The sequence below is a fragment of the Peribacillus sp. NPDC096447 genome, assembly GCF_044762725.1.
Taxonomy (GTDB): Bacteria; Bacillota; Bacilli; order Bacillales; family DSM-1321; genus Peribacillus.
In genome coordinates this window covers 288,357-345,416 of the sequence record NZ_JBIWEV010000001.1, presented here as the reverse complement: position 1 = coordinate 345,416, position 57,060 = coordinate 288,357, and the positions used below count along the sequence as shown (strand labels likewise).

General features: G+C 42.2%; 62 protein-coding genes and 1 pseudogene (2 of these 63 running past the window's edge). 50 read left to right on the top strand and 13 right to left on the bottom strand.

Annotated elements, in window-relative coordinates:
• The 9 genes from ACIQZD_RS01730 to ACIQZD_RS01690 all read left to right on the top strand — a co-directional run.
• On the top strand, positions 1-973 hold the 3' portion of the coding sequence (locus ACIQZD_RS01730; protein WP_402897559.1) for a methylmalonyl-CoA mutase family protein. 938 nt of this gene lie to the left of the window's left edge; the window shows 973 of its 1,911 coding nt (coding positions 939-1,911); the start codon falls outside the window, past its left edge; its stop codon occupies positions 971-973.
• A gap of 1 nt (position 974) precedes the next feature.
• Positions 975-3,167: a methylmalonyl-CoA mutase gene (gene scpA, locus ACIQZD_RS01725; protein WP_402897557.1), complete on the top strand. Its 2,193-nt coding sequence runs from the start codon at positions 975-977 to the stop codon at positions 3,165-3,167.
• Positions 3,167-4,294 (top strand): methylmalonyl Co-A mutase-associated GTPase MeaB, encoded by a 1,128-nt coding sequence (meaB, locus tag ACIQZD_RS01720; RefSeq protein ID WP_402897555.1) that lies wholly within the window; start codon positions 3,167-3,169, stop codon positions 4,292-4,294. The genes scpA and meaB overlap by 1 nt, the downstream gene beginning before the upstream one ends.
• A 210-nt stretch (positions 4,295-4,504) precedes the next feature.
• Entirely contained in the window at positions 4,505-4,942 is a 438-nt protein-coding gene (locus ACIQZD_RS01715; RefSeq protein WP_034308239.1) for a BrxA/BrxB family bacilliredoxin, read from the top strand.
• 310 nt (positions 4,943-5,252) lie between these two features.
• The gene (locus ACIQZD_RS01710; RefSeq protein WP_483878399.1) at positions 5,253-6,056 is read left to right on the top strand and encodes a transporter substrate-binding domain-containing protein; all 804 of its coding nucleotides are present in this window, start codon (positions 5,253-5,255) and stop codon (positions 6,054-6,056) included.
• A gap of 118 nt (positions 6,057-6,174) precedes the next feature.
• Positions 6,175-6,834, top strand: a complete 660-nt coding sequence (locus ACIQZD_RS01705) for an amino acid ABC transporter permease (protein WP_034311315.1) — start codon at positions 6,175-6,177, stop codon at positions 6,832-6,834.
• The gene (locus ACIQZD_RS01700; protein ID WP_402834979.1) at positions 6,827-7,549 is read left to right on the top strand and encodes an amino acid ABC transporter ATP-binding protein; all 723 of its coding nucleotides are present in this window, start codon (positions 6,827-6,829) and stop codon (positions 7,547-7,549) included. The genes ACIQZD_RS01705 and ACIQZD_RS01700 overlap by 8 nt, the downstream gene beginning before the upstream one ends.
• A gap of 191 nt (positions 7,550-7,740) precedes the next feature.
• The gene (locus ACIQZD_RS01695) at positions 7,741-8,730 is read left to right on the top strand and encodes an aromatic acid exporter family protein (protein ID WP_230176992.1); all 990 of its coding nucleotides are present in this window, start codon (positions 7,741-7,743) and stop codon (positions 8,728-8,730) included.
• 31 nt (positions 8,731-8,761) lie between these two features.
• A complete protein-coding gene (locus ACIQZD_RS01690; protein WP_402897550.1) occupies positions 8,762-9,277 on the top strand; it encodes a L,D-transpeptidase in 516 nt (171 codons plus the stop codon).
• A 40-nt stretch (positions 9,278-9,317) separates the two neighbouring features.
• Here the strand turns inward: ACIQZD_RS01690 and prli42 are convergent, their stop codons facing one another.
• Complete coding sequence (gene prli42 / locus ACIQZD_RS01685; RefSeq protein WP_155726463.1) at positions 9,318-9,413, bottom strand: stressosome-associated protein Prli42; 96 nt, start codon at positions 9,411-9,413, stop codon at positions 9,318-9,320.
• Positions 9,414-9,580: 167 nt separating this feature from the next.
• Between prli42 and mce the strand changes: the two genes are divergently transcribed.
• From mce to gndA, 5 genes are all read left to right on the top strand, one after another.
• The gene (gene mce, locus ACIQZD_RS01680; protein WP_202190570.1) at positions 9,581-10,006 is read left to right on the top strand and encodes a methylmalonyl-CoA epimerase; all 426 of its coding nucleotides are present in this window, start codon (positions 9,581-9,583) and stop codon (positions 10,004-10,006) included.
• On the top strand, positions 10,003-11,553 hold the full coding sequence (locus ACIQZD_RS01675) for an acyl-CoA carboxylase subunit beta (RefSeq protein ID WP_241592376.1): 1,551 nt from the start codon (positions 10,003-10,005) through the stop codon (positions 11,551-11,553). Before mce ends, ACIQZD_RS01675 begins: the two co-directional genes overlap by 4 nt.
• A 231-nt stretch (positions 11,554-11,784) precedes the next feature.
• Positions 11,785-12,906 (top strand): tripeptidase T, encoded by a 1,122-nt coding sequence (locus ACIQZD_RS01670; RefSeq protein ID WP_402897546.1) that lies wholly within the window; start codon positions 11,785-11,787, stop codon positions 12,904-12,906.
• Positions 12,907-13,272: 366 nt separating this feature from the next.
• Positions 13,273-14,547 (top strand): DNA polymerase IV, encoded by a 1,275-nt coding sequence (locus tag ACIQZD_RS01665; protein WP_402897544.1) that lies wholly within the window; start codon positions 13,273-13,275, stop codon positions 14,545-14,547.
• A 42-nt stretch (positions 14,548-14,589) separates the two neighbouring features.
• Positions 14,590-16,002 carry an NADP-dependent phosphogluconate dehydrogenase gene (gene gndA, locus ACIQZD_RS01660; protein WP_352920090.1) on the top strand — a complete coding sequence of 471 codons (1,413 nt, stop codon included), beginning with the start codon at positions 14,590-14,592 and terminating at the stop codon, positions 16,000-16,002.
• A gap of 52 nt (positions 16,003-16,054) precedes the next feature.
• Here gndA and ACIQZD_RS01655 read toward each other — a convergent pair whose 3' ends face one another.
• Positions 16,055-16,228: a hypothetical protein gene (locus ACIQZD_RS01655; protein ID WP_034308217.1), complete on the bottom strand. Its 174-nt coding sequence runs from the start codon at positions 16,226-16,228 to the stop codon at positions 16,055-16,057.
• A gap of 305 nt (positions 16,229-16,533) precedes the next feature.
• Between ACIQZD_RS01655 and ACIQZD_RS01650 the strand changes: the two genes are divergently transcribed.
• Positions 16,534-16,695, top strand: coding sequence for a hypothetical protein (locus tag ACIQZD_RS01650; RefSeq protein ID WP_402897541.1), 162 nt, complete (start codon positions 16,534-16,536; stop codon positions 16,693-16,695).
• 44 nt (positions 16,696-16,739) lie between these two features.
• Here ACIQZD_RS01650 and zwf read toward each other — a convergent pair whose 3' ends face one another.
• Entirely contained in the window at positions 16,740-18,239 is a 1,500-nt protein-coding gene (gene zwf, locus ACIQZD_RS01645; protein WP_230176988.1) for a glucose-6-phosphate dehydrogenase, read from the bottom strand.
• Positions 18,240-18,471: 232 nt separating this feature from the next.
• Here zwf and rnz point away from each other — a divergent pair, with 232 nt between their 5' ends.
• The 5 genes from rnz (at position 18,472) to ACIQZD_RS01620 (ending at position 23,328) form a co-directional block, all read left to right on the top strand.
• Positions 18,472-19,413 (top strand): ribonuclease Z, encoded by a 942-nt coding sequence (rnz, locus tag ACIQZD_RS01640; RefSeq protein ID WP_402897539.1) that lies wholly within the window; start codon positions 18,472-18,474, stop codon positions 19,411-19,413.
• 63 nt (positions 19,414-19,476) lie between these two features.
• Entirely contained in the window at positions 19,477-20,292 is an 816-nt protein-coding gene (locus tag ACIQZD_RS01635) for a squalene/phytoene synthase family protein (RefSeq protein ID WP_230176986.1), read from the top strand.
• Positions 20,293-20,499: 207 nt separating this feature from the next.
• Complete coding sequence (locus tag ACIQZD_RS01630; RefSeq protein WP_101222497.1) at positions 20,500-21,495, top strand: ABC transporter substrate-binding protein; 996 nt, start codon at positions 20,500-20,502, stop codon at positions 21,493-21,495.
• A gap of 32 nt (positions 21,496-21,527) precedes the next feature.
• Entirely contained in the window at positions 21,528-22,559 is a 1,032-nt protein-coding gene (locus ACIQZD_RS01625) for an ABC transporter permease (protein WP_402897534.1), read from the top strand.
• Entirely contained in the window at positions 22,534-23,328 is a 795-nt protein-coding gene (locus ACIQZD_RS01620) for an ABC transporter ATP-binding protein (protein WP_137016145.1), read from the top strand. The genes ACIQZD_RS01625 and ACIQZD_RS01620 overlap by 26 nt, the downstream gene beginning before the upstream one ends.
• 151 nt (positions 23,329-23,479) lie before the next feature.
• Here ACIQZD_RS01620 and ACIQZD_RS01615 read toward each other — a convergent pair whose 3' ends face one another.
• Positions 23,480-24,031 (bottom strand): MerR family transcriptional regulator, encoded by a 552-nt coding sequence (locus tag ACIQZD_RS01615; RefSeq protein WP_402897532.1) that lies wholly within the window; start codon positions 24,029-24,031, stop codon positions 23,480-23,482.
• Positions 24,032-24,314: 283 nt separating this feature from the next.
• Here ACIQZD_RS01615 and ACIQZD_RS01610 point away from each other — a divergent pair, with 283 nt between their 5' ends.
• Positions 24,315-24,746 (top strand): VOC family protein, encoded by a 432-nt coding sequence (locus ACIQZD_RS01610; RefSeq protein ID WP_402897530.1) that lies wholly within the window; start codon positions 24,315-24,317, stop codon positions 24,744-24,746.
• A gap of 73 nt (positions 24,747-24,819) precedes the next feature.
• Here ACIQZD_RS01610 and proC read toward each other — a convergent pair whose 3' ends face one another.
• Positions 24,820-25,665 (bottom strand): pyrroline-5-carboxylate reductase, encoded by an 846-nt coding sequence (proC, locus tag ACIQZD_RS01605; RefSeq protein ID WP_133347699.1) that lies wholly within the window; start codon positions 25,663-25,665, stop codon positions 24,820-24,822.
• Positions 25,666-26,178: 513 nt separating this feature from the next.
• Here proC and ACIQZD_RS01600 point away from each other — a divergent pair.
• Together ACIQZD_RS01600 and ACIQZD_RS01595 are read left to right on the top strand one after the other, a co-directional pair.
• Positions 26,179-27,147 carry an MBL fold metallo-hydrolase gene (locus ACIQZD_RS01600; RefSeq protein WP_402897527.1) on the top strand — a complete coding sequence of 323 codons (969 nt, stop codon included), beginning with the start codon at positions 26,179-26,181 and terminating at the stop codon, positions 27,145-27,147.
• A gap of 23 nt (positions 27,148-27,170) precedes the next feature.
• Complete coding sequence (locus ACIQZD_RS01595) at positions 27,171-27,962, top strand: SDR family NAD(P)-dependent oxidoreductase (RefSeq protein ID WP_241663219.1); 792 nt, start codon at positions 27,171-27,173, stop codon at positions 27,960-27,962.
• Between the two features lie 157 nt (positions 27,963-28,119).
• Here ACIQZD_RS01595 and ACIQZD_RS01590 read toward each other — a convergent pair.
• Positions 28,120-28,336: pseudogene (locus ACIQZD_RS01590) on the bottom strand (IS5/IS1182 family transposase); the annotation flags it as partial.
• Positions 28,337-28,686: 350 nt separating this feature from the next.
• Here ACIQZD_RS01590 and ACIQZD_RS01585 point away from each other — a divergent pair.
• The gene (locus tag ACIQZD_RS01585) at positions 28,687-29,214 is read left to right on the top strand and encodes a DUF3221 domain-containing protein (RefSeq protein ID WP_402897525.1); all 528 of its coding nucleotides are present in this window, start codon (positions 28,687-28,689) and stop codon (positions 29,212-29,214) included.
• 50 nt (positions 29,215-29,264) lie between these two features.
• Here the strand turns inward: ACIQZD_RS01585 and ACIQZD_RS01580 are convergent, their stop codons facing one another.
• Positions 29,265-29,918: a C40 family peptidase gene (locus ACIQZD_RS01580; protein ID WP_402897523.1), complete on the bottom strand. Its 654-nt coding sequence runs from the start codon at positions 29,916-29,918 to the stop codon at positions 29,265-29,267.
• A gap of 414 nt (positions 29,919-30,332) precedes the next feature.
• Between ACIQZD_RS01580 and ACIQZD_RS01575 the strand changes: the two genes are divergently transcribed.
• From ACIQZD_RS01575 to ACIQZD_RS01565, 3 genes are all read left to right on the top strand, one after another.
• Complete coding sequence (locus tag ACIQZD_RS01575; RefSeq protein WP_402897521.1) at positions 30,333-31,592, top strand: Y-family DNA polymerase; 1,260 nt, start codon at positions 30,333-30,335, stop codon at positions 31,590-31,592.
• A gap of 26 nt (positions 31,593-31,618) precedes the next feature.
• Positions 31,619-31,951 carry a YolD-like family protein gene (locus ACIQZD_RS01570; protein WP_101222486.1) on the top strand — a complete coding sequence of 111 codons (333 nt, stop codon included), beginning with the start codon at positions 31,619-31,621 and terminating at the stop codon, positions 31,949-31,951.
• Between the two features lie 193 nt (positions 31,952-32,144).
• The gene (locus tag ACIQZD_RS01565; RefSeq protein ID WP_402897519.1) at positions 32,145-32,471 is read left to right on the top strand and encodes an iron-sulfur cluster biosynthesis family protein; all 327 of its coding nucleotides are present in this window, start codon (positions 32,145-32,147) and stop codon (positions 32,469-32,471) included.
• Between the two features lie 38 nt (positions 32,472-32,509).
• On the opposite strand, the gene ACIQZD_RS01560 is transcribed toward ACIQZD_RS01565, so the two are convergent.
• The gene (locus tag ACIQZD_RS01560; protein WP_402897518.1) at positions 32,510-33,409 is read right to left on the bottom strand and encodes an alpha/beta hydrolase; all 900 of its coding nucleotides are present in this window, start codon (positions 33,407-33,409) and stop codon (positions 32,510-32,512) included.
• A gap of 130 nt (positions 33,410-33,539) precedes the next feature.
• Between ACIQZD_RS01560 and ACIQZD_RS01555 the strand changes: the two genes are divergently transcribed.
• Together ACIQZD_RS01555 and ACIQZD_RS01550 are read left to right on the top strand one after the other, a co-directional pair.
• On the top strand, positions 33,540-33,800 hold the full coding sequence (locus ACIQZD_RS01555) for a YqkE family protein (protein ID WP_095389715.1): 261 nt from the start codon (positions 33,540-33,542) through the stop codon (positions 33,798-33,800).
• Positions 33,801-33,966: 166 nt separating this feature from the next.
• Positions 33,967-34,404, top strand: a complete 438-nt coding sequence (locus ACIQZD_RS01550; RefSeq protein WP_402897516.1) for a MarR family winged helix-turn-helix transcriptional regulator — start codon at positions 33,967-33,969, stop codon at positions 34,402-34,404.
• 45 nt (positions 34,405-34,449) lie between these two features.
• Here ACIQZD_RS01550 and ACIQZD_RS01545 read toward each other — a convergent pair whose 3' ends face one another.
• Positions 34,450-34,875, bottom strand: coding sequence for an Ohr family peroxiredoxin (locus ACIQZD_RS01545; RefSeq protein ID WP_053535641.1), 426 nt, complete (start codon positions 34,873-34,875; stop codon positions 34,450-34,452).
• 73 nt (positions 34,876-34,948) lie between these two features.
• Here ACIQZD_RS01545 and ACIQZD_RS01540 point away from each other — a divergent pair, with 73 nt between their 5' ends.
• The gene (locus ACIQZD_RS01540) at positions 34,949-35,104 is read left to right on the top strand and encodes a hypothetical protein (protein WP_402897514.1); all 156 of its coding nucleotides are present in this window, start codon (positions 34,949-34,951) and stop codon (positions 35,102-35,104) included.
• 34 nt (positions 35,105-35,138) lie between these two features.
• Here ACIQZD_RS01540 and ACIQZD_RS01535 read toward each other — a convergent pair whose 3' ends face one another.
• Together ACIQZD_RS01535 and mciZ are read right to left on the bottom strand one after the other, a co-directional pair.
• Positions 35,139-36,047, bottom strand: coding sequence for an aldo/keto reductase (locus tag ACIQZD_RS01535; protein WP_402897512.1), 909 nt, complete (start codon positions 36,045-36,047; stop codon positions 35,139-35,141).
• Between the two features lie 56 nt (positions 36,048-36,103).
• A complete protein-coding gene (gene mciZ, locus ACIQZD_RS01530; RefSeq protein WP_076365517.1) occupies positions 36,104-36,265 on the bottom strand; it encodes a Z-ring formation inhibitor MciZ in 162 nt (53 codons plus the stop codon).
• Positions 36,266-36,340: 75 nt separating this feature from the next.
• Between mciZ and ACIQZD_RS01525 the strand changes: the two genes are divergently transcribed.
• Both ACIQZD_RS01525 and ACIQZD_RS01520 read left to right on the top strand, forming a co-directional pair.
• Positions 36,341-36,892, top strand: coding sequence for an NUDIX hydrolase (locus tag ACIQZD_RS01525; protein WP_402897509.1), 552 nt, complete (start codon positions 36,341-36,343; stop codon positions 36,890-36,892).
• A complete protein-coding gene (locus tag ACIQZD_RS01520) occupies positions 36,893-38,074 on the top strand; it encodes an endonuclease Q family protein (protein WP_402897507.1) in 1,182 nt (393 codons plus the stop codon).
• A gap of 38 nt (positions 38,075-38,112) precedes the next feature.
• On the opposite strand, the gene ACIQZD_RS01515 is transcribed toward ACIQZD_RS01520, so the two are convergent.
• Complete coding sequence (locus ACIQZD_RS01515) at positions 38,113-38,676, bottom strand: GNAT family N-acetyltransferase (protein ID WP_402897505.1); 564 nt, start codon at positions 38,674-38,676, stop codon at positions 38,113-38,115.
• A 139-nt stretch (positions 38,677-38,815) separates the two neighbouring features.
• Here ACIQZD_RS01515 and spoIIM point away from each other — a divergent pair, with 139 nt between their 5' ends.
• From spoIIM to lysA, 17 genes are all read left to right on the top strand, one after another.
• Entirely contained in the window at positions 38,816-39,463 is a 648-nt protein-coding gene (spoIIM, locus tag ACIQZD_RS01510) for a stage II sporulation protein M (protein ID WP_241592299.1), read from the top strand.
• Between the two features lie 119 nt (positions 39,464-39,582).
• Positions 39,583-40,041: a ferric iron uptake transcriptional regulator gene (fur, locus tag ACIQZD_RS01505; protein WP_101223459.1), complete on the top strand. Its 459-nt coding sequence runs from the start codon at positions 39,583-39,585 to the stop codon at positions 40,039-40,041.
• Positions 40,042-40,201: 160 nt separating this feature from the next.
• Positions 40,202-40,429, top strand: a complete 228-nt coding sequence (locus ACIQZD_RS01500) for a YqzK family protein (protein ID WP_402897503.1) — start codon at positions 40,202-40,204, stop codon at positions 40,427-40,429.
• 5 nt (positions 40,430-40,434) lie between these two features.
• Positions 40,435-41,328, top strand: coding sequence for a site-specific tyrosine recombinase XerD (xerD, locus tag ACIQZD_RS01495; RefSeq protein WP_101222475.1), 894 nt, complete (start codon positions 40,435-40,437; stop codon positions 41,326-41,328).
• A gap of 302 nt (positions 41,329-41,630) precedes the next feature.
• Positions 41,631-42,833, top strand: coding sequence for a phosphopentomutase (gene deoB, locus ACIQZD_RS01490; protein WP_101222474.1), 1,203 nt, complete (start codon positions 41,631-41,633; stop codon positions 42,831-42,833).
• A complete protein-coding gene (locus ACIQZD_RS01485) occupies positions 42,834-43,646 on the top strand; it encodes a purine-nucleoside phosphorylase (protein WP_402897500.1) in 813 nt (270 codons plus the stop codon). It abuts the gene before it with no gap.
• Between the two features lie 64 nt (positions 43,647-43,710).
• Positions 43,711-45,015, top strand: a complete 1,305-nt coding sequence (locus ACIQZD_RS01480; protein ID WP_402897498.1) for a pyrimidine-nucleoside phosphorylase — start codon at positions 43,711-43,713, stop codon at positions 45,013-45,015.
• Positions 45,016-45,221: 206 nt separating this feature from the next.
• Entirely contained in the window at positions 45,222-46,388 is a 1,167-nt protein-coding gene (locus tag ACIQZD_RS01475) for a D-alanyl-D-alanine carboxypeptidase family protein (protein ID WP_402897496.1), read from the top strand.
• A 131-nt stretch (positions 46,389-46,519) separates the two neighbouring features.
• On the top strand, positions 46,520-46,870 hold the full coding sequence (gene spoIIAA, locus ACIQZD_RS01470) for an anti-sigma F factor antagonist (RefSeq protein ID WP_034308142.1): 351 nt from the start codon (positions 46,520-46,522) through the stop codon (positions 46,868-46,870).
• A 1-nt stretch (position 46,871) separates the two neighbouring features.
• Positions 46,872-47,312: an anti-sigma F factor gene (gene spoIIAB / locus ACIQZD_RS01465; protein ID WP_053346844.1), complete on the top strand. Its 441-nt coding sequence runs from the start codon at positions 46,872-46,874 to the stop codon at positions 47,310-47,312.
• Positions 47,313-47,325: 13 nt separating this feature from the next.
• A complete protein-coding gene (gene sigF, locus ACIQZD_RS01460; protein WP_137016104.1) occupies positions 47,326-48,093 on the top strand; it encodes an RNA polymerase sporulation sigma factor SigF in 768 nt (255 codons plus the stop codon).
• A gap of 291 nt (positions 48,094-48,384) precedes the next feature.
• Entirely contained in the window at positions 48,385-49,674 is a 1,290-nt protein-coding gene (locus ACIQZD_RS01455; RefSeq protein WP_048680228.1) for an NCS2 family permease, read from the top strand.
• A 748-nt stretch (positions 49,675-50,422) separates the two neighbouring features.
• A complete protein-coding gene (locus tag ACIQZD_RS01450) occupies positions 50,423-51,019 on the top strand; it encodes a stage V sporulation protein AA (protein WP_402899838.1) in 597 nt (198 codons plus the stop codon).
• Positions 51,009-51,431 carry a stage V sporulation protein AB gene (locus ACIQZD_RS01445; protein ID WP_034308131.1) on the top strand — a complete coding sequence of 141 codons (423 nt, stop codon included), beginning with the start codon at positions 51,009-51,011 and terminating at the stop codon, positions 51,429-51,431. The genes ACIQZD_RS01450 and ACIQZD_RS01445 overlap by 11 nt, the downstream gene beginning before the upstream one ends.
• Positions 51,432-51,474: 43 nt before the next feature.
• Entirely contained in the window at positions 51,475-52,080 is a 606-nt protein-coding gene (spoVAEA, locus tag ACIQZD_RS01440) for a stage V sporulation protein SpoVABEA (protein ID WP_402897494.1), read from the top strand.
• Positions 52,061-53,527 (top strand): spore germination protein, encoded by a 1,467-nt coding sequence (locus tag ACIQZD_RS01435; RefSeq protein WP_402899835.1) that lies wholly within the window; start codon positions 52,061-52,063, stop codon positions 53,525-53,527. The genes spoVAEA and ACIQZD_RS01435 overlap by 20 nt, the downstream gene beginning before the upstream one ends.
• Positions 53,528-53,798: 271 nt before the next feature.
• Positions 53,799-55,127 carry a diaminopimelate decarboxylase gene (gene lysA, locus ACIQZD_RS01430; protein WP_402897492.1) on the top strand — a complete coding sequence of 443 codons (1,329 nt, stop codon included), beginning with the start codon at positions 53,799-53,801 and terminating at the stop codon, positions 55,125-55,127.
• A gap of 339 nt (positions 55,128-55,466) precedes the next feature.
• Here the strand turns inward: lysA and ACIQZD_RS01425 are convergent, their stop codons facing one another.
• Entirely contained in the window at positions 55,467-56,336 is an 870-nt protein-coding gene (locus ACIQZD_RS01425) for a DUF1002 domain-containing protein (protein WP_230176973.1), read from the bottom strand.
• Positions 56,337-56,918: 582 nt separating this feature from the next.
• Between ACIQZD_RS01425 and ACIQZD_RS01420 the strand changes: the two genes are divergently transcribed.
• Positions 56,919-57,060 carry the beginning of a GNAT family N-acetyltransferase gene (locus ACIQZD_RS01420; RefSeq protein ID WP_101222466.1) on the top strand. The gene runs 203 nt beyond the window's last position, so 142 of the gene's 345 nt are visible here — the first part of the coding sequence; the start codon lies at positions 56,919-56,921; its stop codon lies off the right edge, out of view.

Sequence of the window (57,060 nt, the reverse complement as noted above, 5' to 3'; positions counted from 1 at the left end):
TTCCGAGTTGACAGAAACTCTATACGATCAGCACGTCAATATTCTTCGGACAACAAACCAAGCTTTCGCTGCCGCTATTGGAGGCATTCAATATCTTCAAATTCATCCATTCACACACGCAACTGGTGAAACCGATGATTTCTCAGAAAGAATTGCCCGTAATACTCACTTGATTTTAAAAGAAGAAACAAATATCACAACAGTGGTCGATCCTGCTGGCGGTTCATGGTATGTTGAGCAACTAACGGATGAATTGGCTGAAAAGGCCTGGGCGAAATTCCTTGAAATCGATGCAGCTGGAGGGATTCTTGAGCTAATTAAACAAGGCACCCTTCAGAAGGAAATAGCTGAAGTTTACCATGAAAAAGTTCAAAATGCGGCTTTCAGAAAAGAAAGTATCATCGGAACGAATGTATATCCGAATCCCGCTGATAAGATTAAAACCACGACACAGGATAACCATGTGTCATATATGAAAGTTGAGAAGCCGGTTGGCATTACCCCACTTGACTTGGATCGGGTATCCATTCAGTTCGAACAGTTAAGACTACGCAGTGAAAAGTATAAAGAAATAAGTGGAACGGCTCCAACTATTGGTTTAATTAATTTGAAAAATCTTAAATCCTATAAACCTCGTGCAGATTTCGTTACAAGTCTTGCTGCAGCAGGTGGTATTGAAACAATCGGCAGTAAGGGGTGTCAGACCGTTGAGGAAGCAGTCGATTATGTAGCTGCGACCAAGCTCCCTATCTATTGTATTTGCGGCAGTGATGGTGACTATTCGGAATTAGCGCCAATCACCATTAAAGAAATTAAAAAGCAATTCCCTGAAATCACTATTTATAGTGCCGGCAAGCAGCAAGAAGAATTTGAGATTACACTTAGTGAAGCCGGGGTCAAAGATTTTATCCATGTCAAAACGAATGCAATAGCCATATTATCGGAATTATTGCAGAAGCTGGGGGTGAACTGAAATGAAAAAACCGAATTTTTCTACTATAAATCCTGCTAAGTCTGAGGTTAAAGGTACGGTGGAAGCATGGAAAAGGGAAGCCGAAAAAGCCGTTGGGAAAAACATTGAGGGTCTTTTGTTTGAAACCAATGAACAAATAAAAATCAAACCGCTTTATATTGAGGAAGATAATCGTAACTTGGAGCATATGGAAAGTGTGCCAGGCATCGCTCCTTTTACAAGAGGACCCTATCCTTCGATGTATGTCAATCGTCCTTGGACGGTACGTCAGTATGCAGGTTTTTCGACTGCTGAGGAATCCAATGCGTTTTACAGACGTAACCTGGCGATGGGGCAAAAAGGGCTCTCAGTTGCCTTTGATTTAGCTACACACCGCGGTTATGACTCAGATCATCCACGCGTTGTCGGTGATGTGGGGAAGGCGGGAGTTGCCATTGATTCAATTCTTGACATGAAAATCCTGTTTGACGGCATTCCGCTTGATCAAATGTCCGTGTCAATGACAATGAACGGCGCAGTATTACCCATCCTTGCATTTTATATCGTGACAGCTGAAGAACAAGGCGTAACACAGGATAAGCTTTCAGGCACGATTCAAAATGACATCTTAAAGGAATACATGGTTCGGAATACGTATATCTACCCACCTGAAATGTCCATGAAAATCATAGCTGATATATTTGAGTATACATCCAAATATATGCCAAAATTCAATTCCATTTCCATCTCCGGTTATCATCTTCAAGAAGCGGGGGCGCCGGCTGATATCGAACTTGCCTATACGTTGGCGGATGGGCTTGAGTATGCACGTACCGGAATGAAAGCAGGTATTGATATCGATAAATTCGCACCACGCCTGTCATTCTTCTGGGCTGTAGGAATGAACTATTTCATGGAAGTGTCGAAAATGCGGGCGGCTCGTTTCATTTGGTCAAAACTGATGAAACAATTCGAGCCGAAAAATAATAAAGCGATGGCATTGAGAACCCATTCCCAAACCTCCGGCTGGAGCCTCTCCGAGCAGGATCCGTTTAATAATGTCGCAAGGACCCTTATTGAAGCGCATGCCGCTGCACTTGGGCATACACAGTCCCTGCATACGAACGCATTGGATGAGGCCATTGCCCTGCCAACGGATTTCTCGGCACGCATTGCACGTAACACACAGCTATATCTGCAGGAGGAAACGGGAATCACAAAAGTAATCGATCCATGGGCGGGTTCATACTATGTAGAATCACTCACAAATGAATTGATCGAACGGGCATGGGCTCACATAGAAGAAATCGAAGGCCTTGGCGGAATGGCGAAGGCTATTGAAACCGGCCTTCCAAAAATGAGGATCGAGGAAGCCGCTGCAAAGCGTCAGGCTAAAATCGATTCTCAAGATGAAACGATCGTAGGCGTAAATAAGTATCGTTTGAAAAAAGAAGATCCGATTGAAATACTGGAGATAGATAATACAGCAGTTCGCGAAAGTCAGCTTAAGCGTTTGAGCGAATTAAAAGCGAAACGTGATCAGGAAAAGGTGGATGAAGCCCTTCAAGCGCTATCCATGGCTGCCAGAACTGGCGAAGGTAACCTTCTTGAACTGGCTGTGAAAGCTGCAAGAGTACGTGCTTCATTAGGTGAAATCTCCGATGCGATCGAAGAGGTTGCTGGACGTCACAAAGCAACGATCCGTTCTATCAGCGGCGTATACAGCTCGGCATACTCAAAGGAATCAGAAATTGAGGAAGTCATCCGCATGACTGAAGAGTTTCTTGAAAATGAAGGAAGAAGACCGCGTTTGTTAATGGCTAAAATGGGTCAGGACGGTCATGATCGTGGAGCTAAAGTAGTCGGAACGGGGTTTGCGGATTTGGGCTATGATGTCGATATCGGTCCATTATTCCAAACACCGAAAGAAACCGCCATCCAGGCCGTGGAAAATGATGTGCATGTAGTCGGAATGAGTTCGCTTGCTGCCGGCCATAAAACATTGTTGCCGCAGCTTATGACGGAACTGAAGAACTTGGGACGTGAGGACATTATAGTGATCGTAGGCGGCGTCATCCCTGCACAGGATTATGATTACCTAATGGAAAATGGCGCTACAGCCATTTTTGGACCTGGTACGGTCATTCCACAGGCAGCAAAGAAAGTGCTTCAGGAAATATACAATCGCCTCGGATATGAGGAAGTGGCTCAATAATGAGTGAAGACAAGAAGCCCGAATGGGTCGATCCTAACAATCAGGAAGGTTTTGCTTCTTCATTAAAGCCAGGTGTAGAATTAGCAGCAAGCCATAACAAACCTTCTAAAAGCAAATTCGTCAAAAAACATAATGTAAACATACCGATCCATGAACTTAAAGAGGGAATCATAAAAGGTGATAGGGCCAAGCTAGCTAAAGGGATTACATTGGTTGAAAGCAATGCATCCCACCACTTGGATCATGCACAGGAATTATTGCATGCCATCCTTCCTCATACAGGAAATTCGATTCGCATCGGGATTTCCGGGGTGCCCGGTGCCGGAAAAAGTACCTTCATAGAGGCGTTCGGAACCTACTTATGTGACAGGGGCCATAAGGTTGCCGTTCTAGCCGTCGATCCAAGCTCTTCGATCAATGGCGGAAGTATACTAGGCGATAAGACAAGGATGGAGGAGCTGGCAAGAAACCCCCATGCCTTCATAAGACCCTCTCCATCCGAAGGCACCTTAGGAGGAGTTCACCGCAAAACGAGGGAAACGATGTTGCTTTGTGAAGCGGCAGGATTTGACGTGATACTGATTGAAACTGTCGGTGTCGGTCAGAGTGAAGCTATAGTTCGAAGTATGGTTGACTTCTTCATGCTCCTTGTCCTTACTGGTGCCGGAGATGAATTACAAGGGATGAAAAAAGGGATTCTGGAACTTGTGGACGGAATTGTGGTCAATAAAGCTGACGGAGAGAACATTCCGCTGGCGATTAGGACGAAGTCCGAATATAGCAGAATCTTGCACTTCCTTCAGCCAGCAACAAAGGGATGGGCAGGAAAGGCATATACTTGTTCAGCCATAACCGGTAAAGGAATTCCTGAGCTTTGGGATGTAATGAATGAATTTTCCGATTTGACCAAGGAATCGGGTGTTTTTCAAGAACGGAGAAGAATGCAATCTAGGGAATGGCTTTATTCATTGATGGATCACCAGCTTAAAACGATGTTTTATAAAAATGAAACCGTCAAGAGTCTTCTCCCAATTCTCGAGAATCAAGTGATGTCAGGGAATAAAACGGTCACTGCTGCTGTTAAGCAGGCCTTTCAATCTTTTACCGATACATTTAAGTCAAATTAAAAAGAAATGGGATGGGGCAGGCGTGGATTGTCTCCCATGCCTGCCCCATCCTTTTGTAAGTCTTGTTGTTACACACATGATTCCCGCTTACCTTTCGTTTTAAACGTGTTCAGAAATGGTTTATGCAGTTTTGACAGGTAAATTTATTGAATCACGAAGTGGCAATTGTTATGATAGGATTGAAGAGAAAACTTGGAAGGGGAACATGCCATGAATATGGATTTTAATTTTTTAATGAACGACGTAGTCAAACAGGCTCGCGATGAGATAAAGACTGCTGGATATACAGAATTGACTACTCCCGAGGAAGTAGAGGAAGTATTTGCACAAAAAGGAACGACACTTGTTATGGTCAACTCCGTTTGTGGCTGCGCCGGGGGAATAGCTAGACCTGCAGCGGCACATGCAATCCATAATGATAAACGCCCAGATCAGCTTGTAACCGTTTTTGCTGGGCAAGATAAAGAGGCGACGGAGAAAGCCCGTGATTATTTCGAAGGATATCCGCCGTCATCTCCATCATTTGCATTGCTTAAGGATGGAAAAATCATCACGATGATAGAGCGCCATGAAATTGAAGGACACCACCCGATGTCTGTAGTAGAAAAATTACAAGACTACTTCGATCAATATTGCGAAGAAGTGTAAACCATAGCGATAACCTAAAAACCCGCCCAATCGGCGGGTTTTTTTATTCATGAATCTGCATAAATAAGGAACGTTTAGGAAAGAAGATAGATAAGGAAGCCGAAATATTCCCTTTAAGGAAAAGCGCGAATCCAGAAATGGAATTATAGTAATATTCTGAAAAATGAATCTATTATTTACGTTATTGAATAATTATTAGAGTGTGTTAAAATACACATTAGTGTATGAATATTAGTTATTCGAATTTTAACTAAACCAAATTTAATAACAAGAGAATTGAAAATATCATTTTGGAGGAATAATAATGAAGTTGAAAAAGCAGTTAGCATTGTTGCTTACTTCTGTTTTATTAGTAGGTATTTTAGCGGCATGCGGAACATCAGAGAAAGAAGATAAGAACACAGCTGACAAAGAAGACAAAAAGGTTCTGGTAATGGGAACATCTGCGGATTATCCGCCATTTGAATTTGTTGAAACGTCTAAAAGTGATGAAATTCAAGGATTTGACATTGATATCGCTAAAGCAATCGGAAAAAAATTAGGTTATGAGGTCCAAGTGAAGGACATTGACTTTAATAGTCTTGTGCCTGCTTTGGAAAATAAATCGGTCGATTTCGTTATCTCTGGAATGACTCCAACTGAAAAACGTGAGCAATCAGTCGATTTCAGTGACATTTACTATACAGCTAAAAACATGATCATCACGACAGAGGACAGTAAGATCAAAACTGTTGAAGATTTAAAAGGGAAAACGGTAGGCGTACAGCTTGCATCCATCCAGGAGACATTGGCAAATGATTTGAATAAATCCCAAAATATCGGGATGAAAGTTGAAAAACGGAATCGTATTCCTGAAGTTGTTCAAGAAATGTCAACAGGACGTTTTGACGCCGTGATCATGGAAGATACTGTTGCTAAAGGCTACTTGAAAGATAATAAAGAGTTGGTGGGCCATTTGATCGAGTCTGGTGATCAAGATGCCGGTTCGGCAATCGCTTTCCAAAAAGGAAGCAAGTTAACTGAAGAATTCAATGCCGAGTTGAAAAAAATGATGGAAAATGGCGAAATGGAAAAATTAATATTAAAATGGTTCGGTGGCAGTGAAACTGAATAAAACGGAGAGATGAAAAGCGTTCAGAATGCCTTCTGAACGTTTTTCCGCGCTTTATTGTTAAAAAAAATAAAGCAGGAGAAAGGACCGATAATGGTCTTCATAAGAGAGGATGAATGGAGTGAATCTGGAATTTGAAAGGATTATGCCTTCCCTTCCATATATCCTGGAGGGGATACCCACTACATTAAAGGTTGTAGCGGTAGCGGCAGTAATCGGATTTGTTTTGGGAATATTATTATCTATACTTAAAATCAGCAGAATCAAGCCATTGAATTGGATTGCTGACTTTTATACATCCATTTTTCGCGGTACTCCTTTGGTGCTGCAATTAATGCTGATTTATTTTGGTTCGCCACAAATATTAGGGATTCAAATCGAAGCGTTCCAAGCAGCATTTTTAGCATTCGGGCTAAATTCAGCGGCATATATTTCTGAAATTATCAGGGGCGGCATTTTAGCGGTCGATAAAGGCCAACGAGAGGCTGCACTTGCACTTGGGGTTCCCTATTCAGGGATGATGCTTAATATTATCCTTCCGCAGGCCATCAAGAATATCCTGCCATCCCTTGTTAACGAATTGATTTCCTTAACGAAGGAATCAGCCGTTGTCACAATTATTGGATTAGGGGATATCATGCGCCGTGCTTATATTGTCGGCGGTGAGACATATAAATTCTTCGAGCCGATTTTATTTGCCGGTCTCATTTATTATGTGATGGTCATGATTCTCACCATCTTGGGCAAAGTGATTGAAAGGAGAATGAGACGCAGTGATTAAAATTGATGGACTTAAAAAAAATTATGGTAAGCTCGAGGTTTTAAAAGGAATCAGCACCGAGATAGGACAGGGTGAAGTGGTAGCGATCATCGGTCCATCCGGTTCGGGAAAATCAACTTTCTTGCGCTGCATCAATATGCTTGAAACTCCAACTGATGGTCAAATCAGGTTTAAAGATCAAATCATCACTGAAAAAAAGACCAATATCATGAAGGTGCGTGAAAATGTCGGAATGGTATTTCAGCATTTTCATTTATTTCCACATAAAACCGTACTGGAGAATCTGATATATGCACCTATGAAGGTGAAAAAACTATCAAAGGCCGAGGCTGTAAAACAAGCTCGTGAGCTCTTGACTAAAGTCGGTTTGGCCGATAAAGAATCTACTTATCCGAATCGTCTGTCAGGCGGACAAAAACAAAGGGTCGCGATTGCACGGGCATTGGCAATGAACCCGGAAGTAATGCTTTTCGATGAGCCGACTTCAGCGCTTGATCCCGAAATGGTAAAAGAAGTGCTCGAGGTTATGAAGTCACTGGCACATACGGGGATGACCATGCTGATCGTAACGCATGAAATGGGATTTGCCAAAGAAGTGGCCGATCGAGTACTATTCCTGGACGGGGGTCTGCTCGTTGAGGAAAGTGCTCCTGAAGAATTCTTTTCCAATCCGAAAAGCCAGCGTGCAAAAGACTTCTTGGAAAAAGTTTTATAAGTTAAAGTAAATAGTATATAATTGTGAAAAAAGGTAACGTTTAGGTTACCTTTTTTATTTTTTTCCTATAATGTATTTTTGCGTGAATGTATTTAGAAAAATTGGAAATTTAACTCGCAAAGGACTGTGAAAATATCTCATTTCCTGATAGTATTATAATAGATTGAGAAAGAGCCAGGTGATACATAACAATGTTTAAAATCGGATACAGGACGATTAAAACTGCTTTGGGGGCCACCCTGGCAATTATTATTGCACAAATGCTTAATCTCGAATATTTCTCTGCTGCGGGAATCATTGCGATCTTATGCATTCAAGTTACGAAAAAAAAGTCGGTGTATGCCTCCTGGCACCGGTTATTAGCTTGTTTGATTGCAATGGCCTATGCATCCCTATTGTTTCAGTTCATCGCATTCCACCCGCTGGTAATAGGTTTGATCCTCTTGATTTTCATTCCAACGACAGTTGCCTTGAAGATTAATGAGGGGATTGTGACGAGCAGCGTCATCATCATGCACCTATATGGGTCGGGTGATATCACTTTTTCCCTGCTGATCAATGAAACGATATTAATTGCAGTAGGAGTTGGAGTGGCGCTTGTCATGAATCTGTACATGCCCAGTGTCGATGACAAACTGCTGGCCTATCAGGAAAGTATCGAAACTAATTTTAGTGCGATCTTGATGGGGATTGTCCGCTACTTAAGGGATAATGATCACACATGGGATGGTAAGGAAATCACCGAAACGGCCAATCTTCTTAATCAGGCCAAAAGCCTCGCCTTCAGGGATGTGGAAAATCATTTTTTAAGGGAAGAAGACCTGTATTACCATTATTTCAAAATGCGTGAAAAGCAGTTTGAAATAATTGAACGAATTCTTCCCCTAGTCACGAATATCCCGTTGGTCGTCAAGCAAAGCGGGATAGTGGCTGATTTTATAGAAGATTTGGCAGAAAACGTCCACCCGCAAAATACGGCCATTCTTTATCTGAAAAAGCTTGAAGAAATGGAGATTCATTTTAGGGGGATGGCACTGCCGCAGACACGGGAAGAGTTCGAATCCAGGGCCGCATTGCTGCAGCTCATGAAGGAAATGGAGCGCTATTTATTGTTGAAGCATTCTTTCAAGGGGTTGCCCAAGCTGACCAGCAACCGAATGAAAAAGAGGCACTTGGCTTAAACTAAGCAAAAAAGTAAAGGAATTGATACAAATGAAATGGATCCTTACTTTGTTGCTTATGCTATCTTTGTGGCCGCTTCAGGTACAAGCCCAACCTCAGTCGGTCAAGCCTGGCGATCCGTTTATCATCATCAATAAAGCCAACAATAAATTGGCGTTCATTGATGATAACGAGGTCAAGGAGATTCTGCCGGTCGGTACGGGAAAGAGTCAGGAACTGACGCCTGAAGGTATTTTCACGGTAAAAGTAAAAGCGGTCAATCCATATTACCGGAAAAAGAATATTCCTGGAGGCGATCCAAGAAACCCTCTGGGGTCGCGGTGGATTGGATTCGATGCACGAAATACCGATGGGAGGATTTACGGCATTCATGGTACGAATCAGCCATCATCAATTGGTAAATACATATCAAATGGCTGTGTACGGATGCATAAATCCGATGTAGAGCGATTGTACGAAAAAGTCCCCATCGGCACTAAGGTGTTGATCACCATATCGGCCGAGGATTTCAAAACGTTGGCAAAGAAAAATGGAGCGATAAAATAAAGAGAGGGAAGCTTTGCTCCCCTCCCCATCACGGTGTCTATTACAAAAGAAATGCGATACCTGATAATAAGCTTGTTAATAACATTGAGATAAGCATTAAATAAACGACGATTTTTCTGATTTTCTTGTTTCCCATATGCCCTCTCCCTTAAAACAGTTTAATTGATTTTATTTTAACTTGAACATTTAGTAGAAACAAGTAAAAGTATAATGTTCATATTATTCCGAATCTTAAAAGGTTTTAATGCAAGATTAGTAGTATTTTAATGGAGTCATCCAATAATACATAGCATGGAGGTTTTTATGATGATTAAAAATATCGATCATATCGGTATTGCCGTCAAGTCACTGGATGAAGCATTGCCGCTTTACACGGAAACGTTGAAATTGCAACTTGAAGGAATCGAGACAGTGGAGAGCCAAGGAGTGAAAGTGGCCTTCATCCTGGCAGGCAATACGCGTTTGGAGTTGTTGGAAGCGTTGTCACCGGCAAGCCCAATCGCCAAATTCATCGAAAAACGCGGTGAAGGGATTCATCATGTGGCCCTTGGCGTCGATGACATCGAAGATAGAATAAAAGAAATCAAAGAATCTGGATTGCGCATGATTGATGATTCATCAAGAAAGGGAGCGCACAATGCGGATGTAGCTTTCGTTCATCCCAAGTCAACCGCGGGTGTATTATATGAGCTTTGTGAACAAGCATTATCAAAGGAGGAGCAGGAATGACAGACATATATGATACGATCAATGACCTATATGACAGACGCCGCAAAGTGGAAATGGGCGGCGGTGAAGAAAGAATCGATAAGCAGCATGAAAAGGGCAAACTTACTGCAAGGGAAAGAATTGAACTTTTAGTTGATCCGGGTACTTTCATAGAGCTTAATCCTTTTATCAAACACCGTAATACCAATTTTGGCATGGAAAAGGAAGAGGGACCTGGAGAAGGGGTTGTCACCGGTTACGGAAAGGTCAACGGCCGCGACATTTATCTGTTTTCACAGGATTTTACTGTTTTTGGCGGAGCACTCGGTGAAATGCATGCTCTGAAAATTGCCAATGTTATGGATTTAGCAGCGGAAAATGGAGCACCATTCATTGGTTTGAACGATTCTGGCGGGGCTCGTATTCAAGAAGGTGTAGTTTCGCTTGACGGATATGGCCAAATATTTTACCGGAATTCGATTTATTCAGGGGTCATTCCACAGATTTCGGTTATTATGGGACCTTGTGCAGGCGGAGCCGTATATTCCCCAGCCATAACCGACTTTGTCTTCATGGTTGAAAAAACGAGCCAAATGTTCATAACAGGGCCTAAAGTCATTGAAACGGTTACAGGTGAGAAGATTTCATCTGAAGGATTGGGTGGAGCGACTGTACATAATACCATAAGCGGTAATGCCCATTTCAAGGGGGCGTCTGAGGAGCAAGTATTGGCGGACGTTAGACGTCTCCTGAGCTATCTTCCACAAAATAATGAAGAGAAGCCGCCGGTTTTGGATGCGGACGATGGAGATGACTACCGTCCGGACTTAACGGATGTAGTACCTTATGAAGGGATCCGTCCATATGATGTTCGGAAAGTATTGGAGCAGGTTGTCGATGAGGATTCCTTTATGGAAGTTCAAGAGGGTTTTGCGAAAAACATAGTGGTCGGCTTGGCGCGCATCAAAGGGAAATCAGTGGGGCTTGTCTGTAACCAGCCAAAGGTGTTGGCAGGGGGGCTTGATATTGATTCATCAGATAAGGCTGCCCGTTTTATTCGTTTCTGTGACTCGTTTAACATTCCGCTAATTACGTTTGAAGACGTTTCGGGCTTCTTCCCGGGCGTTAAACAGGAACATGGCGGGATCATTCGTCATGGTGCAAAGCTCCTATATGCTTATTCGGAAGCGACAGTACCAAAATTGACGATCATCCTGCGTAAAGCATACGGAGGAGCTTACGTGGCACTTAATAGTAAATCCATCGGTGCGGATCTTACGTTTGCATGGCCGAATGCTGAAATCGCGGTAATGGGTTCTGCTGGAGCGGCAAATATCATTTTTGCCCGTGAAATACAAAATAGCGAAGATCCGGAGGCGACACGTGCAGCTAAAATTGAAGAATACCGTGAGAAGTTCGCCAATCCATATGTTGCCGCAAGTCTTGGAATGGTGGATGATGTTATTGATCCCCGTGAAACCAGGATTAAGATCATTCAATCTTTAGAAATGCTACGTAACAAAAAAGAAACTCGACCATGGAAAAAACACGGAAATATCCCGTTGTGATCAACATTGCAAGGAGCCCAAACTATCTGTTTTGGGCTCTTTTCCATACTGGGAAGATCTCATTTTAAAGAAAACCATAATAAGTCATCATTCACCTTTTTAACAAGGCCTTCTGGCAGGGAAATGACCAGCATGCTTTATCAGGCTGGGTTCTTCCTTTCACATTATTTGCCGGGGCGCGGCTTTTAGAAGTATAATTAAAGAGGAAAACTTTTTTGGAGGTTTTATTTTATGATTAATGAAGAACGTTTAGTTAATGAATTTATGGAATTGGTGCAGATTGATTCCGAAACGAAAAATGAAGCAGCCATCGCCAAAGTGCTGAAAGAAAAATTCGGGGCACTGGGTGTAGAAGTTTTTGAAGATGATACAACAGCAGTTACCGGTCATGGTGCAGGGAATTTAGTATGTACTTTAAAAGGAATGAAAGAAGGCGTGGATACCATTTATTTCACCTCCCATATGGATACGGTTGTTCCTGGGAACGGAATCAAGCCTTCCATCAAAGATGGATACATAGTGTCAGACGGAACGACCATTTTAGGGGCGGATGACAAAGCTGGATTAGCGGTCATGTTAGAAACGCTTAAAGTGTTGAAAGAACAGAATATCGAACATGGAACAATCGAATTCATCATAACAGTCGGTGAAGAATCTGGCTTGGTTGGTGCAAAGGCATTGGATCGCTCCCTTGTAATGGCTAAATTCGGTTTTGCACTTGATAGTGATGGAAAAGTGGGCAATGTGGTTGTTGCAGCACCTACTCAGGCGAAAGTGTCCGCAACCATTTTAGGCAAGACTGCTCACGCTGGTGTCGCTCCTGAGAAAGGCGTTTCGGCCATTACGATCGCTGCCAAAGCAATCTCTAGAATGCCATTAGGCAGAATCGACGAGGAAACGACAGCCAATATCGGACGTTTCCAGGGTGGACAGCAAACCAATATTGTTTGTGACCATGTGGAAATCCTTGCAGAAGCAAGATCCCTGATTCCTGAAAAAATGGAAATACAGGTAGCGAAAATGAAAGAGGCATTCGAGACTGCAGCCATTGAAATGGGCGGACGTGCTGAAGTTGAAGTTAACGTCATGTATCCTGGTTTTAAATATGGTGCTGGTGATCATGTAGTCGAAATCGCAAGGAAGGCAGCAGAGAAAATCGGCCGTCCATGCGAGCTGGTTAAAAGCGGCGGAGGAAGCGATGCGAATGTCATTGCAGGCTTTGGCATCCCTACTGTCAATCTCGCAGTGGGCTATGAAGATATCCATACTACGAATGAAAGAATTCCGGTTGAGGAATTAACGAAGCTAGCTGAAATGGTCGTCACTATCATCAAAGAAGTATCAGGGGAATAATCACCTGCAATATGACAGGGTAATGTAGGAGTTTTCAATCGAAGCATTTCTTGCGAAGGATGAGGAATATGCCTTGTCGATTGAACCCGTGAAATTCTTGATTTATACCCTTTGAACGGTGCCTTATTAAGTAATCGGTGTTGCCGTTTGATTACGACATTGATCAGCAAGAACTCGTATATATTTGGAAAGCGTTCAAAGTATTGAAGGAATACAGTCATCAATGACATGATGGCTGTTTTTCTTGGAGTGGAGCATCTATCACCGAGGTTACCAAAGATAAATAGGGGTACCTTAATAGAAATGGTTTTTTATTGTCCCTATTATCCGGTGTTTTTTATTTTTACAAGGATGTGACGGTCAAACATGAAGGACATGTATCCCAAAAATGGCAGGGTCATTCTCCATGTAGACATGAATAGTTTCTATGCTTCAGTGGAAATGTCATATGATGTTTCATTGAAAGGCAAACCGCTTGCCATTGCGGGCAATGTTGAAGAGAGAAGGGGGATAATCGTCACCTGCAGCTATGAGGCGAGGAAGTTCGGGGTTAAAACGACCATGCCGATTTGGCAGGCAAAAAAACTATGTCCTCAATTAGTCATTCAGAAACCGAATTTCGAGCGCTATCGAAAGGCATCACTGGCTATTTTCGATGTATTGAGGCAATATACAGAGATGGTTGAACCGGTTTCGATAGATGAGGGGTATCTGGATATTAGTGAATGCGCTGAATTGGGTTCGCCTTTAGATATAGCCAATAGCATTCAGGAAAGAATTTTTAATACGATGGATCTCCCTTGCAGCATCGGGATTGCCCCTAATAAATTTTTGGCCAAAACTGCTTCTGATATGAAGAAGCCAATGGGAATCACCGTGTTAAGGAAACGGGACATCCCGGAAAAGCTCTGGCCTTTACAAGTTGGCGAAATGCACGGCATCGGGGATAAGACCTCGGAAAAGCTTCAAACTATCGGGATAAAGACGATCAGGGACCTTGCACACGCCAATGATAGTCAACTTAAGCAGCTACTTGGTATCAATGGCATCCGTTTGAAGGATAGGGCTAATGGAATCGACCCCAGGGTAGTGGATCCCGAAGCGATTTTTGAGCATAAGAGCATTGGGAACTCGACAACTCTTCCGCATGACTCTGCCAACCAAAAAGAACTGATTGGTGTATTGGAAAAGCTTTCCGGTAAGGTAGCCGTCCGTTTGAGAAATAAACGCCTGCTTGGTCAAAAAATAGGTGTGACGATCCGTTACAAAGACCGCCGCACTATAACGAGAAGCAGAACGGTTCCTAATCCAGTTTTTGAAAAAAAGGATATTTTGGATGGAGCTATCGATCTATTCATGAAAAATTGGAATGGGGAAGGAATCAGGCTTCTTGGTGTCACTGCCTATGATGTCATCGAAAAAGAGTCGGCCTTCAAGCAACTGGATATTTTCTCCTTTCAAGAGGATGCAGAAAAAGAACCTCTGTATGAAGCGATGGAACACTTGCAAAATAAGTACGGAGAAAATATTATTAAAAAGGGATTACCCTTGAAAAATCGTTCAATTGGAACAGACACTAGCTTCAGTAAAGATTTCTTTGAGCAATCCAGGAGGAATGATCCTTCTTTTGACAAAGATTAGCGTACAAGCTGTGTAAAGATATAGAGAAGGGAAAGATGAATCATGACAAAACAGCAGATTGGCGTTATCGGACTAGCCGTAATGGGCAAGAACCTTGCATTTAATATTGAAAGCAGGGGATATTCAATTTCCGTGTATAATCGCTCAGGATCAAAAACGGACGAAATGATGAAGGAAGCGGAAGGCAAAAACGTAACAGCCGCTTATACGCTTGAAGAATTCGTCAATTCTTTGGAAACACCCCGCAAAATTTTATTGATGGTTAAAGCCGGAGCTGCAACGGATGCAACAATCGAGCAATTAAAACCGTTACTTGAAAAAGGTGATATCGTTATTGATGGAGGGAATACCTTCTTCAAGGACACTCAGCGCCGTAATGAGGAGTTAAGCAAGCTTGGCATCCATTTCATCGGTACAGGCGTGTCAGGAGGGGAAGAAGGAGCTCTGACAGGTCCATCCATCATGCCTGGAGGCCAAAAAGAAGCATATGAACTGGTTGCACCGATCTTGAAGGACATTTCAGCTAAGGTCGATGGGGATGCTTGCTGCACGTATATCGGACCGGATGGGGCAGGTCATTATGTTAAAATGGTACATAATGGTATTGAATACGGAGACATGCAATTGATTTCCGAATCTTATTTCCTTCTGAAAAATCTTCTTGGATTATCTGCTGAAGAATTGCATGAAGTCTTCTCTGAATGGAATGAAGGGGAACTTGATAGCTATTTAATTGAAATTACTGCTGATATTTTCAAAAAATATGATGAAGAAACCGGCAAGCCGATGGTCGATGTCATTTTAGATAAAGCTGGCCAAAAAGGTACTGGGAAATGGACAAGTCAAAGCGCGCTTGATCTTGGTGTTCCGCTTCCAATCATTACGGAATCCGTATTCGCCCGGTTTATTTCAGCAATCAAGGACGAGCGTGTTGAAGCTAGTAAAATCCTTCGTGGGCCAAAAGCCGAATCATTTACAGGCGACAAAAAGGCTTTGATCGAAAGTATCCGTAAAGCACTTTATATGAGCAAAATCTGTTCATATGCACAAGGATTTGCACAAATGAAAGCAGCATCAGAAGAAAATGACTGGAACTTGCAATATGGGGAAATCGCGATGATTTTCCGTGGCGGCTGTATCATCCGTGCACAATTCCTCCAAAAAATCAAGGAAGCGTACGATCGTGAAGCGAACTTGAACAACCTTCTTCTAGATCCTTACTTCCAAGGAATCGTCGAAAGCTATCAAGGAGCTTTGCGTGAGGTGGTATCAACGGCAGTGATGAATGGAATCCCGGTTCCTTGCTTGTCATCAGCACTTGCCTATTTCGACAGCTATCGTACAGAAACGCTGCCAGCTAACCTTATTCAAGCTCAGCGTGACTATTTTGGAGCTCATACTTATCAACGCATTGATAAAGAAGGAACGTTCCATACCGAATGGATGGAAAAATAAAAAGTTCAAGCCGGCTTAAAAGGGGATTCCCTTTTAAGCCGGCTTTTTTTTACTATCTCCGATGCTCTACAAGGTCAATGACCCCTAGTACAACATGTGCCAAACCGAAACCAAAAACTGTATTAGCTACCATTTTGTTTGAGCCCCGGGTCTGCTTCATTGCATAACCCGCAGCTGTCACGGCTGTGCCCAAGGCTGTTGGAATTAATCCTTCACGAATGTCCATCGTTTAATCCCTCCGCATCGAAGTTAGTGGTGCCGTCACTGGCGCCTTTTCTAGTGTAACCTTAGCAAGGACTTACCATTCTATTTCTATAAAGAGGTTGGAAGGGTAAAAATGGTAAAGACGAACTAGTTGTAAATAGTTCCAATTAATTTACCTTTTTTAGGGAAAACATAGTATGATGTATGTCATTCATCCTTGGCTTTTTAGGTTTAAACACCTGCGGAAAAAGGAATATAAACATTGAAAGAGATGGACGGACCGTAGGATACAGTAGGCAGATAGAAGAGAGAAGGAGCGGGTGACTTATGTTCATCATCTGGTGGGCTGTAGCCATATTTTTATTTTTCATCGCCTTAGAATTCGGTGTTTCATTTTGGCTCAATTCGGAAGTAAAGGAAGAAATGTCCAAGCCAAAGGAAATGTATAATATTATCCGTGATAAATTGCTGAGGAAAAGTGTTTCATGAATGAAAAAAGGGATGCAGATTCAAATCTGCGTCCCTTCTTCATTTCAATCATTATTATTTTCGTTTTTCTTGACTTGCCACCAAATATGTCCATCTTCTGCCAGGAGTTCATCGGATGCAAGTGGACCTGTGGATCCAGCTTCATAGTTAGGGAAAGACTCGTCTTTAGTGTTTTCCCATGCATTGGAAATGGTATCGACGAACTTCCATGAGAGGGCAACCTCGTCCCAGTGCGTAAAGTTTGTAGCATCCCCGCGCATGCTGTCAAACAATAGCTTTTCATATGCCTCGGGAGAATTGATGTGTTCGATCCCTTTGTTCGAGACGGTCAGCTTCATTGGCTTTGTATTGGATGTCGTCCCGGATTTCTTCACATTTAGGTACAATGTGATACCTTCGTCAGGCTGGATATTAATAACGAGAAGGTTCGGGTTCAGTGTTTCTTCCGTTTTATAATACAGGTTCATTGGGATATCTTTGAATTGAACAACGATATTCGTTGATTTGACATCCATTCTCTTACCGGTGCGGATATAAAAAGGAACACCGGCCCATCGGAAGTTATCAATCATCAATTTACCCGCAACATATGTCTCTGTGTTGGATTCCGGATTTACGTTATGTTCATTGCGGTAGGCCGGAAGTGTTTGACCGTCTATCGTTCCTTCACCATACTGGCCACGGACGAAGTATTGATTGACTTCGTCCACTTTCATTGGTCGAAGTGAACGCAATGCCCGCACTTTTTCGCTTCGAATCTCTTCTGTAGTCAAAGCGATCGGGGGTTCCATGGCTAGCAAGGCCACCATTTGCAGCAGATGGTTTTGGACCATATCCCTTAGGGCGCCGCTGGTTTCATAATAACGCCCGCGTTCTTCAACGCCAAGTGTTTCGCTTGAAGTAACCTGGATGTTGGATATATATCTGTTATTCCAAAGCGGCTCGAATAGGGCATTGGAAAAACGGATGACCTCAATATTTTGTACCATTTCCTTACCTAAATAATGATCGATACGGTAAATTTCATCTTCAGCGAATGCAGTTCGGATCTGCTCATTCAATTTTTGTGCTGTTTCGAAACTGTGTCCAAATGGCTTTTCTATGACCAGGCGCTTATATCCATCCGTGTCACTCAGGCCTTGTGCTTTAATCTGTTCGGCAATCGTTCCGAAAAACTCAGGCGCCATCGCCAAATAGAAGATCCTGTTTCCTTCTAATTGATATTGTCCGTCTAATTGTTCGGCAATGTCTTTTAACTGCAGGTATGATTCCGAGCTGGAAACGTCGTGGGAGTGATAATGGAAATGGGAAATGAATTCGTCGACCTTTTCTTCCGCATGTCCGAACGTAAGTATCGAGTCCTTGACACTTGTTTGAAACTCCTCGTTCGTCAATGGCCTCCTTGCCACTCCAACGACGGCGAACTTATTGATTTTCTCTTTTTGAAATAGTCGATATATGGAAGGAAACAATTTCCTTTTCGCTAAATCTCCGGTAGCACCAAAAATCATGATCAATGCTGTGGGTTTATTGTTTTCTGTCATGTTTAAAACCTCAACTTTCCGTTAAATCTGTCTATAAAGTTGGAATTCCCGTATGTGTACCAATTTCTAATTTTACGTTTAGCTTTCCCTCAAAGCAATCAATTTGCGCATTTTTTTCTCTATATTTCATTAAAAGTTTAATTTGGTTTCGGTTTTAATGGGTCATAAATGAAAGAGCACCTTGGTTATGCTATAGTTAAGTCATAAAGTATTTGCAACGGAGGTAGTATGAGTGGATTTCGTTTTATTGGGTACAGGCGCTGGCGTTCCGGCTAAAGCGCGTAATGTGACATCAATCGCCCTTCAATTATTGGAAGAACGTGGGACGGTTTGGTTATTCGATTGTGGGGAAGCAACACAGCATCAAATATTAAAAACGGCGGTCAAACCGCGAAAGGTTGAAAAGATCTTCATCACCCATTTACATGGTGACCACATCTTCGGACTACCTGGATTTTTAAGCAGCAGATCTTTTCAGGGCGGAGTGGATAAATTGACCGTATATGGTCCACAAGGCATAGATGCATTTATTATGACGAGCTTACAGGTGAGTGGAACTCATTTAAAATATCCCTTGGAAATCATCGAAATAGAAGAAGGCGAAGTGTTTGAGGACGAACAATTCACAGTGACGGCCATGTCGCTTGATCATGGCATTTATAGCATCGGTTACCGGATTGTGGAAAAAGATCGTCCTGGAAGCTTACTGGTCGACCGGCTGCGGTCTGAAGGTGTGAAGCCGGGTCCTCTTTTTAAAGCATTGAAAAATGGACAAACGGTCTGTCTCGATGATGGCCGTGTCTTAAATGGGAAGGACTATATCAGTGCTCCGCAAAAAGGCCGGATCATCACGATTCTTGGTGATACAAGAATGTGCAGCAATGCGCTCATTCTTGCTGAATCGGCGGATTACCTTGTTCATGAAGCTACATTTTCAGCGGAAGAAGCGGAAATGGCATCAGCCTATTATCATTCGACCACCGTTCAGGCTGCAGAAACGGCTTTGAAAGCGGGAGCTAAGCATCTAATCCTTACGCATATCAGCTCACGGTATACTCCGGAGGATGCTGAGAGGCTAAAAGAGGAAAGCGAAGCGATTTTTCCAAACACGATTATGGGTGAAGATCTAATGGCCATTAAAATTCCTTTGTATTCAGAGGAATCGGGCAGCTGAAATCAAAGCCAATGTTTGATATAATTAATCAATTGTTCATTGGATATTTAAAGGAGTGTAAATATGACTGACAAAAGTGCCCTACATACTAAAGCAATGGATTTTCTCCTAAAAACAAGCCGGACTTTTTTCATTCCGATCAGCTATCTTCCAAAGGGATTACAAGAGGCCATTGGAGCTGCATACCTTTGCATGCGCGCCATCGATGAGATCGAGGACCACCCAGGTCTTCCAGCAGATATTAAGGTTTCCCTGTTACAGGCTCTTAGTGAGCTTGATGCGGATTTCAGGGAAGAAGATCTTCAATCGTTATTTGAACCATATAAGGATGATCTGCCCGAGGTGACCCTGTTTCTTTCGGACTGGATTGAATTTTGTCCTCCCGGTGCAAAATCCAAAGTCTTGGAGTCGACTAAGGAAATGGCCGAAGGCATGGCAAAATGGGTTACTAAGGACTGGCAAATCCATAATGAAGAGGAACTCGATGATTACACATATTATGTAGCAGGTTTAGTGGGGGTCATGCTGTCCGATATGTGGAACTGGTACGATGGAACCGAAACGGACCGTGAACTTGCCATCGCATTTGGCCGTGGACTCCAAACGGTCAATATCCTGCGTAACCGTGAGGAAGATGCAGAACGTGGTGTGAACTTTTATCCGGATGGCTGGGGTTTCGACGAGATGCTTGCCCATACGGAACATAATCTTGCATTAGCCGATGCGTACATTGGAGAGATTGAAACGAAAGAGATCATCCAATTCTGTAAAATACCCTTGGAATTGGCAAAAGCCACATTGAAAGCCCTAAAAGAAGGCAAAGAAAAAATTGATCGTGCTACAGTTACCGAAATTGTCAGCCAGGTCGTTGAACACTGATTTTTCATAAAGCTGCTGTGAAAGTTACCATACCTTTCACAGCAGCTTTTTTCATGTTTAATATCTAGAACTCAAAAAATTCTAAAAAGTTAAAAAATATATTGGAATAATTGGGACTAAACGATTATAATTTAGGACATAAAAGCGAAAAAAGCTGGCGTCGTTAGAAAAACATTATTTTAAATAAGGAAAAAACGGGGGGAAAATATGAAAAAGAAATTATATTCAACTGCAGCCATGACATTGGTCGCAGGTTTATTATTGGCTGGGTGTGGAAATGACAAGGAAAAAGATACGGCAAAGGATGAAAGCGGAAAGGATACCTTCAACATTGGGGTAACGCAAATCGTTCAGCATGATTCCCTGGATCAAGCATATGAAGGATTCCAGGCGGCACTGAAGGACAGTGACATCAATGCCAAATATGATCTTCAAATTGCACAGGGTGACCAAAACAACAGTCAGACGATTGCCAATAATTTTGTTGGGGATAAAGTGGATCTGATATTTGCAAATTCGACTCCTAGTGCTCTAAGTGCTTTAAATGCGACCAAGGATATCCCAATCGTCTTTACATCGGTTACCGATCCTGTAGCGGGGGAGCTTGTTACTTCTTTGGAAAAACCAGGCGGAAACGTGACGGGTACGACGGATTCCCATCCTGAAGCCATTGCAAAGTCAATGAAATTCCTAGCGGAAGAGCTTGGGGCGAAGACAATTGGAACTGTCTATAATACAGGGGAGCAAAATTCAGTCGTCCAAATAAAGAATGTGAAAGCGGAAGCGAAAAAAGCTGGTTTGAAAGTCGTGGAAGCATCCGTCTCGACTTCAGCGGATGTTAAACAGGCAACCGAATCTTTAATCGGAAAAGCGGATGCTTTCTATATCATTACTGATAATACAGTTGTCTCGGCACTGGAATCGGTCATTTCCGTGGCAAATGATCAAGATATCCCATTGTTTGTCGGCGAACTTGATTCCGTAAATGCTGGCGGTTTTGCAGCATATGGCTTCAGTTACTATGATATTGGTTATGAAGCGGGGCAAAAAGCGGTTGAAATCCTGAAGGATGGTAAAAAACCTGGAGATATCCCGGTTCAATATCCACAAAAACTGAAATTGGTCATCAATGAAAAAGCAGCAAAAGATATGGGTGTTGAAATAAAAGAAGAATGGAAAGCAGATGCTGAGTTTGTAAAATAAACTCTGCTTTTGTTCGGGGAAGGAAGAAAAAAATGTTCTCAGCCTTATTCAACTCTTTTGAGTCGGGAATGATTTATGCGATCATGGCACTCGGTGTTTATTTAACATTCAGGATTCTCGACTTCCCGGATATGACTGTGGAAGGCAGTTTTGTGACAGGGGCCTCTGTTGCCGCCATTATGATCGTTAACGGTTTCTCGCCGATCGTTGCCACGTTGAGTGCCATGGTGGCAGGGTTCATTGCTGGGACGATAACGGGTTTCCTGCATACGAAAGGGAAAATCAATCCTCTCTTGGCAGGTATCTTGATGATGATCGCGCTCTATTCGATCAATTTGAGGATCATGGGAGCATCCAACATACCGTTGCTTTCTCAAACAACCATTATCACGAATATCCAGGATGCCTGGGCTGGCACCGGGCTGGACAATTTGTTGAATGGTCTTTTATCCTTCGTGGGTCTCGGTGACAGCCTGCCAAAAACGTGGGCCATATTAATCGTTATGCTGATTGTGGCTGTAGTCATCCAAGCTGGAATGTCAGCTTTTTTAAAAACGGAAATTGGTCTTGCCTTACGTGCGACAGGTGATAATGAAGCCATGGTCAAGAGTTTTTCCGCCCATACCGGCAACATGAAGATTCTGGGACTTGCAATCGGAAATGCACTTGTGGCTTTTTCGGGATCCTTGGTTGCCCAATATAACGGTTTTAGCGATATAGGCATGGGGATTGGAATCATTGTCATCGGATTGGCATCCGTCATAATCGGTGAGGCCCTATTTGGTGCAAAAACGATTGCACGTGCGACGCTGGCGGTCATTGGAGGGGCGATCATTTACCGAATCGTCGTAACTTTGGCCCTTCGCGTAGAATTCCTTGAAACGGGTGATGTTAAATTAATTACGGCACTTATTGTGGTCGGGGCACTTGTCATTCCTAAAATTTCCGATAAACAAAAGGAAAAAAACCGGAAGAAAAGGCGGCTTAAAGAAATACAGATGCGCCATGATGGGACTTTACCGAAAGGGAGGGAAGAATATGCTTCGGTTAAATCAGATTTATAAAGTTTTCAATGAGGGAACACCAGATGAAAAGTTAGCCCTTGGAAATCTGGAACTGCAGATGACAAAAGGTGAATTTGTAACAGTCATCGGAAGTAATGGAGCAGGTAAATCGACGTTGATGAATATGATTTCCGGTAAAATTCTCCCTGATGCAGGTGAAGTCATCATCGATGGTGAAAACGTATCGGCCATTGAAGAACATGCCCGTGCAAAAATGATTGGCCGCGTTTTTCAGGATCCCATGCTGGGTACGGCACCACATATGACGATTGAAGAAAATATGGCGATTGCCTATGGCAGAACCAATAAAAGAGGTTTAGGCTTTGGGGTGACAAAAAAACGGAAAGAACTTTTTAAAGAGTGTTTGGGCACCCTTCATTTAGGCTTGGAAAATCGGATGACTGCAAAAGTGGGATTATTATCAGGAGGGGAGCGCCAGGCACTATCATTGCTGATGGCGACCTTCACCGACCCTAAAATCCTGCTACTTGATGAACATACAGCAGCACTTGATCCTTCACGGGCAGAGCTCGTTACAAACCTGACGAAGGAAATCGTCGAAAAGAACCAGTTAACGACGTTGATGGTGACTCATAATATGCAGCAGGCAATCGATCTTGGAAATTCCTTGATTATGATGGATAAGGGACAGATCATTTTTGAAGCCAGAGGCGCTGAAAAGCAGAAGCTAACCGTCGAAAAACTGCTTAACGAATTCCAGCGCATTAAAGGCGAAAAAATGCTCAATGACCGTGCAGTGTTGATTTAAGATGATGAAAAGGCCCGACCCAGGTGAGATTAACCTTGGGTCAGGGCCTTTTTATTTTGGGGTAATTAATAAGATCAGGTCCTATTACTGAAGAAATGCTTTGCATAAGAAAATGGCTATCGTGGGGTGCTCTCATGAAAGAAAATCGATGTTAATCGCTGTCGGCTGTGCTCCATGATGAACTATCGTTCTTTCTGTTTCCAAAAATCATTTTTATGAATGGCCTTTTCTTCGTCTTTTTAGTGGCAGCAGCTTCTTCAGCCGCGAGGAAATAATCAAAGTTTTGACCCATTGGTTTTTCTAACGCTTCGATCCGGGCTTCAAGCTTCTTAACGAGTTTGTGCATTTCTTCCATTTCACTTCTGTGCTGTAAAAGCTGATAGGATACAACATCGTCCGCTTTTGTTTTCAGTCCATTTTCAAGCCGGATGATGCGTTCTAGCAGTTGATCATGTTCTTTATTCGGTTCGGAGTGTTTCTGGATGGTTGCTTTTCTAAGCTTCTTCTCTGAGATGCTTACCTTTTGGAGAATGATGCCCTCGTTCAGCTGATCTTGGATTTTTCTCAATAATGCAATGTCTTCATCCGAAAACTGGTAGTGGCCAAGCTGATTCCGTTCTACTTCCATGTTCAATTGGGTGACCCAGCGTTGAATCGTACTATGGGAAACATTCAGTAACCGGGCAACTGCACTTGTATTCATCGAGATTCCCCCTTTTGGTTGTTGAATTCGATAAGTATGAGGAAATTCCTTTACAGTTGACAAAACATGTATTCATTCGGCAAAGAAAGTGGAATTCCTACGTTATTTGCATGAGGGGCAATCCAAGGTGGATTTCCCCGTGGATTGCTTTTTGCAAATGGTAGCGTTGTTAGGAGCTTTTTGAAGCATTTGTGAAGGCGTGGCTGATGGTAATCTAGCTAAAAAGGGAAATGTGATGTAGATGTCGAATTTACCCTTAAAACATGGAAAAAGGAGGTCCAGTATGAACAGGATCAACATTATAACTTTAGGTGTCAGGGATATTGCTGAATCATTAAGGTTTTACCGGGACGGGTTGGGATTTCATACAACGGTTAAAGAGGACGGACCCGCAATCGTTTTTTTTAATAATACCGGAACGAAACTTGCTTTGTATCCTTTAGAGGAGCTAGCAAAAGACATCAATGAGAAAGAACCGCCTAAGAAAAATGGTTTCCCGGGTCTTACTCTTGCTTATAATGCTAAATCAATTGAAGAAGTGAATGATGTGATCAACAAAGCTGAAAAGGCCGGGGGAACAATCGAAAAATCACCTCACGATGTTTTTTGGGGAGGGTACAGCGGATATTTTTCAGACCCCGATGGTTACTATTGGGAGGTTGTGTATTCCAAGGATTGGAATTTTGATGAAAATGATATGCTGATTATAAAGTAACGCACACTACGGAAGGATTACCCCTTAGAAAAAAGGGCTGTTGCCTGGCAACAGCCGATCATCATCATGCACCTTACTGCGAAACTACATATTTGGCTAGTTCTTTACTTATTTGATTGCCCATTCGCTTCGATTGCTCAGTCGCTTCTTGTACACAGGCAATGAATGCTTCTTCCACTTGATGTGCTTGAAGTGCTTTCAGACCTGCTTCAGTCGTTCCGCCTGGTGAAGTTACTTCCTTTCTTAGTACGGCAGGCGTTTTAGGTGATTTCTGTAACATATCGGCCGCACCCATCAGTGTCTGGAGAATCAATTGCTTAGCGGTTTCGGAATCGAGACCTATTTTTTCTGCTGATTTTTCCAATGCCTCGACCAAGTAATAAATATAAGCCGGACCGCTGCCTGATAGGCCTGTTACCGCATCTAGCTGGGTTTCGTCGACAACTGCCACTGTACCTACCGTTTCAAAAAGGGTAATCGCCGTTTGTAATTGCGCTTCTTTCGTATGACAGTTAGCCGCAAGGGCCGTTGCTGATTTTCCTACAGCTGCCGATGTATTAGGCATGGCACGGACGATTGAGAACCGCTTGTTGGCGATACCTTCCAAGCTTGTTGTATGAACCCCGGCAACAACGGAAATGAACAGCATTTCTTCACGAATATATTCTTTTATTGATTGCATAGTTTCTAAAATATCTTTCGGTTTCACCGCCAGCACGACAAGGTTTGCATCCTGTACTAATAGCTGCAGCGATCTTGTGGCAGTTACACCATATTGGTTCTTTAAATAATCGAACCGATCATCATTTGATTTATTTGTTACAAAAATATTTGCTGGTTCAATTACCTGTTGGGTCACCAGCCCCGAAATGATTGCTTCTGCCATCGATCCAGCTCCGATAAACGCGATTTTTTTCATATTTCCCGCTCCTTTTTCTTTTAAAGTTTTCAGCCTTTTTTTGGAAAACAAAAAGACCCCTCATCCAATAAAGGACGAAAGGTCTAGCTTCCGTGGTACCACCTTTGTTCAACTTTCCCATAATAAATAAACAGAAAAGCTGCACTTGAATCCTCTAACGCGGGAATTACGTCAGGTTTTCCTGAAGGCTCATAAGGTAGGTTCAATAATGAGGGGGCGATGAAGCCTTTCAGCACATTCCAAGCTTCACTCTCTTTACGCCATCAAAAATTTACTTGGCCTTAATCAAAGCCATGCCGTCTTTAATTACTTGTGATTATGAAGGATATATTAGCACTCTGTCAATGATAATATATGCATGGACGAGAAAAAATAGACATGAATTATGTGAAAATAATGACAGTAATTAAAAATACATGTAAAATGGTAATTATACATGATAAGTATACTTAGAATTCTGTTTAGTGTATAAAAAGTTTTATATAAATATAATTTTCTAAGGTGGAAAAGATTATGGCGAATTGGAATGGAGATATTGCAAAAATTGCTTTGCCCACGCCGTTTGCAGTGGGTGATGTGAATGTTTATGTAGTTAAAGGGGATGCTTTAACGCTAATCGATACTGGAGTGAAAACAAAACGATCAAAGGAAGCCTTGACTAACGGGCTTGGGGATTTGGGTCTGAAACTGACTGATATCGAACAAATCATTTTAACCCATCATCATCCTGATCATGCTGGTGGACTCGATTTCTTTGAAAAAGAGATCCCGGTTTATGGACACAAAAACAATCAGCGCTGGCTGACTATCAGTGATGAATTCCTTGAAACCCATAATCGTTTTTTCCTTGATTATGCCACAAAGTTCGGAGTGGCAGAAGAGCTGAAAAATAAACTGATCCATAACCGTGACGAAATCAGTTTCCTTAGTGAACGGAAGCTGCATGGATATTTGGCTGAGGGAGATGAGCTCCCTGGTCTTCCAGGCTGGAAAGTGATCGAGACTCCAGGGCATGCGCAAAGCCATTTATCCTTTTACCGGGAAAGTGACGGGGTCATGATCGTTGGCGATCATTTGCTTGCCAAGATTTCACCTAATCCATTAATGGAACCACCTTTACTTCCCGGAGGCATGAGGCCTCGTCCGTTACTGCAGTATAATGCATCACTTCAGAAATTATTGGATTTTTCCATATCCACCGTTTACTCCGGACATGGATCTGAAGTGGATGGAGATGCGGTTGCCGACTTGATTCACTATAGATTCGAGCGGCAGCATAACCGTGCCATGCAGGTGAAAAGCATGCTTCAAGATAAGCCTTTATCGGTCTTTGAAGTATGTCAGCAGCTTTTTCCGAAAGTATACCTTCAGGAAGTGGGCCTGACACTTTCGGAAACGGTCGGTCAGCTGGACTATTTAGAAGACTTGGGTGAAGTCGAAACAGAAATCCAATCAGGGGTCATTCTGTATTCAATCGCTTAATGTTCGTAAGGAGGCTCACTTTTTTGAATAAGTTGCAAGGCAAAGTCATTGTTATTACCGGTGCTTCCGGAGGGATTGGCAAGGAAGTTGCCATTCAAAGTGCAAAGCAGGGGGGCCGTCTCGTCCTCTTGGCCAGAAGCATGGATAAATTACTACAGCTAAGGAATGAACTGATCACCCAATATGGGATTGATGCATATGCCTATAAGCTTGACGTGGCAGACACTGATCAGGTGACAAATGTATTTAATGACATCCATGCGCAAATAGGTGAAGTGGATGTGTTGGTCAACAATGCTGGTTTCGGCACGTTTAAAGAAGCGCAGGATACGGAATTAAATGAAACGAAAGCAATGTTTGCTGTCAACGTCATTGGATTGATGGCCTGCACAAAGCTGGTTCTTCCGTATATGAAGCAGAGAAAATCGGGGCATATCATCAATATCGCTTCACAGGCCGGTAAAATCGCCACTCCTAAATCAACATTGTACTCATCGACCAAGTTCGCGGTTCTTGGCTATTCAAACGCACTTCGGCTTGAGCTGATGGAAGATCATGTTTTTGTGACCACCGTCAATCCTGGTCCCATAGAAACGAATTTCTTTAACATTGCGGATGAATCAGGTACATATTTAAAGAATGTTGAAAAATTCATGCTTAAGCCTGGAGATGTCGCTGCTAAAATCGTAGCGGCGATGCTGACCAATAAGAGGGAAATCAATCTCCCTGGCTGGATGAATTTTGCTGGGATATGGTATAACATGTTTCCAAAGATCACCGAAACATTAGGAAAAAAAGCATTTTTTAAAAAGTAAGCTAGACTTTCGATGCCGGAAGGCGAAAGATGGTCTAATAATAGTCAAGGGGGAATGTCGATGACATTCCCCTCAGTTTGTTGACAAAAGGGTTTCGGAATGGTCTCATTCCGAAACCCTTTTGATTTTTATTGAATTTGAAGCAGTTATAGAGAATCTTACTTTCCGTACATTGTGCTAAAAAGGAACACATTGAGCAAATATGTTTCGGTGATTTATTACTCACGATAACCCTCTTTCGTGGTTGTAGAATATTTCAAGGATTCACCTGCCGTGTAAAGGTAACAGTCAAAGAATTCATCGAAAACATATTCATGTTTACGAAAGAATCCTTCTTTTGTGCATGGTCGTGTATATGGTAAGTCAGGAGTAAGCTAATCAGTGCAGAACACGTTTTCGTTGATCCACACATTATAAAACACCTGCGATTCTATTTTAAAACAAAAAAGACTGTAGGCAAAAGGAGTTTTATCTAACTGTTAAAACAAAGTTGATTGGAACGAAAGGTGCGAGACTCCTGCGGGAAAACGCGTCCAAGGGAGACCCCACAGGCGCAAAGGCGCCGAGGAGGCTCCCGGACCGCCCGCGGAAAGCGAGTGCCCTACGTTTCAATCAACGTTCGAATTTTGACATTCCCCTTTATATGAATAACGGAAGTTTTATTCTGAATGAATTGGTAACTATTTCATGGGGAATCCGTCTATTTCTAGTAGGAGGGATTTGTATGAAGAGGATTGTAAACCTTTATATATCCATATTCGTTGCCTTTATTCTGGGTAGCTGTCAATCCACTGATTGGAACATGGATGAAGCCATTGATAAGGGGGAAGAAGGTTTCATTACGGATCTTGACGATAAAAGGATTTTGATTAAAGAGACGTATTATAAGGTGACCACTGATACATCCATTCAAGATCAACATGGTAATGACCTCGATTATTCCGACCTGGAAATCGGGATGAAAGTGAAACCATGGCACCGGGGCGGGGTGAAGGAATCATTTCCTGGGAAAGCGGAAGCGGAACTGATTCTTGTTTTGACGGATGAAAAAAGCTTGGCCGAACAAAGGGCGGTCACTGCTGCCCTCGATCATGTCAGCAAAGCGGAAAGTCAGCGTTTCATGGTTCTCGAAGTCGTCCATTTACCCTCAGAGCATGTTTATAATATCGAAATGATGAACCGTTCCAACTTGGACTCTTCATTCGTGGTGACAGTAGAGGATTTAACGGATGAAATATTATATATAAAATAAAACAGCCGGACTGAATCACTATGAATTCTGTCCGGTTGTTTTATGGGATTTTATAAAGTTTTCGCACCTAAATATTTTGGTTTCCAATAAGAATTATCCATATCCGTGATGGTTATTCCTTTAGAAGACGTAGCACTGATGAATTGACCATTTCCGATATAAATCCCAACATGGGATACCCCTGTTCCAGAAGTATTAAAGAATACAAGATCACCCTTAGCTGGTGAAGATACTTTTAACCCTGTATTTGAATAGAGCAATGATGTTGTACGCGGCAAGGTAATTCCTTGTGATTTCTGGAATACATAATAGACGAAGCCTGAGCAGTCGAATCCAGTCGGTGTCGTCCCGCCCCATTTGTAGGGTGTGCCTATTAAGGTTTTCGCATAGCTGATCAGGGTTGTATTGTTGACATTATAAACACCAAGCGCATTGAACGTGTTCCGGCCGGCAATTCCGTCAGCAGTTAACCCTTTAGATGTTTGGAATTTTTTTACTGCAGATGTAGAATAGGTGCCGTAATATGTAGTCAGTGAACCTGTATATGTGAAATAACCTTTGGTTTTTAAAAGTTGTTGTAGTTGTTTGACATCGCTATGTGTCATTCCGGGTCTGAGGGTTTGGTCTCCAATATTTGCAAAGGCTTGCAGTGGGGTTAGCATCATGGCTGATGCAACAGCAGCTGAAGCGATCCATTTCTTCATAATTTTCATTTCCTCTCTATCTATCTCTCTAGTATTGTTAACAATATTATCCTACAATACCATTATGACAATTAGACATAATTTTGGTTACAGTTTCATTACAAAAAATGAGCAGTTAGACTGAATTTAAAATAGACGAAAGCCTGTTGAAAAGGGTGGAAAAATATAAAAAAACTAAGGAAAAGGATCCATTAAAAATTATTCAAGCTGCCAATTGATTCTTTTTTAAAAAAACTATTTGGATATTCAGTTTAAATTTGGTATTTAAACCATTTTTAGTATCTATTATATTTTTCAAGGAAATTACATTAAAAAGTAGAAATTTGTATGAAAACTTCCATTGAATAAGAACGTATATTCGGTTAAAGTTATGAATATAATAAAAGCGAACGTATATTCTTGTTAGGGTGAGAAATGATGGATTATGGGACGATGCCGAAACAATCAATTATGTGTATCGATATGAAAAGTTTTTATGCAAGCTGTTCAGCGGTCATGCTTGGTCTGGACCCGCTTGATTGTTATCTGGCGGTGGTTGGTGATTTGAAGAGGACAGGGAGCATTGTGCTGGCGGCTTCCCCAAAGATGAAGAAGGAATTTGGCATCAAGACAGGTTCGCGGATGTTTGAGATCCCGAATGATCCGAGGATTGTCGTCGTTGAACCTAAAATGGCGACCTATTTAAGGGTTTCGACGGAAATCACCCGCTTGTTCAACCGTTATGTGCCCAAAGAAGCGATTCACGTATATAGTGTGGACGAAAGTTTTGTGAAAGTCGATGGTGCCGTTTCTTTATGGGGAGATGCCCGGATGATAGCTGAAAAGATAAAGGATGAAATCGAACGGGAATTACAGCTCCCCTGTGCCATTGGAATTGGACCGAACATGCTTATGGCAAAACTTTGCCTTGATTTGGAAGCCAAACATAATGGGATTGCAGAATGGAAGTATGAGGATGTGCCAAGCAAACTTTGGCCGATTTCCCCGCTTCGTGAAATGTGGGGGATCGGCAGGCGCGTAGAAAAAACCCTTCATGGAATGGGGATATTTACGGTTGGACAGCTTGCCAATTATGATCTTGAATTACTTGAAGCGAAGTTTGGAATTATGGGCAATCAGCTTTACCACCATGCGTGGGGAATAGATTTATCCGATATGGGGGCAGCGATCATCGAAGGGCAGGTGAGCTTCGGCAAAAGTCAAATCCTGCTGCGGGATTATAAGGAGGAGCATGAGGTAAAGCAGGTCATGCTGGAAATTTGCGAAGAAGTTGGAAGAAGGGCACGCACCCATCGCAAGGCAGGAAGGACGGTGAGCCTAAGCATTGGTTACAGCAAGGACGAGTTCGGCGGAGGTTTCCAACGTTCGCGTTCGATTAGCGAACCGACCAACATTACGATGGAGTTATATAAAGTTTGCCTGGAGCTTTTTCATGAGAACTATAAGCAAAAAACGGTTCGGAGCATAGAGGTCAGGCTCTCGAATATTGTGGATGATAACGAAATGCAGCTGACTTTATTCGATGCTTCGCGCTGGAAGAAGCGGGAATTGAGTTACACGGTTGATCGAATCCGCCATAAATATGGAGCCAAATCGTTATTGCGTGCCGTTTCGTATACAGAAGCAGGTACAGCCGTTTACCGAAGCAAGCTGCTTGGTGGGCATAAGGCGTAAGGTTGACTTCGAAGGGAGGGAAAAGAATGATACGTGATCGGGGCCGTATCAAATGGACATCGATGATGTTGCCGGAGCATGTGAAGATGCTTCGGGATTGGGTGGTGGAGGATGGCTATGAAACGAAGCGCATCCTGGATGAGCAGCAACTGGAAGAAATGAATGCGGTAATGGGGGAAGCGATGGAGGAAAGAAAGGATGTCACGATTGCTCATTATGAAGGAAACCGGTATCAGCTGTTAATCGGCAGGATCCATTATTATAATGAGCTCACCCAAAAGCTTCATATCGTCGATCGGTTTCAGCAGGCTCACTATATCAGGCTTTCCGATATAGCGGATGTAAGGATAATGGAATGATGAGCGGAAGGGCTGTTCCCAAGGGACAGCCCTTCAAAACGGCATCGTGAAGGAATCGGCATTTGTTAGCACGGTCAATGAAGAAAGTGACTTTCGTGTCGGCTGACGCTTGCAAAGGAAGGCAGTTTCTTTAACAGAAGCGTATTTATCGTTTATAATGGGGGAAAGGAAAGACATCGGGAGGCGTGCAATCATGTATATTGAATGGACGGAAACAGCGGCTGAGAAAATGGCCGATAAGGTACAGGGACAAGAAGGATATTTACAATTGAAATATGATACTGATGGCTGTGGCTGCGTGGTAAGCGGTGTGACCGCGCTATGGTGGGTCAACGAACCTGAAGAAGGTACCGAAAAAGTGGAAACAAACGGGATTCCGCTATATGTGGAGAAATCAAAAATGATTTTTCTTGATGAAGTCATGAAAATAGACTTTGTTCCGGAAGCGAACAGCTTTCAATTAAAAAGTCCGAATCAAATCTTGAATCCGAGGATGAGCTATTTTAATAAAATCGACTAAAAGCAAAGAGGGGATCTTGGATTCCCTCTTTTTTCTTCTCAGACAAGTTTTAGAAACTGATCGATTTGATCTTCATATTCTTTTGGATTTTCATTATAAGATTGGGCGTGGGCCCCTTTTTTAGCGATGTAAAGCTGCTTCGGGCCCTCTTTTGCTGCATATAATTCCGCTGTCATGGAAGCGGGAATGAAACTGTCATTTTCACTATGGATGAAGAGCACCGGGTTTCGGATATTTTTTATATAATCGATTGGGGACACTTCATTGGTCCAATATCCGTCACGGAGTTTGATGAACGTACGCCCAAGCGGAAACACGGTCCAGGAAGGGAATGGGACTACATGCTTGAGCTGGTGTTTGATTTGATCCTCGAAATTTGAAAATGGACAGTCGGCAATGTAAAAATCAGCACCATCTTCAAGCATTCCGGCATATAAAAGCAGGGTAACGGCCCCCATGGATTCACCATGAATGCCAATATGAAGGTCGGGACCTTTACGTCTTTTCAATTCATCGATTACGGCCTTCAGGTCGAATTTTTCATAATGTCCGTAACTGCTCGTCTTGCCACCGGAATCCCCATGCCGGCGGTGGTCATAAATGATCGCATTGAAGCCCCGCTTAAGAAAAATATTCATGTACTTAATCGAATTGACTTTGTTTTCCGTCACACCATGAGAAATGATCACCCACTTATTGGTGTCATGCGGTTCGATAAACAAGCATTTCAAGGAATATCCGGATGGTGACGATACCCAAATTTCCGTTTTAGGCAGATTATCAAAATCCTCCCGGATCAGTCGTTTAGCCATGATTTCACGATTCTGGATAAAATCATCTTCCTTCTTTTTCATGTACATGATCCGATTGGAAAAATAAATGCCGACGCCGATGATATACGACAGGATTCCGGCGAGTGTAAACCACCATTTCTTCATGAAAGGTCCTCCTAGGTTGATTTTCTTTATTTTACCATGTGGGAAATGGGAAAACACTGTTTGAAAACCATGACGAGGAAAACGGCAGTCGTGATATAATAATTTCATAAATGGCCAGGAGGTTTTAAGGATGAAAAAGAAACAGCCGCGAAATCAAAATCAAAGCAAAAACCAAGATAAAGATTCATCTTCATTGAAACTTGGAGATATGATCAATCAAGATATCATGTCCCAGCTTCGTCAAAAGCAAAAGGAACTTAATGAGGCTGAACAAGAAAAAAGGGCAGCGGAAGAAGAAAAGAAACGCGAAGAAAGAAAGCGGCGGGAGAAGAATAAATCATTTGAAGAACTATTGGGTGAAAGCAATCTGAACTGGAAGAACTATAAATGACGGACAGGGAGCAGTTTAAGTTTTAAGTGGGCTGGCTCCCTTTTTCTGTTCAGGAAGACCATTCCTTGCTGATACTCCTTTATTTTATAAAGTATAACGATTATATTAAAGATAAGTTCGATATGATTTCATATCGGATGGACTACTACTATTAGCTGGTGATATGATGCAAAGTAAAATAGAAAAAGTGCTGGAAGACCAATTATGTTTCCTGCTTTATGCAAGTTCAAGGGAAATGACGAAGAAATATAAACCGCTGCTTGATAAACTTGAAGTGACATATCCTCAATATCTGGTCCTGCTTCTATTATGGGAACAGGATACACTTACAGTAAAAAAACTAGGGGATCTCCTTGCCCTCGACTCAGGAACGCTTACCCCCATGTTGAAACGAATGGAGCAGAATGGCTTGATTGTCCGTGAACGTTCGACTGAAGATGAACGGTCTGTCATGATTAAGTTGACGGAAAAGGGACTTGGTTTACAGGAAGAGGCCTGCTTCATTCCCGATCGCATTTCGGCTATGTCGGGTGATGATAAGAAGGTGGTTGAGGATTTAAAAGCTTCCCTGATCCAACTATTGAAAACTTTACAGCAATTTTAGCAAAGAAAAGACGCTTGGGGTTCCCCAAGCGTCTTTTTGTCGGATTTAATCTACATCTATTTCAAAGGCGACGTCCACATTGCCGTTGATTGCTTTTGAATAAGGACACATTTGATGTGCTTTATGAACAAGGGTTTCGAATGTCTCCTTATCAACCCCGGATCCCTTCACAGCCAAAGTTACAGCCAAGCTGTACTGATGCATCTCACCCATCAATAGGCTGACGCTTGCGGTGACTTTGGAATCGAAGGAAACGCGTTCAATTTTACCAACTGATTGCAAAGCACTATCAAAACATGCAGCATATCCAGCTGCAAAAAGCTGTTCCGGATTAGATGCTTCAGGCATCTGTTTAGCCCTTGGTGTTCCAGGCATCGCAATATCAACCGTGAAGTTGCCGTCAGCAGAAATAGCCGTTCCTTCTCTTCCGCCATCAACTGTTACAGACGTTGTAAATAATGTTTTTGTCATCATTTTTTCTCCCTTACCTTCTTATTTTAATTGTGCACAATTGAATTGTATAATACTTAGTTTGTGTTGTCCAATGAAAAATTTCAATTGGTATGAAGTAAATTTGGTTTGGAAAGGGATTAAGAATGATGGGAAACCTGAAAGCGGTACAGAAGCAGTATGGCGAAAAAAACGTTGGAACGGAAAAGGGCTGCCTATCACGTTGTTAAACGGAGATAGTGCAGCCTGATTTATTTGAAACATTTAGTTTAGTTCTATTCTTTTTAATCCCGGTGACTTTCATATTTGTTCGCTTTGGTCAACTGCTTTAAGATATCCAACTCGGTTTTGGACAGTGAAGGACTGTTAGCGGCCTGGCAGTTCTCACGGAGCTGCTGTACTGAGCTTGCTCCTGGTACAACGGTAGCGACGCTTGGATGGGACAATACATATTGAAGTGCCGTTTCATTCAACTTCCTATCGGAAAGTTTGTCCTTTATTTGCGGAAGCAAATCTTTAAGTTCGTGATAGCCATAGTCAAGGTATCCATCCTCATTTGCCTTTTCAAGCATTTTTTCACTGAGCAGCCCTTTGGCAAGCGGGCCACGGGCGATAATGCTGATCTGTTTGCTGGCCAAAAGGGACATCCACTCTTCTGGGCGGCGGTCGAGTAGATTAAACTGCATCATCACGGAATCAAGCTCAGACTTTTCAGTGAATTCCTTGATCACATTCGGACGAATCGAGGAAATTCCATAATATCGGATATAGCCTTCTTTTTTCAAATCTTCAAATGCTTCTACCGTTTCTCCGATATTGTCTGAAATGGTGCCGCCATGTAACTGATACAGATCAATATAGTCAGTCCCCAATCTCTTTAAGCTATCTTTTACTGCCGTTTTAATATATTCGCCAGATGGATCCCAGCTCCAGGAATCTTTGTTTTCATTCCAGCGGTTTCCGACCTTGGTGGCTATGTATACCTTATCGCGGACCGATTTTAAATTCTTTCCGACGATTTCTTCATTCATGCCGAAATCATATAAGTCAGCAGTATCAAAATAATTGATTCCTTCATCTAAAGCGGCCTGTATGATTTCGGATGCCTGATTTTCAACAGTCCCCAATGACATGCATCCGAGCCCGATTTCAGAAACTAGCAAGTCTGAATTTCCTAGTCTGCGTTTTTTCATGTTATCCACTCCCTTACATTTCATTGTAAAGGAGAAATCCATTTCACTCAAAGAATTCACTTGATCCGTTTTAAAGGAGTGGGCGGCACCTGATCGTGTATGTCGGCTATCCAATCATTGATATAGACATATTGATTTTGCAATTGTTTTAGTTTTTGAAGGATTTCCCAACTCTTTCCGGATAAAGTAACGCTTTTTTCCAGTACGTAAACTTTCATTAAATCGCCCTCCATCTCTATTATGGTAAAATGTATGAGGAATCATGCTGCAATTAGAACAGAGGAGTGGTCAGGATGAAAAAATTTGAAGAAAAAACGCTGTCTTCGGAAAAAATCTTCACAGGAAAGGTAATCAGCCTGCAAGTGGATGATGTAGAGCTTCCTGATGGGAAAGCGGGTAAACGTGAAATAATCAAGCATCCGGGAGCGGTTGCCATCATAGCTCTCACGGCAGAAAATAAAATCATCATGGTTGAACAGTACCGTAAAGCGCTGGAGAGAAGCTTGGTGGAAATTCCTGCAGGAAAGCTGGAAAAAGGCGAAGAACCGGTTCTGTCGGCTAAACGGGAGCTGGAAGAGGAGACAGGTTATGAATGTGAAAGAATGGAGCACATCATATCCTTCTATACATCCCCAGGTTTCGCCGATGAATTGGTCCACCTATATGTGGCCCACAATTTGAAAAAGAAAGAAAATGCGGCCCCGCTGGATGAAGATGAATTCGTCGAGATGATTGAACTCACGCTGGAGGAAGCTCAAACTTATATGGATGAAGGGAAGATCAAAGATGCCAAAACGGCATATGCAGTTCAGTATCTACAGTTGAAAAAGGCGATGAAATCGTAAATGAAAGAGTTTTACGCTGACCTGCATATCCATATAGGCAGAACGAGAAGCGGAAGGGCCGTGAAAATAACAGGTGCTAAAACGTTAACCTTCAGCAATGTGCTGCAAGTGGCAAGTGAAAGGAAGGGCCTTGATCTAATCGGGATAATCGATTGCCATTCTCCTGAAATTATCGAAGAAATCGAAGCGGGGATGCTGGACGGCGAAATCACGGAGAAGATTGAAGGCGGACTTCAATACAAGAAGACAACCATCATTCCAGGCTCGGAGATTGAAATTTATGATCAGAATTGTAATGGACCGATCCATGTCCTCGCTTATTTTCCCACTATAAAAGCGATGAAGGAATTCTCCTCATGGCTGAGCGGACATGTTAAAAATATTACGTTGAGCTCCCAAAGGATTTATTGTGATGGAAGAACGCTGCAAAAGATCGTGAAATCACTGGGCGGCCTGTTTATCCCGGCACATGTTTTCACCCCGTTTAAAAGCTTATATGGAAAAGGGGTGCGATCCAGTCTGACAGAAGTATTCGATCCGAAGCTAATTGATGCCATCGAACTTGGTTTAAGCTCTGATACAGAAATGGTCAAGGATATCGAGGAGTTGGACTCCTATGTATTCGTAACAAATTCCGATGCGCATTCGCTTGGGAAAATCGCTCGTGAATATCAAAAAGTCCTGCTTGAAGAACCAAGTTTCAATGAGCTGGCAAAAGCCCTTAAAGAAAAAGGGAATCGTAAGGTTACCGTTAATTATGGATTGAACCCCTTATTGGGAAAGTATCATCAAACTGTATGTTCGGGGTGTTTACACCAGGTATTGAGGGATAGTGAACAATGTCCCGAATGCGGTAATAAATCCATTATAAAAGGGGTATCGTCCAGGATTGAAGAGCTCTCCATTTCCGGGACGGACGGAAGAAATGGTAGGGAAAGGCCGCCGTATATCCATCAAGTACCACTTGATTTCATCCCGGGACTCGGTCCTAAATCCATGGAAAAACTGCTGGTGGCATTTGGAACAGAGATGAATATCCTACATGAAGTTACGCTTGAACAGCTTAAGGAAATCGTTCCTGAAAAATTGGCGGGCTACATCGATTCTGCCAGAAAAGGGACGCTATCTTTTGAAGTGGGGGGCGGAGGAAAATACGGAAAGGTCAAAAAGGAATTAACCTGAAAAAAAGCCCTGACAGATGGAGATCTGTCAGGGCTTTTTTAGTTTGTTGTTTTTGCATAAATGGAGGTGTCCCGCGCTTCCTTGCCATCTGCACTAAGGCAGTCATTACGCAAAATTCCTTCAAGGGTATACCCCAGCTTTTCGGGAATCCGTTTGCTGGCAATATTATTAGGATCACAGCGGATCTCGACCCGCTTTGCGCCATAATGGTAAAAGGCGAATTTGGTTAACTTTTCTACCGCCTCCGTTATGTAGCCTTGTTTACTGTATCTCGTATCAATCCAATAGCCAATTTCAAATTTAGGGATATCCCAGTTAATTCGGTGCAGACCGGTGGAGCCGATGAATTGATCGTCTTCTTTCCTATAAATATGGAGTCTGATATCCTCTTTTAAAATGAAATCCGAAAAAGACTTAAGGACATTCTGTTCAGAAGTTTCCAAAGAAACATCTTGATGGGCAAACGGCAGCCATTGTTTCAATTCAGGTTTGGAATGGACAATGGCCTCGTGAACGTCCAGGCCATCGCCAGGCTGACAAGGCCTTAGATATAATCGTGGGGTTTCAATTTTTTCGGGAAAATCCATTAATATAGCTTTCATATCCTGCCTCCATATCGTTAATATGGAAAATTATAACATGAATTAAGCTCAAGGTGTTCGGCTGATGGAGAAAGTTTTCTTAGCATAAATGAGAGAGTGAAAACATAGATTCTAGTAAGCGGAGTTGGGAGGATGAAAGATGAAAAAAAAATCTGTCGTACAAAATGCCGTAATGAAACATATTAACGAACATTCCTCATTATATGTCTTTATCACTGTGCTTTTTTTGATGGGTGTCATTTTTGGGGCAATATTGGTGAATAGTTTGAGCTTTACCCAAAAGGAAGACTTGTTCTATTATTTATCGCAATTTTTCGGACAAGTATCCAAAGGTGAATTTGCCTCTTCGCATGATATGTTCAGCCAAAGTATTATGCATAATATAAAATATATCGGGGTCATCTGGATTCTCGGAATATCGGTCATCGGTTTGCCAGTCATCCTGGTTTTGTTATTTATAAAAGGGATGGTTGTTGGATTCACAGTCGGCTTTTTAGTCAATCAAATGGGATGGAGCGGTTTTTTATTATCGTTTGTCGCTATTTTGCCCCAAAATATATTCATCGTCCCGATATTCATCGTGATAACCGTTCTTGCCGTCTCGCTATCAATGAAAATGATCAGCCGGATTTTCCTAAAGCAGGTTCGTGAACCGCTGAAGCCGATAATTTCACGGTATATTTTCTCATTGATTTTGTCGGGATTATTTTTGATTACAGCTGCTGCATTTGAAGCGTACCTATCCCCTTCTTTAATGAAAAATGTCGTAAGTTTATTGGGTCATTGAGTGAAATTTGCCGTTCCCGCAAATTTTTTTATCATTAACAAGAAATCTATTTTGACAGTTTTCCCTCTTTTGATATAATGGATAGGATAGCGGCGCGGGAGGGAATATTAGGTATGGAAATAGAAAACAGAATTGATAGGATAAAAAAGCAGTTACACTCGTCCAGCTACAAATTAACGCCTCAGCGAGAAGCGACCGTCCGCGTTTTACTTGAGCATGAAGAGGATCATTTAAGCGCAGAAGACGTTTACCTCCTTGTCAAAGAAAAGTCGCCGGAAATTGGATTGGCAACAGTTTACCGTACGCTAGAGTTGCTGACTGAATTGAAGATAGTAGATAAAATTAACTTTGGAGACGGGGTTTCCCGTTATGATTTAAGACAAGAAGGAGCTGCGCATTTCCATCATCATCTTGTTTGTGTGGAATGTGGTGCGGTAGATGAGATTCAGGAAGACCTACTTGAAGACGTAGAAGACATTGTGGAACGCGACTGGAACTTCAAGATAAAAGACCATAGATTAACCTTTCATGGCATTTGTCATCGATGTCATGACAAAGAAGAAAATAAAGGTGAATGAAGCCGGACCTTTTCCATTTAATGGAGAAGGTTTTCTGCATTTTTAAAAGCCTATTTTCTCAAGTAAGAGTTGTTTTTGTTTTCTCCTTTCCGAAACACGTATAAAACTTGTCCTGTTGGGCATAGATTGATACAAAGGATCGAATGGGAGGGGAAAGAAGATGAAAACATCATTATCGCTTGTTTTGCATACGGCTAAAGTGATGATTCTCTTTGTTGGCTTCACTGTTCTTTTTTATATAGGAATGGTATGGTTAAATCAGGAATATCAAGATTATCATCGTTATGATGAACCGAAAGGCATGGCTGTAAAAGTATCGAAGGCAGTAGATACGGGTGATGATGCATGGCTTGAACGCTTAATGTTGTTTTATTTAAACGGGGAGTAATGAATATGGAAAATCAAATTAGGGATTTCATTCATTTTTTAACCATTGAAAAAGGGCTTGCCAAGAATACGCTCGTTTCCTATGAGCGTGACTTAAGATCATATTGGAGCTTTCTGAAAGAGGCTGAAGCCATCGAAGATTGGAATGATTCACGGCGGGTCAACATCCTGCATTTTCTCGTGCATTTGAAGGATCAAGGGAAATCATCGAAGACGGTGGCGCGTCATATAGCCTCCATTCGGTCTTTTCATCAATTTCTTCTAAGGGAAAAAGTAACCGATCAGGATCCTTCCATACATATAGAAACACCAAAACCGGAACGAAGTCTTCCAAAGGTATTAAGCATGGAAGAGGTTGAAGCACTATTGGAAGCCCCAAAGAAAATGGATGAATTCGGTTTACGCGATAAGGCAATGCTAGAACTGATGTATGCGACGGGTATGCGTGTCAGTGAGTTGATATCCATGGATGTAAGTGATGTCCATGCATCGATGGGTTTTGTCCGTTGTGTAGGAAAAGGAAATAAAGAGAGGATCATTCCGATTGGCCAAACAGCATTGGGTGCGATTGAGCATTATATGGAAAGTTCCCGGGGAAAAATGGCCAGCCCCAAGCATAGGACAGATTCACTTTTTTTGAATCATCATGGAAACAGGCTGACAAGGCAGGGATTTTGGAAGATTCTAAAAAAACTTGTAAAATCGGCACAAATTGAAAAAGAAATTACACCGCATACACTAAGACATTCTTTCGCGACACATCTATTGATGAACGGGGCTGATTTACGTGCCGTCCAAGAAATGCTTGGTCATGCGGATATTTCGACAACTCAAATTTATACACATATTACGAACGTACGGATCAAGGATGTATATTCAAAATTCCATCCGCGGGCTTAAAAGAATAGTAGAATGATAGAAAGGTTGTGAATTTAACCGCGAAGCGGTTGAAGGAGCAGCCTTTTTATTTCAGTGTGGTATTGACTGGTAAAGGGCTGCTGATGATTCTAAAGCACGCTCTATTGGCACTTTGTTTTATTCCGAAATATATTATTTGTCTCCATCATGGTAATCGTTTACAATGTAGAGAGGTCAGACTTCTGACGTTCTCACGATTTCATTTAAAATGAAGAGTAACTGAGCAGAATAAGGGTATTATAGAGAGTATAAAAAGTGATTTACTATTTTAGGAGGAATGACTCATGAAAGGGAATTCAGCATTTAATCGAATATTTGTAATAGTTATGGATTCAGTTGGAATTGGCGAAGCACCTGATGCAGATTTATTCGGTGATAAAGGGGCGGATACACTCGGCCATATCGCAGAAAGAATGAATGGATTGAACATGCCGACTCTCGCAAAATTGGGTTTAGGCAATATCCGTGAAATCAAGGGGATTGAAAAAGCTCAGCAACCTCTCGCATACTATACGAAAATGAAGGAAGCCTCTACAGGAAAAGATACGATGACTGGACATTGGGAAATCATGGGTTTGAATATATCGACTCCATTCCGTGTATTTCCGGATGGTTTCCCGGAATTATTAGTCAATGAACTCGAGGCGAAGATGGGTCGGGGAATTATTGGGAACGTCCCGGCAAGCGGCACGGAAATCATTGAAAGGCTCGGCGAGGAACATATGAAAACGGGTGCGCTGATCGTATATACATCAGCAGATTCCGTATTACAGATTGCTGCACATGAAGACATCGTCCCGATAGACGAATTGTACAAGATTTGTGAAATTGCCCGTGAAGTGACAATGGCTGATGAGTTCAAGGTTGGACGCGTGATTGCCAGACCTTTCACAGGTGAACCAGGAAACTTCAAAAGAACGCCTAACCGTCATGATTATGCATTGAAGCCTTTCAACCGGACAGTAATGGATGAATTGAAAGATTCTGGATATGATGTGCTCGCAATCGGGAAGATCTCGGATATCTTTGATGGGGAAGGCGTCACTGAATCATTAAGGACCGTATCCAATATGGATGGAATGGATAAATTAATCCAAACGGTAGAACAGGATTTCAAAGGGTTAAGTTTCCTTAATCTAGTCGACTTCGATGCTTTATACGGTCACCGCCGCGATCCAGAGGGATACGGAAAGGCATTGGAAGAATTCGATGCTAGGATGCCGGAAGTCCTTGATAAACTGAAAGAGGATGATTTATTGATCATCACTGCCGATCACGGGAATGATCCGGTTCATGAAGGAACCGATCATACACGTGAATATGTACCTTTATTAGTTTATTCCAAACGATTTACAGAAGGTGCCGAACTCCCGATAAGAGATACATTTGCTGATATCGGGGCGACGGTCGCTGCTAACTTTGATGTGAAAATGCCTGCCTACGGGAAAAATATATTGGGCGATCTAAATTTAGGGGAGATTAAATAGATGTTTAATAAAATAGAAACTGCTGCGTCATTTATAAAAAGTAAAATTGAAGGCTCTCCGGAGATAGGCCTGATTCTTGGTTCCGGACTTGGAGTATTGGCGGATGAAATTGAAAATCCCATAACGATTCCATACCACGAAATCCCGGAATTCCCGGTATCGACTGTTGAAGGACACGCTGGACAGCTTGTCATTGGACAATTAAGTGGCAAAAAAGTTGTAGCCATGCAAGGGCGTTTCCACTTTTATGAGGGTTACTCCATGGAGAAGGTCACTTTTCCTGTACGTGTAATGAAACTTCTTGGTGTTGAGCAGTTAATTGTAACGAACGCTGCCGGAAGCGTTAATGAAAGCTATGAACCAGGTGACTTGATGCTCATTACGGATCATATTAATTTAATGGGGGCAAACCCATTGATTGGTCCTAATGAAGAGCGTTTCGGACCTAGATTCCCTGATATGTCGGAAGCTTATAATAAAGACCTTCGGACACAAGCGAAAAAAATAGCAGCTTCACTAGGATTGGATATTAAAGAAGGTGTCTATATCGGGAATACAGGACCGACCTATGAGACACCTGCAGAAGTGAAAATGGCACGGATCCTTGGCGGGGATGCAGTTGGTATGTCGACAGTCCCGGAAGTTATCGTAGCAAGGCATAGCGATATGAAAGTGCTCGGAATCTCATGCCTTACCAATATGGCCGCAGGCATTCTGGATCAGCCTTTATCGCATGAAGAGGTAATTGAAACGACGGAAAAAGTGAAAAGCAGCTTTCTGGAATTTGTTAAGCACATCGTTAAAGACATATAAAACGGACCAAAAAATACAAGTACACCTAAAGAGAAGCGGTGTCCTTAAAAGTGGGGATTCTAATATGAGAATGGTAGATTTAATCGAGAAAAAGCGTGATGGAAAGGCTCTTACTACAGAAGAAATACAGTTCATCATCAAAGGGTTTACCGACGGATCGATTCCGGATTATCAAATGAGCGCTTGGTCAATGGCTGTTTATTTCAAAGGCATGAATGAGCAGGAACGTGCTGATTTAACCATGGCAATGGTCGAATCAGGAGATCAAATTGATTTATCGATGATTGAAGGAATTAAGGTCGATAAACATTCAACAGGCGGTGTTGGTGATACGACAACATTAGTGCTTGGACCATTGGTTGCTGCTGTAGGTGTTCCAGTGGCAAAGATGTCAGGACGCGGTCTTGGCCATACAGGCGGAACGATCGATAAGTTGGAGTCTGTAAAAGGATTTCATGTCGAAATAGAAAATGACGAGTTCATCCGACTTGTTAATAAAAATAAGATAGCAGTCATTGGACAAAGTGGTAACCTGACTCCAGCCGACAAAAAGCTATATGCATTGCGTGATGTTACGGCTACCGTTAACAGTATCGGTTTGATTGCTGGCTCGATCATGAGTAAAAAAATCGCCGCTGGTGCTGATGCAATCGTACTTGATGTTAAAACGGGAGCGGGCGCTTTCATGAAAACGCTTGAAGATTCCGAAGAGTTGGCGCATGCAATGGTTAGCATCGGAAACAATGTAGGGCGAAATACGATGGCTGTCATTTCCGATATGAGCCAACCGTTGGGTTACGCAATCGGAAATGCTTTAGAAGTGAAGGAAGCCATCGATACACTTAAAGGAGAAGGACCGGAAGATTTAACGGAACTTTCTTTAACACTAGGAAGCCATATGGTATACCTTGCCAAAAAGGCAAATTCTCTGAAAGAAGCAAGAACCTTGCTGGAAAATGCGATTAAGGACGGTTCTGCACTTAACTCATTCAAGGTTTTCCTAGAAGCGCAGGGAGGCGATGGATCAGTTGTGGATCAGCCGGAAAAACTGCCGCAGGCTGCTCATACTTTCGAGCTGGAAGCGAAAGAGGACGGATATGTATCGGAGATCATCGCTGATGAAGTAGGAACGGCAGCCATGCTGTTAGGTGCCGGGCGGGCGACTAAGGAATCAGAGATTGATTTGGCAGTCGGACTGGTACTTCGTAAAAAAATCGGGGAAACCGTGGCAAAAGGTGAATCCCTTGTGACGATTTACAGCAACTTTGAAGATGTTTCAAAGGTAAAAGAAAAATTGTATGAAAGCATTGCAATTTCAAAAGAGAAAGTAGAAAAACCTACATTGATCTATAAAGAGATCATGGAATAAATATTTTCCAAAAAAGGCCGCGCTTTTGAGCGGCCTTTTTACGTTTATATCATAGAAAGTTTAAAAGAGGATGCCCATGCGCATCCTCTTTTAATTTGGTTCACTTTGTTACCCTATATCCAGTATATGTTCAAAATTCATCTTTATTTGTATAAAAATGGGTTTAATGGAAAAAATAAATTCTATAAAGATTGGAGGGTATGGAGATGAAGCGGATTCTTTCTCTATTTTTAACCGTATTGGTAGCAATGGGTTTTAGCGTCCCACAAACAAAAGCAGCTGAGGAAAAAGGAGTCGAATTGGCGGCAAATGCTAAATCGGCTATTTTGATTGAACGGGATACAGGTACTGTTCTCTATGATAAAAATGCAGACGTTCGTCTTTCGCCGGCAAGCATGACGAAAATCATGACAATGCTGCTGATCATGGAAGCGATCGATAAAGGCGAACTTAGCATGAAGGAGAAGATCAGGACTAGTGAGTATGCAGCATCGATGGGCGGTTCCCAGATCTTCCTCGAGCCAGGTGAAGAAATGACAACAGAACAAATGCTCAAGGGCATCTCGATTGGTTCGGCGAATGATGCATCGGTGGCGATGGCTGAACGTCTAGCTGGATCGGAAGAAGAGTTTGTTAGGAAAATGAACAAAAAGGCGAAAGAACTCGGGTTGAAAAATACAAAGTTCCAAAACGCAACAGGCCTTCCTGTTAAAGATCATTACAGTTCGGCACATGATATGTCGATCATGGCGAAGGAATTATTGAAATACGATACGATTACAAGGTTCACGGGTACATATGAAGATTATCTCCGTGAAAATACCGAAAAGAAATTCTGGCTTGTCAACACGAACAGATTAGTGAAATTTTACCCTGGGGTCGATGGACTGAAGACAGGATTCACAAATGAAGCGAAGTATTGTTTGACAGCGACCGCCAAAAAAGGGAATATGCGTGTCATTGCCGTCGTTTTCGGAGCCGTTTCCCCTAAGGAACGAAACGCTCAGGTCACAAAGATGTTAGATTATGCATTTTCACAATATATCACATACCCGATTTATAAACGCGGCGAGGTGTTAGGTGAAGCAAAGGTAAGTAAAGGCGACAAGAAATCGGTGGTGGGTGTGACAAGTGAACCTATTTCAGTTTTGACAGCCAAAAACGGAACGGCAAAGGACTTTACAAAAAAAATCACGCTTGATAAAGATTTGGATGCCCCGATTAAAAAAGGTGATGAAATTGGTACGCTTGAATTGAAGAAAAACGGCAAGGTGTATGTCGAATCTCCGATTGTTGCGAAGGAAACTGTTGAAAATGCCAGCTGGTGGCAATTGTATAAACGGGCTTTCGGCATGTTTACCCAAGCGAAATAGAATAAATTGTCGCAATGCCTGTTAATCGTACTAATTTAGGCGAAACTCCACTAGTTTTGCTAGTAAGGAGGAATCGGCAGGTTAAAAAGAGAATTTGACTCTTTATAAGACAGTGAAGGAGGCTGTATATAATGAGTCTTACGATTAATATGGAGGCGAAAAATCGCGTATTGTGCATTCGTCTCAAAGGTGATTTAGATCATCATACAGCAGAAAAATTGAAAAACCAGGCAGAGGCAGCCATTCAAAAGCATAATATCAAACATATCATCCTTAACATGGAAGAATTGGATTTTATGGACAGTTCAGGGCTTGGAGTTATTTTAGGGCGCTATAAGCAGGTGAATAAAAAGCAAGGTGAAATGGTGGTATGTGCAATTTCTCCGGCAGTAAAGCGGTTATTTGAGATGTCAGGGTTGTTTAAAATTGTTAAAATGGAACTATCCGAAAAAAACGCTTTGCAAAGACTGGGGGTTGCCTAAAATGAAAAATAAAATGGAAACGAAATTTTCTGCACTTAGCCAAAATGAATCTTTTGCCAGGGTAACTGTTGCGGCTTTCATTGCCCAATTGGACCCGACGATGGATGAATTGACAGAGATCAAGACTGTCGTGTCAGAAGCCGTTACGAATTCGATTATCCATGGGTATGAGAGTGACCCGGAAGGTTGGGTATACATTTCAGTGATCATCGAAGGCGATACTGTGGAATTGACCATCCGGGATGAAGGACTGGGCATTGAAGACGTCGAGGAGGCTAAACAGCCGTTATTTACGACAAAACCCGAACTTGAACGTTCCGGTATGGGATTCACCATCATGGAAAACTTCATGGATGAAATCAATATAATTTCCCATAAGGGCGAAGGCACGATCATTCGATTAAAAAAGCACTTAACTACAAGCAGAGCTTTGTGCAATTAAGGGAGACTTGCATATGGATGTGGAGGTTAAAAACGAGAAGAGCAAGAAAGGCCAGCCCCATTTAAAAGATGAGGAATTGCGGAATTTAATCCAACGCAGCCAGAGCGGTGACCAAGATGCGAGAAACCTGATTGTCAATAGCAATCTGAGGCTTGTATGGTCAGTAGTGCAAAGATTCCTCAATCGAGGTTACGAACCGGATGACCTTTATCAAATAGGCTGTATTGGTCTGTTAAAGTCCGTGGATAAATTTGACCTATCGTTTGAAGTGAAATTCTCAACGTATGCTGTGCCTATGATCATAGGTGAAATCCAACGTTTCATCCGTGATGACGGAACGGTTAAAGTAAGCCGGTCATTAAAGGAAATGGCGAATAAAATTCGCAGGGCCAAAGAGGAGCTTTCAAAGACGTATGGCCGTGTTCCGACTGTCAATGAATTGGCGGAACATCTAGAGCTGTCGCCAGAGGAAATCATCATGGCCCAAGAAGCTAGCAGGAGCCCTTCATCCATCCATGAAACGGTTTACGAAAATGATGGAGATCCGATTACTCTTCTTGACCAGATTGCCGACAATAATGAAACCTCCTGGTTCGATCAAATCGCTTTGAAAGAAGCCATACAAGAATTGAATGAACGTGAAAGGCTGATTGTTTTCCTGAGGTATTATAAAGATCAGACGCAATCGGAAGTGGCGGCAAGGCTTGGTATCTCCCAAGTCCAGGTGTCAAGGCTGGAAAAGAAGATTCTTCAGCAAATGAAAAACCACATGAATCAATGATTCATGTGGTTTTTCATTGAGCTTGAAAATAAATGATTGATTTTAGGAAAAAGTAAAAGTGATTCTTATCAAGTAGAATGAAAATATGAGCGGGGTCGAATTTTTTAGTTGAATTTAGGATTAAAAACGAATATTATAGTAAAGGTCGCGTTTTTCATTCGTTTTTTTAGCTTTCTTTTAATCAATAATGATTAGGAAAAACGTCGATGCAGTACAATATTAGGACACCTTGCCTTTTCGTGCAAACGGTTGTCGGTGTTTCCTTTAGATCTGGAGGTCTAAAATATGTTTATGGAAAAGTTTTTCTCCCTGAAAGAAAATGGGACGGATGTCCGTACAGAAGTCATGGCGGGCGTTACGACATTTTTAACTATGGTTTATATCCTAATCGTGAATCCGGCTTTATTATCTTCAATCGGAATACCATTTGAACAAGTTTTCATGGCAACGGTCATATCAGCGGTGATTGGTACCCTTATCATGGGACTCGTTGCAAAATACCCGATTGCGATAGCACCAGGGATGGGTTTGAATGCGTATTTTGCCAGCGTAGTGGGGGCACAGGGCCTTTCATACCAGACCGTATTCGGTACGGTATTCATTGCTGGTTTGCTATTTCTACTAATTAGCGTGACAAGCTTGCGTAAAATGATAATTGATGCGATTCCTAACTCATTAAAGTATGGCATCACATCAGGAATTGGTTTATTCATTGCGTTTATCGGATTAAAAAATGCTGGAATCGTAGTTCCTAATGAATCAACGATGGTGACACTTGGCGATTTGCATCAGCCTGGAACCGTTTTAGCATTAGCAGGCTTATTCATTACCTTGATTTTTATGGCCCGTAATATTAAAGGGGCAATTTTCATTGGTATGATCGTTACGGCAATCATTGGCTACTTTATCGGTTTGCTCAACTTTGATGGGGTCTTATCTGTACCTCCTACACCGGTATTTTTCGATATCGATATTGCCGGTGTCTTCACGAATTCTTTATATTCAATTGTTTTTGCCTTTTTACTTGTGACGATTTTTGATACGACAGGAACCTTGATTGGCGTGACGGAACAGGCAGGACTAACGAAGGATGGGAAAATCCCTCGTGCCAAGAAAGCCTTTTTAGGTGATGCGATTGCGACGACAGTCGGCTCGATGTTTGGTACAAGCCCTTCGACTGCCTATGTTGAGTCAAGTACGGGAGTGGCCGCAGGCGGACGTACGGGATTAACCGCTACAGTCGTGGCAATCTTGTTTGCTGCATCGATTTTCTTTTCTCCATTGATATCGGCAATTTCTTCAGTTCAAGCAATCACAGCTCCTGTTTTGATCATCGTGGGATGTTTCATGATGGAAGGGCTGGCTAAAGTCAATTGGAAAATTTTCGATGAGGCATTTCCGGCATTTGCGATCATTTTAACGATGCCGCTTACTTCAAGTATATCTACAGGGATTGCAATCGGGTTCATTACTTATCCCCTTATGAAGGTATTCAGTGGAAAAGGAAAATCCGTACATCCGCTCATTTATATTTTTGGATTGATATTTTTGGTTCAGCTGATTTTCTTCCCCACTCATTAAAGTATGAATCTAAATCAAAAAGACATGCTGTCATTTCAACGTGTCTCAGACTGTCGGCAAACTCGAAGAAAAGGGAGTTTGCCTACAGTTTTTTTATTTAAAAAACATTCCAGTTGATTTCAGAAATCCGCTCCCTTTCCGCCGACTGTCTGCCAAGCCTCCTCGGCACAAGCGCCTGTGGTGTCTTGGCTAGCCAGTTATTCGGCAGGAGTGTCGCAAATTTCTTCAATCCAATTTGGGTTACAGTAAAAAAACATTAAGGATAATCTAGTCTTGTTCATGGTTCGAGATGGACCGTTCCGAACCTCCAATTATAAACAATCTAAGAAAAGTCAGTTTCCCTACAGTTTTTTTATTTAAAAAACATTCCAGTTGATTTCAGAAATCCGCTCCCTTTCCGCGGGCGGTTCGCCCTCGTTGCCTGTTCGCCAGTGAGGCTTCCTTGGAGGCGCTTTTCAAGGAGGAGTCCCGACCTTCCTCTCCAATCAAAACCATACCTGAGAAGTTGAAGGTGTTGCTTTGGGTCAGTGGTTCCGAAACATCATTTGATGAAAGATAAGTTATCCGAACCCCTTTTGTCTACAAATAGAGACATGCTGTCATTGCAGCGTGTCTTTTTTTGTTTTCAAATTAGTAATATTTGGACATGGATCACTTCCTGCATTTTCAAACTGCTTCCAATCCATACTACTAGCATAAGGAAATAAAAGGTCGGGATGTGATGAGAGTGGCAGTTGTATATATCAGGATGAGGAACCGTGTACAAGTAAAGGGAAATCAAACGGTGAGGATAAAAGATATTGCAAGGATAATCGGACCTGAAGAAGTGATTACCTTAATTGAAGAAATCATATTATTAACGGTCAAGAAGGAAGATAGGAATATTATTGTCATTGATTTGGCTCAAGTTATCATGGCCATCCGCAAGGTGGATCCGACTATTGAAGTGGAGACATTCGGGCCCTCCCAAACGATCATCGAAATCATCCTCTCGAAAAAGAAAATGTCATACCTGACATTCGCCTTAGTTTGGTTTTTGTTATTTGTCGGCGGCGGAATGACGATCATGAATTTTCATGTGGATGTCAGCATGGGGGAAGTGCATCAAAAAATCTTTACTATAATAACGGGAAAAGTGGAAGATAAACCGTTATTGATCCAAATCCCATATAGCTTCGGCCTTGGTATGGGCATGATTCTATTTTTTAATCACTTCTTTAAAAAACGCTTCAATGAGGAACCTAGTCCGCTCGAGGTTGAAATGTTCAACTATCAGCAGGATTTGGACCGTTATGTAATCATGAATGAAAATAAGGAGAACGTGCGCCACCTTGATGACCGGTAAAATCATCTTCGGAATCTTTGTCGGTTTAGCCGGGGGTTTTGCGACAGGTGCGGGTTTTGTAGCGTTTTTAACTGTACTTGGGGTGATTCCGAGGCTGACTCAGCTGACAAAAACAATGAAAATGATACATTACTACGAAGGAGCCATCATAGCCGGAGTTGTCGCAGGAACATGGTTAGGATTACAGGAAACGGAACTTTCCCTCCCGCATTTTTTATTAATTCCGATCGGTTTGGCTGACGGGATATTTAATGGGATGCTCGCTGCTGCCTTAACTGAAGTCCTGAATGTATTTCCGGTTCTTTCAAAACGAATCGGAATTCAAGAGAAGATCATTTATCTGTTGATGGCACTCGTATTGGGAAAAATAGCCGGATCATTATTCCAATGGATTTATTTTGTCGATTTATAAGATTATGAGGTAACTATTCCTGATGATGAAAGGTAGGCCCAAGATGGTGACCAAACGAAAAGTGATATTGATTACGGATGGAGATGAGTATGCGAAACGGGCTGTTGAGCATGTAGCCAAGGAAATTGGGGGAAGATGTATCTCCATGTCCCAAGGTAATCCATCACGATATACGGGCTTGGAGTTAGTTGAATTAATAAAAAAGGCGAAGTATGATCCTGTATTGGTCATGTTTGATGATAGCGGTTTTATAGGAGAAGGATCAGGCGAACAGGCAATGAAGGTAGTTGCCGGACACCCTGATATTAATGTCCTTGGCGTAATAGCGGTCGCTTCAAAGACTAGAAGGGAAGAATGGACCAAGGTGGATATCTGTATTGACCGTGATGGTAATTTGACACCGAACGGGGTTGATAAATACGGCGCCGAGGAATTTGAACTGGGCAAGATAACAGGAGATACGGTGTATTGCATCGATCAATTACATGTTCCCATCGTAGTGGGGATAGGAGATATAGGGAAAATGTCCCATCAGGACGATTTTAAAAGAGGAGCACCGATAACCAAGCTAGCGGTGGAAATCATATTGGAAAGGAGTGGTCATAATGACTTCAGAAAAACCTCAAAACATGATGCCGATTCCGAGTAGGGTAGCGGAAGTTGACGCTTACATGGAAGAGAAAGTAGGTCTGGGCGTCAGCTTCGACTTAGGAGTAAGAAAGATAAAGGTCTTAAGAAAAGATGTGCATATTTACTATATAAACGGGCTGACGGATACAGAGTACATCATTGATATCCTCGATTCTCTTATTCATAACAAAAATGCCGATATCGTGTCTACTAAAGTTTTTGATGTAGTCAAAGACTTGCTCGTACACCAATCCGTTCAGGAAATAAAGACGATGGATGAGCTTGTTGATCAGGTATTATCCGGTTTAATAGTCGTTGTTGTTGATGGTAAACCAATAGGATTGGTTGTGGATGTCAGGAGTTATCCCGGGAGACAGCCAGTAGAACCCGATACGGAAAAAGTCGTCCGTGGATCTAGGGATGGTTTTGTCGAGAATATCATCATTAACACAGCGATAACCAGACGGAGAATCCGGGATGAAAGATTACGTTTCGAAATGCTGCATGTAGGGGAACGATCGAAATCGGATATATCCATCGGCTACATTAAAGATATTGCCGATCCCGATTTAATAGAAATCGTTCGTAAGGAATTGAATAGTATTGAGGTTGATGGCATAACGATGTCTGATAAAACGATCGAAGAGTTCATCGTAAAGCAAAGGTATAACCCATACCCGCTTGTCAGATACACGGAACGGGCTGATGTGGCGGCAACGCATTTGCTTGAGGGGCATGTCCTTATTTATGTGGATACTTCACCGAGTGTCATCATTACCCCGTCCACTCTTTTCCATCACATGCAACACGCTGAGGAGTATCGGCAGGCACCTGCCGTTGGGACCTTGGTGCGCTGGGTCCGGTTTCTCGGGATCTTCGTTTCGTTATTCTTGCTGCCGATTTGGTTATTGTTTTGTTTAGAGCCTTCCCTCCTGCCGGAAAAGTTCGAGTATATCGGGCCGAATGAAAAAACGCATATACCCATTTTAGTCCAAATCTTCATATCCGATATTGGGATAGAATTCCTAAGGATGGCAGCCGTACATACTCCGACACCGCTTTCTACGGCGATGGGCTTGGTTGCGGCAGTTTTGATAGGGCAGATAGCGATAGATGTTGGCCTCTTTGTTCCTGAAGTGGTTCTCTACGCTTCAGTGGCTACAATCGGTACATTTGTCACTCCAAGTTTAGAACTAGGGGTAGCGAATAAAATTTCCCGTTTGGCACTGCTAGTTTTGGTCGCTTTATTTAAAGTGCCTGGTCTGGTCATAGGCATCACGCTCTACATTATCATGCTTACTAGCATAAAAACGTTAAATACACCTTATTTATGGCCGCTTCTACCGTTTCAGCCGAAAGCCTTGTCACATATAATATTTAGAAGACCTTATCCAGGTTCTATAGAACGGCCGAGTATTGTACATCCCCAGGATTTATATAGGCAGCCAAGAAAATCTAAAGGTTGATGTTGTCGAATAGTTGTGGTAATTTAATTTTATTCGGATAAAGCGGTATAGTTAGGCTTCACAAAGAGATCAAGCTACTATGACTCTTTGGAGTTTAAACCAATCTGTCTTTCCCTTCGAACTACTGAGCAGTCATAGAGAACAATATTTACATGAGATAATCGATTCGTTGAGGCTTGTTCATATAGAGGACCTTTCATATGGTTTCTTTATTTGAGGCTGCCTCATTTCTTATTAATCTTTAGTTTTAAGTCAGGAAGGTGAAGCTATCATGCATTTGTACGGAACCGGTGGTGTCAATGAACGTGGACACCTAGAGATTGGCGGAGTGGATACGATCGAATTGATCGAACAATTTGGTACACCATTATATGTTTATGATGTAGAGCTAATTCGCGAACGGGCAAGAGGGTTCAAGAGAACTTTTGAGGAATTGGGGATTTCAGCTCAAGTTGCTTACGCAAGTAAGGCCTTTTCTTCGATTGCAATGATCCAGTTGGCTGAGCAAGAAGGACTTTCCCTCGATGTTGTCTCAGCGGGGGAATTGTATACGGCAATTAAGGCAAATTTCCCAACAGAACGGATTCACTTCCATGGAAATAACAAAAGTGAAGAAGAGCTACATATGGCTTTGGATCATGACATTGGCTGTATAGTAGTCGATAATTTTTCAGAGTTGACACTGTTGGATGAAATTTGTACAAACCGTGAACAAAAGGTGAAAATCCTTCTTCGTGTAACACCAGGTATTGAAGCCCATACGCATGATTATATTTTGACAGGGCAAGAAGATTCGAAATTTGGTTTTGATCTTATTAACGGCCAGGCCGAAGCTGCCCTTAGGCAAGCACTGCAAAGTGAATTCCTGGAAGTGCTTGGGCTGCACTGCCATATAGGTTCCCAGATCTTTCAAACGACGGGTTTCCTTCTCGCAGCCCAAAAAATTATCGGCAAGCTGAATGATTGGCATGGTTCGGTAGGGTTTCAACCAAAAGTATTGAATCTCGGAGGCGGATTCGGGATTCGTTATACACAAGAGGACGACCCGCTGCCCGCGTCTCAATATGTTGAGGAAATCGTTAAGGAAGTGCAGAACCTGATTGCTGATTCCGATTTAGTAATGCCTGAAATCTGGATTGAACCTGGCCGTTCTTTAGTCGGAGACGCCGGTGTGACACTGTACAAGGTCGGTTCTGAAAAGGAAGTTCCTAATGTCCGTAAATATATTGCCGTTGATGGGGGCATGAGTGATAATTTACGTCCCGCTCTTTACGAAGCTAAATATGATGCAATTCTTGCAAACCGGCCGCTTGACCCTGTAGAAGAGACAGTGTCCATTGCCGGGAAATGCTGTGAAAGCGGAGATATGCTGATTTGGGATTTACCATTGCCAAAAGCCGGCCGCGGTGATGTCTTGGCGGTATTTTGTACAGGGGCATATGGATATTCCATGTCGAATAATTACAATCGGATTCCGAGACCGGCTGTCGTCTTTGCCGAAAATGGAGAAGCCCGGTTGGTCATCAAACGCGAGACGTACGAAGATCTTATCCATTTGGATTTGGCCCTTCATGAAGCGGCAGTCGTCAATAAAGAATAGAAAAAAGGATGGCATTGGCCATCCTTTCAGTTTGTAGATAAAAGGGCTATGGAAAACGTAACTTTGATCAAATGATGTTCCCGAACCAAACTGACCCAAAGGAATACCTTCAACTCCTAAGGTATGTTTCCAATCTAAATGTTAAAACAAAGTCGATTGGAACGGAAGGTACGAGACTCCTGCGGGAAAAGCGCGTCCAAGGGAGACCCCGCAGGCACAATGGCGCCGAGGAGGCTCCCGGACCGCCCGCGGAAAGCGAGTGCCTGGAGTGGAAATCAACGGTCAAATTGAACAGCAATAGAAAAAAGGATGGCATTGGCCATCCTTTTTTTATTGGAGTCAGCTGAAAAGTGACTTGATCGCGTCTATTAAACTACTGAAGACTTCTTTCAATTTATCCAGAAATGATTGACCCTCTTCGGATTCAAGAAAATTGGAAAGCTTATCTTTAGCTGCAGTAAGCTGATCACCGACAGCGTTCCAATCAATATCCAATTCTTTTAGCTTATTGAATAAATCAATTAAACTTTGGACTTGAGCATCATTTAAGGTGATTCCAAGGTCTTTTGCTGAAGACTCGACAACCTCGCGGACCTCCTCAGTATTGGCTGGTGGATTTGCTGCCATTTCCTCTTTGATTTTCGTAACAAGTGCAGAGGCTTCTTCTGTACCGATTTCGTCACCCAATTTTGCTGTTTTCACCATTTCTTCATTCGCTGCCTGTTTCACATCTTCAGGAATCTTCTTGTCGGCAGAGATTTCATAGGCTTTAATGACCCCTGTCAAAGCCGCTGTACCGGAGACGGGTATTGGCGCGGTGACATAAACGGTAGCATCCTTTACTCCAGCAGTTGCCAGTGCATTGATATACATTTCATCGGAAACCCAGTTAATGTTTTTCGACTCCAATTTAAGTCCGGTCCCTTTTTCCTCCAAAGTAATCGCAGAAGATGAAATCGCTTTTGTACCGATCAGACGGCTAGCAATATAGTCTCCTAAGTATTCATGTTCCTCCGCATTTGTAACCGTAAGGACCTCAACATCATTAGGTGCTTTCATTTCTGATAAAATCATATTTTTTTGTTCATTTGTCAAATTCTCACCAAGTGTGACGATCATTTCACCAACAGCTGCATCTGCAAAAGCCTTATATGGCAATAATAGGCATAATAAAATGGTTACAATGACCCATTTATTCATTTTTTTCATGATAATCCTCCTTAACTTTTCCTGCTGAATTGGGAATCTTTCAATAAAAGGGCGGCACTTTAAATCAGATTCATAGTATTTGACGAAACAAAGGATAAAAAAGATACATATTTTCCTGAAAAAAATTTATATAGCCCAAGATAGCTACGGTTTTTTTAACGAAAAAGTTTGGTGTATCTTTGTCTTTTATACCTAAGAGAGCATTCTATGAACCTAGATCACTTTACCAATGTAGTAAAATCGAAGCAAGATTGCAAGGATATTTGTCAGATTGTGTTAAGTTATAGTAGAATGAATTCGTTATTTAAATATTTGGACCATTCATAAAGGGAGTATGGGATGAGGAAAAGTAATAAGACTCTTTTACTTATGATGCTTATTATCGCTTTGATGTGGGGAATCGTATACTGGCGGTTTATCGCTTAGCATATAGCACATCGATAAATCAAGTGCTGAAAGTGATGTTGAAACGGACGAGATTTTTATGTATGATGTAAATGTTATATGTGAGGATTATTATTCAAAGCAAATTAATTGGTAACAGGAAGATAATAAAAACGTTATTTAGTAACGAGGGATATTATGTTGATTAAGTATAAGAAAAGTTATGAGAAGTTTGCCATGGGATTATTATCTTTCATGCCAAATGAAAAAGAGATAAAAACGCTTCGGAATACGATGAAGAATTATGAAACGGATGAAAATCTACAGCTGTTCTTATGGA

Bases quoted from the DNA above. Each gene is read 5' to 3' on its own strand.
- meaB (WP_402897555.1), top strand. From the start codon at position 3,167: ATGAGTGAAGACAAGAAGCCCGAATGGGTCGATCCTAACAATCAGGAA.
- ACIQZD_RS01450 (WP_402899838.1), top strand. From the start codon at position 50,423: ATGAGGAACCGTGTACAAGTAAAGGGAAATCAAACGGTGAGGATAAAA.
- sigF (WP_137016104.1), top strand. From the start codon at position 47,326: ATGGATGTGGAGGTTAAAAACGAGAAGAGCAAGAAAGGCCAGCCCCAT.
- ACIQZD_RS01625 (WP_402897534.1), top strand. From the start codon at position 21,528: ATGTTCTCAGCCTTATTCAACTCTTTTGAGTCGGGAATGATTTATGCG.
- ACIQZD_RS01580 (WP_402897523.1), bottom strand. From the start codon at position 29,918: ATGAAGAAATGGATCGCTTCAGCTGCTGTTGCATCAGCCATGATGCTA.
- ACIQZD_RS01655 (WP_034308217.1), bottom strand. From the start codon at position 16,228: ATGGACATTCGTGAAGGATTAATTCCAACAGCCTTGGGCACAGCCGTG.
- ACIQZD_RS01560 (WP_402897518.1), bottom strand. From the start codon at position 33,409: ATGAAGAAATGGTGGTTTACACTCGCCGGAATCCTGTCGTATATCATC.
- proC (WP_133347699.1), bottom strand. From the start codon at position 25,665: ATGAAAAAAATCGCGTTTATCGGAGCTGGATCGATGGCAGAAGCAATC.
- spoIIAB (WP_053346844.1), top strand. From the start codon at position 46,872: ATGAAAAATAAAATGGAAACGAAATTTTCTGCACTTAGCCAAAATGAA.
- mce (WP_202190570.1), top strand. From the start codon at position 9,581: ATGATGATTAAAAATATCGATCATATCGGTATTGCCGTCAAGTCACTG.
- ACIQZD_RS01695 (WP_230176992.1), top strand. From the start codon at position 7,741: ATGTTTAAAATCGGATACAGGACGATTAAAACTGCTTTGGGGGCCACC.
- ACIQZD_RS01425 (WP_230176973.1), bottom strand. From the start codon at position 56,336: ATGAAAAAAATGAATAAATGGGTCATTGTAACCATTTTATTATGCCTA.
- ACIQZD_RS01570 (WP_101222486.1), top strand. From the start codon at position 31,619: ATGATACGTGATCGGGGCCGTATCAAATGGACATCGATGATGTTGCCG.
- ACIQZD_RS01545 (WP_053535641.1), bottom strand. From the start codon at position 34,875: ATGACAAAAACATTATTTACAACGTCTGTAACAGTTGATGGCGGAAGA.
- ACIQZD_RS01480 (WP_402897498.1), top strand. From the start codon at position 43,711: ATGAGAATGGTAGATTTAATCGAGAAAAAGCGTGATGGAAAGGCTCTT.
- ACIQZD_RS01485 (WP_402897500.1), top strand. From the start codon at position 42,834: ATGTTTAATAAAATAGAAACTGCTGCGTCATTTATAAAAAGTAAAATT.
- zwf (WP_230176988.1), bottom strand. From the start codon at position 18,239: ATGACAGAAAACAATAAACCCACAGCATTGATCATGATTTTTGGTGCT.
- ACIQZD_RS01455 (WP_048680228.1), top strand. From the start codon at position 48,385: ATGGAAAAGTTTTTCTCCCTGAAAGAAAATGGGACGGATGTCCGTACA.
- ACIQZD_RS01585 (WP_402897525.1), top strand. From the start codon at position 28,687: ATGAAGAGGATTGTAAACCTTTATATATCCATATTCGTTGCCTTTATT.
- ACIQZD_RS01635 (WP_230176986.1), top strand. From the start codon at position 19,477: ATGACTGACAAAAGTGCCCTACATACTAAAGCAATGGATTTTCTCCTA.
- ACIQZD_RS01665 (WP_402897544.1), top strand. From the start codon at position 13,273: ATGAAGGACATGTATCCCAAAAATGGCAGGGTCATTCTCCATGTAGAC.
- ACIQZD_RS01555 (WP_095389715.1), top strand. From the start codon at position 33,540: ATGAAAAAGAAACAGCCGCGAAATCAAAATCAAAGCAAAAACCAAGAT.
- ACIQZD_RS01670 (WP_402897546.1), top strand. From the start codon at position 11,785: ATGATTAATGAAGAACGTTTAGTTAATGAATTTATGGAATTGGTGCAG.
- ACIQZD_RS01540 (WP_402897514.1), top strand. From the start codon at position 34,949: ATGAAAAATTTCAATTGGTATGAAGTAAATTTGGTTTGGAAAGGGATT.
- ACIQZD_RS01520 (WP_402897507.1), top strand. From the start codon at position 36,893: ATGAAAGAGTTTTACGCTGACCTGCATATCCATATAGGCAGAACGAGA.
- ACIQZD_RS01550 (WP_402897516.1), top strand. From the start codon at position 33,967: ATGCAAAGTAAAATAGAAAAAGTGCTGGAAGACCAATTATGTTTCCTG.
- spoIIM (WP_241592299.1), top strand. From the start codon at position 38,816: ATGAAAAAAAAATCTGTCGTACAAAATGCCGTAATGAAACATATTAAC.
- ACIQZD_RS01435 (WP_402899835.1), top strand. From the start codon at position 52,061: ATGATGCCGATTCCGAGTAGGGTAGCGGAAGTTGACGCTTACATGGAA.
- mciZ (WP_076365517.1), bottom strand. From the start codon at position 36,265: ATGAAAGTTTACGTACTGGAAAAAAGCGTTACTTTATCCGGAAAGAGT.
- ACIQZD_RS01615 (WP_402897532.1), bottom strand. From the start codon at position 24,031: ATGAATACAAGTGCAGTTGCCCGGTTACTGAATGTTTCCCATAGTACG.
- xerD (WP_101222475.1), top strand. From the start codon at position 40,435: ATGGAAAATCAAATTAGGGATTTCATTCATTTTTTAACCATTGAAAAA.
- ACIQZD_RS01620 (WP_137016145.1), top strand. From the start codon at position 22,534: ATGCTTCGGTTAAATCAGATTTATAAAGTTTTCAATGAGGGAACACCA.
- ACIQZD_RS01690 (WP_402897550.1), top strand. From the start codon at position 8,762: ATGAAATGGATCCTTACTTTGTTGCTTATGCTATCTTTGTGGCCGCTT.
- deoB (WP_101222474.1), top strand. From the start codon at position 41,631: ATGAAAGGGAATTCAGCATTTAATCGAATATTTGTAATAGTTATGGAT.
- spoVAEA (WP_402897494.1), top strand. From the start codon at position 51,475: ATGGTGACCAAACGAAAAGTGATATTGATTACGGATGGAGATGAGTAT.
- ACIQZD_RS01650 (WP_402897541.1), top strand. From the start codon at position 16,534: ATGTTCATCATCTGGTGGGCTGTAGCCATATTTTTATTTTTCATCGCC.
- ACIQZD_RS01445 (WP_034308131.1), top strand. From the start codon at position 51,009: ATGACCGGTAAAATCATCTTCGGAATCTTTGTCGGTTTAGCCGGGGGT.
- ACIQZD_RS01675 (WP_241592376.1), top strand. From the start codon at position 10,003: ATGACAGACATATATGATACGATCAATGACCTATATGACAGACGCCGC.
- gndA (WP_352920090.1), top strand. From the start codon at position 14,590: ATGACAAAACAGCAGATTGGCGTTATCGGACTAGCCGTAATGGGCAAG.
- lysA (WP_402897492.1), top strand. From the start codon at position 53,799: ATGCATTTGTACGGAACCGGTGGTGTCAATGAACGTGGACACCTAGAG.
- ACIQZD_RS01565 (WP_402897519.1), top strand. From the start codon at position 32,145: ATGTATATTGAATGGACGGAAACAGCGGCTGAGAAAATGGCCGATAAG.
- ACIQZD_RS01630 (WP_101222497.1), top strand. From the start codon at position 20,500: ATGAAAAAGAAATTATATTCAACTGCAGCCATGACATTGGTCGCAGGT.
- ACIQZD_RS01475 (WP_402897496.1), top strand. From the start codon at position 45,222: ATGAAGCGGATTCTTTCTCTATTTTTAACCGTATTGGTAGCAATGGGT.
- ACIQZD_RS01610 (WP_402897530.1), top strand. From the start codon at position 24,315: ATGAACAGGATCAACATTATAACTTTAGGTGTCAGGGATATTGCTGAA.
- ACIQZD_RS01575 (WP_402897521.1), top strand. From the start codon at position 30,333: ATGATGGATTATGGGACGATGCCGAAACAATCAATTATGTGTATCGAT.
- ACIQZD_RS01600 (WP_402897527.1), top strand. From the start codon at position 26,179: ATGGCGAATTGGAATGGAGATATTGCAAAAATTGCTTTGCCCACGCCG.
- ACIQZD_RS01715 (WP_034308239.1), top strand. From the start codon at position 4,505: ATGAATATGGATTTTAATTTTTTAATGAACGACGTAGTCAAACAGGCT.
- scpA (WP_402897557.1), top strand. From the start codon at position 975: ATGAAAAAACCGAATTTTTCTACTATAAATCCTGCTAAGTCTGAGGTT.
- spoIIAA (WP_034308142.1), top strand. From the start codon at position 46,520: ATGAGTCTTACGATTAATATGGAGGCGAAAAATCGCGTATTGTGCATT.
- ACIQZD_RS01525 (WP_402897509.1), top strand. From the start codon at position 36,341: ATGAAAAAATTTGAAGAAAAAACGCTGTCTTCGGAAAAAATCTTCACA.
- prli42 (WP_155726463.1), bottom strand. From the start codon at position 9,413: ATGGGAAACAAGAAAATCAGAAAAATCGTCGTTTATTTAATGCTTATC.
- ACIQZD_RS01500 (WP_402897503.1), top strand. From the start codon at position 40,202: ATGAAAACATCATTATCGCTTGTTTTGCATACGGCTAAAGTGATGATT.
- ACIQZD_RS01515 (WP_402897505.1), bottom strand. From the start codon at position 38,676: ATGAAAGCTATATTAATGGATTTTCCCGAAAAAATTGAAACCCCACGA.
- ACIQZD_RS01535 (WP_402897512.1), bottom strand. From the start codon at position 36,047: ATGAAAAAACGCAGACTAGGAAATTCAGACTTGCTAGTTTCTGAAATC.